This window comes from Gayadomonas joobiniege G7 (genome assembly GCF_000300815.1).
GTDB lineage: Bacteria > Pseudomonadota > Gammaproteobacteria > Enterobacterales > Alteromonadaceae > Catenovulum > Catenovulum joobiniege.
Genome location: NZ_AMRX01000006.1, coordinates 230,686 through 288,356, shown reverse-complemented (window position 1 = coordinate 288,356; position 57,671 = coordinate 230,686). Strand labels below are relative to the sequence as shown.

Below are 57,671 nucleotides of genomic sequence, written 5' to 3'. Positions count from 1 at the left end.
AGTTTCTAAATCAACCACTTTTGCGGTGATCTGTTCTTTATAAATACGTTGAATATCATTTGCACTTGCATCAGCAGGCAACATACGTGCTGCTAACAAGATATTTTTTTGTTTATCTAATTTTTTATTCGCTTCTTGCTGTGGGCGTAAAGCGACAGCAGAACCTGCTACGATAATTGCGCAAACCAGACATAATGAAATAACGACGGTTAGCGTTTTACCGATTGAATCATTTCCTTTAGACATTACGTGCTAACCTCCGCTTGATGTTTGCTTGCACAACAAAGTGGTCGAATAACGGCGCAAATACGTTGGCAAATAAAATTGCCAGCATCATGCCTTCTGGGTATGCTGGGTTAACCACACGGATCATGACCACCATAAAACCAATTAAAATACCATAGGCAAATTTGCCTTGGTTGGTAAATGAAGCTGATACCGGGTCAGTTGCCATAAACATCATTGCAAATGCAAAACCACCAACAACTAAGTGCCAATACCAAGGCATGGCAAATAATGGATTAGTCTCACTACCAATCAGGTTAAACATAGTGGCAAATATAACCATGCCAACGAATGTACCTAATACAATGCGCCATGAGGCAATACGAAAATACATTAACGCAAAACCGCCGATTAAGATCATCAGGGTTGATACTTCACCCATAGAACCCGCGATGTTACCGTAAAATGCATCCCACCACTGCGCTGTGATGCCATAATCTAAGGCACCTTGAGCGGCTTGGCTTAACATGGTTGCGCCAGAATAACCGTCGGCTGCAATCCAAACCGTATCGCCTGAGATTTGTGCTGGATAAGCAAAGAATAAAAACGCACGACCCGCCAATGCCGGGTTTAAGAAGTTACGTCCAGTACCACCAAACACTTCTTTACCAATCACAACGCCAAAGGTAATACCTAAAGCGACTTGCCATAACGGAATTGTTGCAGGCAGGATTAACGCAAACAGAACTGAAGTAACAAAAAAACCTTCATTTACTTCGTGTTTACGGACTGATGCAAATAAAACTTCCCAGAAACCACCAACAACGAAGGTGACCGCATAAATAGGTAAAAAGAACATAGCGCCATAGAGCATTTTGCTGCCCCAACCGCTTGCGTCTGTTGCAATTTCGCCACCTAACGCCGTAAAGATCGCTGTTCTCCAACCTTCTGGCATAGATGCGCCCGCTAAAATAGCGTTTTCGGCTTGTACACCAATGTTGTACATACCGTAGAACATGGCCGGGAACGTCATCATCCAAACCAAGATCATGATACGTTTTAAGTCGATACTGTCACGAACGTGTGTTGTACCTTTAGTGACCATACCCGGTGTATAAAAAATAGTGGCTGCTGCTTCGTACAGCGCATACCATTTTTCGTATTTACCACCTTTTTCAAATTGTGGTTCTATATCTTCTAAAAAAGCTTTTAAGCCCATCTTAGCCCTCCTTCTCGATTTGCGTTAAACGATCACGCAAAATCGAACCATAGTCGTATTTGCCCGGACATACGAAAGTACACAGAGCCAAATCTTCTTCATCAAGCTCAAGGCATCCCAACGATTGTGCCGACTCAACGTCACCTGCAATCAAATCACGTAATAACAAAGTTGGCAAAATATCTAATGGCATGACACGCTCATAGTTTCCGATTGGAACCATAGCTCGGCTTGAACCACGAGTGGTGGTGGTAAAGTTAAATAACTTTTTCGGAGATAAATGCGACAAATAAGCTCGCGTAATAGAGAACATATTGGCACCTGGTGCTATCCAGCCAAATAATTCTTTTTCACGCCCCTCTGGCAATACAGAAACCTGGGTTGAATAACGCCCTAAATAGGCATGTACACCCATAGCTTTACGACCGCTTAATACAGAACCAGAAATTACCCGCTGCTCACCTTCGGTTAATTCGCCTTTAGTCAATTGATCTAAAGAAGCACCTAACACAGTACGCACTAAACGAGGGTTTTTAACAGATGGACCTGCCAATGAAATCACACGCTCAGTTGGCAAATCACCCGTGGTGAATAATTGGCCAAATGCAATCACATCTTGGTAGTTAATATGCCAAACCGTTTTAGACATGCTCACAGGATCTAAATGATGAATGTGAGTGCCAACTAAACCAGCAGGGTGGCCGCCTTTAAATTCATGTACTTCAGCTTGTGAAATCGATGGGATTTCGGCCCCTGCTGCTTTACATAAAAATAATTTAGGCGCTAAACGAGATAACAAGGTTAAACCGTTTTTAAATGCTTCTTCCTGACCTTTAATGATTAAAGCAGGATCAGCAGCCAATGGATTAGTATCAATCGCTGTGACAAAAATTGACGACGGTGTACTGTCAATTGCTGGCGTTTTACTAAATGGACGGGTACGCAAAGCAGACCACATGCCAGACTCAACTAAATTATCAACAACTTGTTGACGTTCTAGTGAAGCCAGCTGCGACGCTTCGTATTTTGCAAACTCTATGCTCTCGTCACCTTGCAGTTCGATCACAACAGATTGTAAAACACGTTTAGCACCCCTGTTAATTTCTTTTACTATCCCAGCGGCTGGTGCGGTAAATTTGACACCCGGGTTCTTTTTATCTTGAAAAAGAACCTGACCTTTTTTGACCACGTCGTCGACACGAACGTGCATCGTAGGGCGCATGCCATTGTACTCTTCACCAAGGATAGCAACTTTTGTAACGGCTTGGCCGTCTGATATTGCTTGTTGTGGAGCTCCCGCGACAGGAACATCCAGACCTTTCTTGATAGTTATCATACTCATTGCACTTGTGTTTAAGGATTAAAACGAATTACAGAATTTGGTTCGCTTTATAGCGCTTTTTGTGGTTAAAAAAACCGCAAAAAGGTGTTGTCCGCTACAGAAATTTATATTTATGAATTAAACCCGCGGATTTTAACATTGTTTTGGTAAATCTATCCACGAAAAATAGGGAAATGATTAATTTTAACTGAACTTTTTTAATAAAGCGCCCCAATTGAGGCGCGTATGACATATTATGCCTCAAAATCCACAACTGGATTTACATCCTCTTCATAGTCAACTTCGTCAAAACCAAAACCGAACAACTTTAAAAACTCTTCGTTGTATGACTTATAGTCAGTCAATTCAAAAATATTATCTGAAGTCACTTGCGGCCATAAAGCTTCAACTTTTGCCTGAGTTTCTTTGTTTAACTCTGGCAGATCCATACGATAGCGACCTGATTCGTCGATAATCGGCTGCTCTGAATATAAACCCTGGCTAAATAAACGATACGCTTGTTCAATACAGCCTTCGTGCGTGCCTTCTTCTTTCATCACTTTGTATAATAATGAAATATATAAAGGCATAATAGGGATCGCTGAACTTGCTTGAGTCACCAACGCTTTTAACACGCCAATCGATGCTTCGCCATTTATATCGCTTAACTGTTCAGTTAATTGGCGGCTGGTTTGATATAAATGTTCTTTTGCTTGTCCTATAGTCGCATCACCATATATTGGCCAGGTAAGTTTGTCACCTAGATAGGTGTAAGCCACTGTTTTAACACCGTCAGCTAACACATCAGCTGCTTTTAACGCCTCAATCCAGAATTGCCAATCTTCGCCACCCATTACGGCAACTGTATTGTCAATTTCTTCTTGCGAGGCTGGCTCTACTGTGACGTCTTCAATTTTTAATTTGTCGGTATTTAAGTTTTTAGCCGTATATGCTTTATCGATCGGTTTTAGGGTCGATGAGATCACTTCACCCGTTTTAGGATGTTTACGGCGAGGTGACGCTAAACTATAAACCACTAAGTCGATTTTACCCATTTCTGCTTTGATGATCTGAATCGCTTTTTCTTTCATCTCATCTGAAAAAGCATCACCATTTAGGTTTTTAGACCATAAACCCGCTTTTTCAGCTGCCGCTTGAAATGCGGCCGTGTTATACCAACCTGCTGAACCCGTGCGTTTTTCAGTGCCTGGTTTTTCAAAAAAGATACCCAGGGTTGCAGCGCCAGAACCAAAAGCTGCTGTAATACGTGAAGCTAAACCATAACCGGTTGATGAGCCAATGACTAATACATTTTTGGGCCCATTTTTAACAGCGCCCTGCTCAAGCACATGGTCAATTTGACGTTGAACGTTTGCAGCACAGCCATTCGGATGCGCGTTAGTACAAATAAAGCCTCTGACTTTGGGTTTAATAACCATATAAGTTGTATTCCTAGTTATTTGTTAAATTATTCGTTAGCGGGCTGGATTTCCCAGTCCATTGCACGGCGATTATTATAATAATCAAATTCGGTGAGATCATGGTAATCACGAACTTTTAATAAAAAGTCACGATATGATTTAAAGATCTTTTGTGTTTGTTCATCTTCAGCTAATAAACGGGCAATCACTTTTTTATTTGCGGTTTGCATCGCAGCGATCACGTCATCAGGAAACTTTTTAATGTTCACCCCTTTGTTTATTAAGCTATGCAAAGATTGCTTATTTTCTGCTGTATATAATGCCAACATGCGGGCGTTTGCGGCTTCAAATGCCACTTCAACCATTTTTTGTAAATGCTCAGGTAATTGTTTAAACGCTTTTTCATTAACGATAAATTCTACTGCAGCACCTGGTTCCTGCCAGCCCGTCATATAATAATAAGGTGCAGTTTTGTGTAAGCCAAACGCTTCATCATTGTAAGGCCCAACCCAGTCGGCAGCATCAATCGCTCCACTTTGCATTGAACTAAAAACTTCACCACCGGGCAATTGCACAGGTACAACACCAAGCTCAGACATAACCTCAGCGCCCATGCCTGGAATACGCATTTTTAAACCCTGTAAATCATTTAATGAATTAATTTCTTTTTTAAACCAGCCTGCCATTTGCACGCCAGTATTGCCGCCCGGATAGGCTAATAAACCAAAAGGTTTATATATTTCGTGCCACAACTCAATGCCGCCGCCATAATAAAACCAAGCATTTGTTTCTTGAGCGTTCATCCCAAACGGTAAACTAGTAAAAAATTGCGCAGCTGGTATTTTACCTTTCCAATAATACGAAGCGCTGTGTCCCATTTCGGCAGCACCGCCTTTTACCGCATCAAACACCTGCATTGCTGGTACGAGCTCTCCGGCCGCATACACTTTAATTTTTAACTGTCCGCCAGACATGGTTTCAATATTTTCAGCAAGTTCATTTGCAATCGTGCCTAATCCTGGAAAGTTTTTTGGCCAAGTCGTCACCATTTTCCAGGTATAGATCTTTTTCATCTGATTTGGGACATCTTCAACAGACTCTTCACCACAGCCGGTTAAAACCAACAGCGGCAGCCATATTGCTAAACCTGTTTTAAATAATAAATTTTTAAACACTCTGTTTTACCTATTAATTATTATATATCTGTTCTGGTAACCAAGTTGCTAATGCAGGGAACAGCGCCAAAATCACCAGCATTAAAAGTTGAATCCCTATAAAAGGCAGTACCCCTTGATACAACTGACTGCTTTGCAACTGCTTACCCGCCACACCCCGCAAATAAAAGAGTGCAAATCCAAATGGCGGGGTTAAAAAAGATGTTTGCAAGTTTATAGCAATCATAATACCAAGCCAAATCGGATCGAGTCCCATCATCAATAAAACGGGCGCTACAATTGGTACTACGACAAAAGTAATTTCGATGAAGTCTAAAATAAAGCCTAATAAAAACAAGACCAACATCACTAATAATGTGGCGCCAACGACCCCTCCAGGCATTTGTTCAAATAAACCATGAATCAGTTCCTCGCCGCCTAAACCGCGAAAAACCAATGAAAACACTGACGCACCAAGCAAAATCATAAAGATCATGCTGGTTATTTTAACGGTTTCTAAATTAACCTGTTTTAATTCATGCAAACTCAAACGACCTTTTGCAGCAGCCAATATTAACGCCCCAGTTGCGCCAATTCCTGCGGCTTCAGTGGGTGTTGCAAAACCGGCCAAAATACTTCCCAAAACCAATAATATTAACAACAATGGCGGCACTATTACTTTGATCAGGCTAAATTTATTGTTTGACTCAGCGATGTCTTTCGCGGCCGGCATCCAATCAGGCTTGAGCCTGGCCAATATTAAAACATATAACAAATAGCCCAAAATCAATAATCCACCCGGTATCAAAGCACCGACAAAAAGATCCCCCACAGACACTGTATCTGGTGCAAAAATGCCTTGGTTAAGCTGAGCCTGCGCATAAGCGTTTGACATCACATCACCCAACAAAACTAACGCGATAGAGGGTGGAATAATTTGCCCTAAAGTTCCAACTGCACAAATAGAGCCACTTGCAAGTGCTGGGTGATATTTTTGTTTTAACATTGCAGGCAGCGAAATCAATCCCATGGTAACAACAGTCGCCCCAACAATGCCCGTGCTCGCAGCTAATAAAGCCCCAACCAAAATAACTGCTACCGCTAACCCACCATTTACTCGTGCAAATAACTGTGAAATTGAGATCAGAAGTTCTTCTGCGAGCTTAGATTTTTGCAAAGTGACGCCCATAAATACAAACAAGGGCACCGCCAATAAACTTTGGTTTGTCATGACACCAAAGATGCGGCTAGGAATAGCATGCAAAAATGCCCATTCAAATATGCCCGCCCAATAACTAACAAAAGCAAATAATAAAGCGGTACCCGCCAATGAGAAGGCGACTGGAAAGCCTGTTAATAAAACTAAACAGACGACAGCAAACATGACTAACGATAACCACTCCATTAGTGTGCCTCCGCTAAAAATATCTGCCGATAGGCTTTTATTAGTTGGCTTATGCTTTGCAAACTGAGTAACACCGCAAACAGCGGAATTAAAGACTTAAGAATAAAGACTAAAGGCAAACCACCAGCTTCTGCCGATTTTTCCATAATCGCCCAACTATCCATAGCAAATGGCCAGGAAAAATAAATGACGCTAAATAACAATGGTAAAAGTAAAAATACTGTCCCCAACAAATTAATCCAAGCTTGTTTTTTGCGGCTTAATTTCGAGTAAATCACATCCACCCGTACATGTCCGTTTTCGCTCAAAGTATAAGCACTGCCTAATAAAAACAGAACAGCATGTGCATAAATGACTAATTCTTGCAGCGATATCAGTCCAGTATCAAATACATAACGCATGAACACTATCGCGGTGATCGCCAGCACCATAAAGGTCGCTAACCAAGCAACCAAATTCGCAATCTGGCGGTTTAGGGTATCTATGAAATGACTCAATCTTTATATCCGCTAATTATTTTTGCTCGTTTTTGCTACCACCGAGGCAAGCCGGTGATTTGGGTACAACCCCCTCAGCTTTGGCCCATTCGTCAGCGGTGTAAGCATTAATTGATAACGCATGCACAGGACCTGAAAGCTCGTCAGCAAGGCAATTATTGATGGCACGATGCCGTGCGATTAATTTTAACGACTCAAAAGCATCAGCCACTATCACGACTTTAAAGTGAGAATCTTCACGAGCCGTCCCATGCATACGGCTCTCGTTAATCACATCTAACACGTGTGGGCTGAAAGTGTTTTTTAACTTTTGATATATGGTTTGCTCTGTTGACATACTATTGCTCCTTTAAATCGATTGCATCAATCTATAAGTTAAATTAATACGACTTGTTGTGACGCGTTTGCGTACCGGTAAACAATGTTGCCAAAATGCTTGTGTGTCACCGGCCATCACCAAACAGCTTCCATTAGCCAGTTCTATGTCTTGCTGCTGTTTGCTTAATTTGTGCTGTAACCTAAAGGTTCTTTTAGCACCAAAACTAAAAGAAACGATCACCGGACGTTTGCCCAGTTCTCGCTCATCATCACTGTGCCAACCCATGCTATCTCGACCATCTCGATATAAATTTGCCAGCACAGAGTTAAACCTTGTTTGACAAATATCGCTCGCCAGTTCCGCCAATTGAGCTAATCCTTGTGGCCAGACTTGAGCGGTAAACAATTGTCCAGAATAACCGTATTGCAATGGTTCATCAGCATACAAAGCCTGCAATCTTGGGATCTTGTGTTTTTTTCCATAAACTGTCAATTCGGCTTGTTGCCAATTTAACGTATCTCGCAACCATACAAACCACTGTTGTGCGACCGGCTGAGAGAACAAATTATCAAAATAGGTTAACTCACTATTTGCAAGCTCAAACACCTTTTTATTAACTGAACCCATGGTTATAAATAGACGGAGGATCCTGCTGGTAAAATTTAAAAGCATGTTATCATATTTAATTGGTTTAAGTTAAACCCGATGCAAGATATACCTGTTGGGTTGGAGGAATTTTTGCAAAACAATCATCAATTGAATACTGACAAACAAAATTTGCAGCTTTGGCGCTATCCAAAACAAACGTCTGATTCGCCACTGCAAGCTTGGGATAATGGCGACATTTTATTAGCTGAAAGTGCATTGAAACACCAAATAGAGCAAAATCCCGTTATTTTAAACGACAACTTTGGTGCTATCAGTCTTTTGCTCAATGCAAAAAACCCGATCCTTTACAGCGACTCTTATATTAGCGGGCTTGCGACTTTGCAAAATGCCGAGGACAATCAACTGAAGAGCCCGCCGCTCTGCCATCAGTTAAATGATTTGCCAACATCTAATCATTATTTATTAAAAATCCCAAAAAACTTAGATTTTTTAGAAGCTCAATTGCACCAAATTAACCAGCTGCTGCCGCCAAATGGCAAAGTTTTAGCAACGGCTCGGGTTGATCAAATGACAAGTGGCGTTAAAAAATTGCTAAACAGATATTTTTACCAGGTTGATATCGGCCTAGCGGTTAAAAAATTCCGCCTAATTGAGCTAAGCGAACCTACTCAAGCGCCCTATTCCAGTTATCGTTATTTTGCAACCAGTTATAGCCCGTCTAACTGTGAATTAGCGAGCGCTCCGAATGTATTTTCGCGCAAGCAGTTAGATCAAGGCGCGGCGTTTTTGGTTCAACATTTACCAGATTGTACTGGGTTAAAGGTCATAGATCTGGCCTGCGGCAACGGGGTGTTGAGCTGTGAAACACTCGTTAAATTTAAACCTAAACAGTTGCTTCTGGTTGACGAGTCCTACATGGCAATCGAATCTGCAAAAAAAAATACTGAACTTTTTGCTCAGCATAGCCGTTTGTGTTATGAGATCGATGATTGTTTGAGTAAGCAAGCCGATGCCAGTGCAGATTTAATTTTATGTAATCCACCTTTTCATCAAATTCAAACGATTACGACACATATCGCAACCCAAATGTTTGTTGATGCCGCCCGTGTTTTACGCAAAGACGGTCGACTTTTGGTCGTTGCTAACCGGCATCTGCCTTATGTAAAAATTTTGCAAAAACATTTTGCTTCGGTAGACTGTCTCGCTCAAAATAGAAAATTTATGATTTATCTTGCGGTTAAAGGATCTGAATAATGCAAAAATTATTTTCTCGCTTGTTGTTAATCTGTTTATTTTTACATTTACCTGTCATTGCCAAAGTAGATATTCAAAAAAGTAATTTATTTCCAAGAGTTAAAATGGAAACCAGTATGGGCGATGTAATTATTGAATTAAACCGCCGTAAAGCCCCTATTACCGTCGATAATTTTTTGACTTATGCTGTCAATGGTGAATACAACAATACTATTTTTCATCGCGTAGTGCCTGCTTTTGTTGTGCAAGGCGGTGGTTATGACAAAAACTTCAATGAAAAAGAAAAAGGCGAAGGTATTTTTAACGAAAGTGGCAATGGCTTAACGAATGATTATATGACGATTGCTATGGCACGCATGAGTGATCCTCACTCAGCGGTGAGACAGTTCTTTTTTAACATGGCCGATAATAAAAATTTAAATCCTGGACGCGACTGGGGTTATACCGTTTTTGGTTACGTAGAATCCGGTCAAGATGTTTTAGAAAAAATCGCAGCAGTGAAAACAGACTTTAATGAAACCTTAAACGCCACCGATGTACCGGTTGAACCTGTGCTGTTAAAATCTGTCACTTTATTGCCGAGACCTTAAATTACTGTCTATACTGAAAAGAGTTAATATAAGCGAGCAAAATAGCGTGCGAATCGACGAATTTATCCAGCTAAAATCCAAACAGCTAGCTTTTTACGTAAACGCTTTTGTACAGCGTAAAATAGGCCATGCTGAGCTGGATTTATTTATCTGGGACTTATTAGAAGAATGGGCGCAAGTCACTGTTTATCGAAATGAACCCTATTCAGATAAAGAACGAGTGTTTTGGCATTTAGTTCACCAAATCTGCTTTTGGTCAAAAGAAGCGCTCGAAACTGATAATTTGCTTTCTAGCGAGTTGAAAATATGTGCAAACTTCATTAATGATACAGGCTGTTTTCCGATGGACTGCATAGGTATCCGCCCTTAATAACATCGTCTTAATTTTGTTGATTTTGAATGGAAAAAATACTCTCTACCTATACAGATGCCAGAGTCATACGGTTATTCTTTTTGGGTTTTTCATCTGGACTGCCCCTCTTACTGGTGTTTTCTACCTTATCATTTTGGTTACGCGAAGCTGGCATAGACCGCAGTAGCATTGGTATGCTGAGCTGGGTTGCGCTCGCATATGCCGTTAAATGGTTATGGTCTCCTTTAGTTGATAAATACAAAATACCATTTACTGCAAGTTTTGGCCGCCGTCGGAGTTGGATGTTATTTTCGCAACTGAGTATTTCTGCCGCTTTATTTATTATCTCGTTAGCTAATCCGGCTGAGTCTTTAACTTTATTCGTTATCGCAGCCCTTTACATTGCGGTAAGCTCCGCAACCCAAGATATAGTGATTGATGCATACCGTATTGACAGTGCCCCAACCCATTTACAAGCCGCCATGGCTGCCACTTATATGGCCGGTTATCGAATTGCAATGTTAACTTCAGGGGCTGGTAGTATTGTACTCGCTGCATGGTTGGCACCTGACGAAGGGTTCAGTAATTTAGCGTGGCAGCAAACCTACTTTATTATGTCGGTATGTATGTTGCCTGGTATTTTAACAACTTTGTTTAGCCCTGAGCCCAGTGGCTGCATGCCAACCGAGCAAAAAAATAAACCTCTGTTGGCTTTTATTAATGCATTTAAACAACCAGTATTAGACTTTTTTAACCGTTATGGTCGCACCGCTATCTTATTATTAGCAGTGATTAGTTTATACCGAATGGCTGATGTCGTCATGGGCGTTATGGCGAACCCTTTTTATATTGATATGGGTTATAACAAAGTAGAAATTGCATCAGTTTCTAAAGTGTATGGCGTATTAATGACAATTGTTGGTGCATTTTTGGGTGGATTTTTATTAGCTAAAACCAGTTTATATTTAGCATTATTTAGTGGAGCCTTGTTAGCTGCGCTAACCAATGTGCTATTTGCTTTGTTAGCTAACCTAGAAGCCGAAATTATTTATTTAACGTTAGTGATTTCATTGGATAACTTAAGCGCTGGCATAGCCACCGCCGCATTTATCGCATTTTTAAGTGCGCTGACCAATAAAGCGTTTTCAGCGACCCAATATGCGATATTTAGCTCATGCATGTTGTTACTGCCTAAGTTTGCAGCTGGCTTTTCGGGTTTTGTTGTTGATTCATACAACTATGTTGTATTTTTTAGTTTAACTGCAATCTTAGGTATTCCAGCACTGGTATTGATTGTAATACTTGGTAAAACAAACTTTTTCAAACGATTGGAAGTTCAACAATGATCAAACTTTTTGCTTTATTACCTTTGCTTACATTTGGTTTGTATTGGCTTTATTTACGACACAATGATTGGACGGTGAAACAGGGCAAAAAAGGATTCATAGTCATCTTTTTCACTAATCTAGTAGTCCTAGGCTTTTTCACCCTAATGTATTTTTTAACTCGGGTCGATTAATCCATTGATCTTAATTTGGTATGAGTACGTAACCTAGTTACGACTAAGAAGATTGTTCAATAACAACCTGAGGGCCTTTTTCTGCTGTTGCTGTGTTAATCACAGCGGAAACGGCCATAATAAGAACTGCGACAGCAACCGTAGTAAGGCTGATACCTGAAGACTTTTTCATTATTTCACCCAAATGTAATATTAATTTATTATTATTAGACTCTAATTTATTTAGTTAAGTGCACTAGATCACAAAACGTTTTGCATACTAAATTAAATAAAATTCAACAACAAGTCTAATTCACTAAAAAACAAGAATTTTTTTAGATTGCAAACCTAAGACCAACTAATCCCGAATTTGTTTCATAAAATAAACATAAAAAGCCATTTTTTTATAAAAATTTGAAAAGGCATACCTATAGTCGATAAAAGTATATAAACCTATTTGCTGCCCGCGGCAAACTTTCCTACACTGGGATCACAGACAAGGTTCTCGTCATAGTCAAACTGCGGAGAGGTCATATGCCACAAACGCTCCAAGCGATGATAGATACAGCCACTCAAATACGCCGCCAAATTCACCAGCAACCTGAGCTGGGCTGGCATGAAACTTCTACCGCCAATATTATCCGTACACAATTAAAATCGCTCGATATTGAATGGAAAACTTGTACTAAAACCGGAACAATTGCTGATATTCGCTGTGCAAATAATAATGCCAAAACCATTGCGCTAAGAGCCGATATAGACGCCTTACCGCTTCAAGAGCAAAACGAATTTGCCTGGCGCTCAAAAACCGACGGTTGTATGCATGCCTGTGGCCATGATGGCCACACGGCCACCCTGTTGGCTGCAGCTGCATGGATCAAAACCCATCAAAACAAGTTAAATTGTAACATACGGCTCATTTTCCAGCCCGCTGAAGAGGGGGGGCATGGCGCTAAACACATGATTGAAGCTGGCGCTTTAGAGGGCGTGGATGAGATTTATGGTTGGCACAATTGGCCGCCACTGCCATTTGGCCAGATGCTTTGCCCTGATGATATCGTCATGTGCGGCAATGGAACTTTTAAAATCACTTTATCTGGTCAGGGTGGTCATGCCAGTCAGCCAGAACTTTGCACCGATGCCCTACTCGCAGCCAGCGCGTTACACCTTAATTTGCAACAGATCCCAGGTCGAAAAACCGCTGCGCAAAATGCAGTTGTAGTCAGCGTAACCCAAATTACTTCTGACTCACAAGGTCCTACTATTATTGGCAATACAGCAACCATTGAAGGCAGTATAAGGATCCCTGATAAAAATACCCGTGCTCAAGTACAAAACCTGATTAAACAAATTAGCGAGCAAACTGCGCTTTTATATCAAGTGGATTGTAAAGTGGAACTATTCCCTCGTTACGAAGCTACCATTAACCATCCACAGCAAGCTGCCAATACACGCTCCGCGTGGCAACAAATTGGTGCGCAATGCACGTTAGCCGATAATCGCATTGCTCCTATTATGGCATCCGAAGATTTTAGTTATTATTTGCAACAAATCCCTGGGTCGTTTGCGCTCATTGGCGCCGCGCCAGACAAAAAAACATCACCTCCCTGTCATAGCACAGATTATGATTTTAACGACAACTTGATCCCTTTGGTATGTAAGTTGTTCGCCCGTATCAGCGGGGTCCCAGTACCCTGACTTGCAAAAAAGAAGTACCTGTCACACCTAAAATAATCCTCAAGGAGCAATGCATGACTATATTTGACCAGCGAGAATCAGACATCCGTGCGTACTGCCGACTGTACCCTGTTGTGTTTAAAAGTGCCGAAAATGCCCGCCAAACCGATGCAGATGGTCAAGAGTATATTGACTTTTTTGTTGGTGCCGGCGTATTAAATTACGGCCACAACAATCCACAGATGAAACAAGCTATTATTCAATACCTGCAGGATAATGGGGTGATACATAGTCTTGATTTGCATACCACGGCAAAACAATCTTTCCTTGAAGATTTTACAAAAATCATTTTAGAACCGCGGAACATGCCACATAAAATCCAGTTTATGGGACCCACAGGGACCAATGCGGTTGAAGCTGCACTTAAACTGGCCCGCAGAGTGACAGGCCGGCAACAAATTGTAGCCTTTGGCCATGGGTTTCATGGCATGACCTTAGGGGCTTTGGCTTGCACAGCCAACAGCTATTTTAGAGGCGCTGCTGGCGTTCCACTTGAACATGTAAAACACCTAAAGTTTGGTGATAGTGAAAATCTAGCGGATGATATAGCCGCACTTGAACAACTTAAAAAAATTTACCAGGATAGTTCAAGTGGCGTAACCCCACCCGCCGCTTTTTTAGTTGAAACCATTCAAGCCGAAGGCGGTGTAAATGTTGCCCATCCGCAATGGTTAGAAGCGCTTGATAAATTAGCGAAAGAATTTGGCTCATTGCTCATTGTTGATGACATCCAGGTCGGCTGTGGCCGTACCGGTAGCTTTTTTAGCTTTGACGAAATGGACATAGACCCTGATATCATTTGTTTAGCAAAAGGCATTGGGGGTTATGGCACCCCTATGGCGATGAATTTGGTCAAACCTGAACATGATAAACACTGGTCTCCGGGTGAACATACAGGTACCTTCCGCGGGCAAAACTTAAGTTTTGTTGCTGGCCGCGAAGCGCTTACATATTATCAAAACGATACCTTAATGCAGCAAGTTAAAACCTACGGCAGTCAAATAAAAACCGCAGCTGAAAAGCTCTGCGCTGCCCATCCTACGTTTGCCCTGCGCGGGACTGGCATGATCTATGGTATCGATGTGGGTGATGGTGAAACCGCAAAACAAATCGTTGTTGAATCATTTAACAATGGTTTGTTGGTCTCGGCGTGCGGGACTGGCGGCCGCGTCGTAAAACTCATCCCACCATTAACCATTGAGCAAGCAGATTTGGATGAAGGTTTACAAATATTAAGTGAGGCAGTAAGCACAGTGATGGGAGTTGGCGCATGAAACAAAGAGATGATATGACATTTCCTTTTGAGGAATATCAAAACCGGATTAATGCGCTTCGCACTCGTATAGCTGAGCGTCATCTGGATGCTGTAGTGATCACAGATCCAGAAAACATTATGTACTTAACCGACTACCAGACCACTGGCTATTCGTTTTTTCAAGCGCTGGTGGTGCCGCTAGAATTTGAGCCTTTTATGATCACAAGAGCGATGGAAGAGTCTAATGTGATCGCCCGAACCTGGGTTGAATTAACCCGCCCCTATCCAGATACAGGGGATGCAGTACAAATGTTGGTCGATGCTTTGCGAGAATTTAAATTAAGCGATAAACGCATCGGTTACGAGCGCAACAGCTACTTTTTTCCAGCCTATCAGCAAGATGTGATTCACACCAGTTTACGCGAAGGCAAGCTGCTAGACTGTTTTGGCATAGTTGAAGAAGGCCGCATCTGCAAATCACCGGCCGAAATTGAAATCATGAAAAAAGCCGCAGTGGCGACTGAATCTGGCATGATAGCTGGTATAGATGCCTGTCACGCCGGCGCAACCGAAAACGAAATTGCGGCTGCCATCAGCTCAGCCATGTTTAAAGCAGGCGGTGAGCCGCCCGCTGTAATGCCATACGTGACCTCTGGCCCACGAACCATGATAGGACATGCCACTTGGGAAGGCCGCACAGTGAAACCGGGTGAACATGTTTTTTTGGAAGTGGGTGGCTGTTATCGCCGCTATCATACCGCCATGATGCGCACCGTGATGCTTAGTGAAATGAGCGACTCAATGTATAAAGCACAAGAGCTGATGAAACAAGCGCTCACCTGCATGCACGAGTACATACAGCCGGGCATGACAGTATCGGATGTGGACAATTTAATCCGTAATATCATCTCCAGTAATGATGTTGGTGCCCGATTGATCACCCGCTCAGGTTATTCAATCGGCATTGCGTTTCCGCCAAGTTGGGACGAAGGTTATATTTGTAGCTTAAAACAAGGTGAATCAACTGTTTTACGCGAAGGCATGACCTTTCATGTGATCCCTTGGATGTGGGGAGTTGATGGAGATAAAACCTGCGGTATCTCAGATACCATTCATATAACTGAAGATGGCGCTGATTCATTTTTCACATTGGATAAAGATTTTGTTTGTAAACCAGAAAAACGCCAACGACTAGAATCAGTTGATGATGTACCGAAAAAACCGGCAAAAACCGGTAAATCTAAAAAGGAGGCGAGTTAATGATTGCTACCATTAATCCACTCAATGGCCAACTACTGAAAGAATACCAAATTCTGGATGATGTTCAATTAAACCAAACATTGCACGAGTCTAAAAATGCTTATCTGGATTGGCGTGAACAAAGCTTTGACACTCGCGCAGATTTATTAAATAAAGTCGCCGATGAACTGATCAAACTAAAACCTGAGTTGACTGAATGCATGGCAAAAGAAATGGGCAAACCGGTTCGAGAAGGCGGCCCTGAAGTTGAAAAAGGGGCGCTCTGTGCACGCCACTATGCAGCCAACGCTGAGCAATATCTCGCAAGCACATCAATAGAATCAGATGCTAGCGAAAGCTATGTCTGTTATCAGCCACTTGGCCCTGTACTTGGCATTTTGCCGTGGAATGCACCAACCTGGTTAGCGTTTAGATTTTTAGCACCCGCGTTAATGGCTGGCAATAGCTGCCTATTGAAAGGAGACCCTTTAGTCTGTGGCACGACAGAGCTCATTATGCAAGCCTTCAAAAATGCCGGTGCGCCTGAACACCTAGTCAGCAATTTGCGCTTGCCAAATAAATCGGTTGCCGGTGTGATCCAAGATCCGCGGGTGGTGGCTGTTTCTTTTACCGGATCTAGTGCGACTGGAGCTAAGGTCGCTGCAACGGCCAGTTCAGTTATAAAACCTTGTGTGCTTGAACTTGGGGGGTCGGATCCTTGTGTGGTGTTAGCAGATGCCGATCTTGAACAAGCCGCCAACATTGCCTGTTTATCTCGGATCATTAATGCGGGACAATCTTGTATTGCAGCAAAACGAGTAATTGTTGAAGACAGTGTGTATGATAATTTTTGCACCATGTTAGCCGCCAAATTAAAAGCGCTAAAAGTCGGCGATCCGTTAGATGAAAATACAAATGTCGGACCACTGGCTCGCAAAGACATTCAACAAAACCTGCACCGACAAGTGCAAGAAAGTATCCGACAGGGTGCCCATTGTATGTTAGGTGGTGAATTGCCGGATGGTCCAGGCTGGTTTTATCCTGTAACCCTGTTAACTGATGTTAGTGAGAATATGACAGTCTATCAGGAAGAAACATTTGGCCCTGTTATGTCGGTTAGCCGGGCTGAAAATGCCGCCCAAGCACTTGACATGGCGAACAATACTCATTACGGGCTAGGTGCTGCGATTTGGACAGGCAGTCAGGAGATGGCCGCGCATTTTGTCACTTATTTGGAAGCCGGACAAGTGGCCGTGAATGGCATTGTAAAAACCGATCCCAGATTACCGAGTGGTGGTATAAAATGCTCTGGTTTTGGCCGGGAATTAGGCCCCCACGGCATTAAAGAGTTTGTAAACTGCAAACAAGTTTGGATCGCATAACATTATTTAAATCACTGAGGATAGCCAATTGTTAGATCAAGATATTGCGCAAATTCAAAAATATTACGATATGGTAGTGGAATATTTGATCACCTATAGTTTTCAACTATTGGCTGCTTTGGTGATTTTTTTAATTTTTTTATGGTTAGCCAGCCGTTTTGGTTTATTCATAAAAGGTTTATTAACCCGCCGCCGAGTTGATATTACGCTCAGTCAGTTTTTAGGCAATATTGCTAAACTGGTGATTTTGGCTGTTGGTATTATTATCGCCTTAGGCAAAGTGGGTATAAGTATCACTCCTTTTGTTGCGGCTATTGGGGCTGCTTCATTGGGAGTCGGTTTAGCGCTGCAAGGGATGCTATCTAACTATAGTGCAGGTTTAGTGATTATTTTAACCCGCCCTTTTACCGTAGGGAATACAATCACAGTCCAAGATATTACTGGCGTAGTGCAAGAAGTTCGATTAGCTAATACGATTTTGATAAACGAAGAAGAAGAAGTGATCACAGTACCGAATAAGTACCTGATCGGCGATATCATGTTTAACTCGTATGAAAATAAACTTGCAGAATTAGAAGTTGGCATTGCATACAGCGCCGATGCGAATAAAACCATTGAATTAATCAAACACATTTTAGAAAAAGATAAAGAGGTAGACAGTGATCGACCCGCGCAAGTCGGCATTGCCGGATTTGCCGATAGCAGTGTGCTCATTGGTGTAAGATATTGGGCACCGACCCGATCTTATTATCAAATTCAATATCGCATCAATGGATTAATTTATGCAGCGCTACAACAAAATGACATTCAGATCCCCTTTCCGCAGCGTGAAGTTAAAATTTTATCAAAAGACGAAATTTAATAGCGTTTTTAAGGGTCTATAGACATAAGACATAATCACGGGTATCTAAATGAAAATACGGCACTCAAATCGCAGTCAATTTAAAGACAGTCAAATCACCGACGAATCTGTTTATCACAACCGACGAAGTTTTATTAAACAATTGGCGGTCGCAGGTGGTGTTACCTTGGCTAGCCAACCCGCTCAAGCCAGTTTTTTAGATTGGTTTACTGATGGCAAAAATGAGACGTCCAACAATACAAAGTCTCGCCAATTGGCTGAGCTAAACTATCAAAAAGACAGCAGCGAGCTCAAACGAACCCCTTACGATAAAGTCACCCAATTTAATAACTTTTACGAGTTTGGTACCAGTAAAACAGAGCCCGCAGAACATGCCTCTGCGTTACAAGTTAACCCTTGGGACCTTAAAATATCTGGTTTAGTGGATAAACCGTATCAGCTAGGTTATGAAGACCTTTTTAGCCAATTTGATTTATATGAACGAGTCTATCGTTTACGCTGTGTCGAAGCTTGGTCTATGGTTGTTCCATGGATAGGCATACCACTTGCAAAAGTATTAGAACGTGCACAGGTGCAAAATCGCGCCAAATACGTCAGCTTTAAAACCCTTTACCGCCCCAGTGAAATGCGTGGTCAAAGCAGTCGTTTTATCGGCGGCAACATAGACTACCCCTATCGTGAAGGTCTAACAATAGCCGAAGCCATGCATCCACTCACCATTTTAGCCGTAGGTTTATATGGCAAAGAGTTGCCAAATCAAAATGGTGCACCCGTACGTTTAATTGTGCCTTGGAAGTACGGCTTTAAGAGTATTAAATCGATTGTTTCAATCGAACTAACCAACCATCAACCTATTACTACTTGGAACCAATTAGCGCCAGATGAATATGGTTTTTACGCTAATGTAAATCCGAATGTTGACCATCCTAGATGGAGTCAAGCCAGCGAGCGCGTGATCACCACCGGCGGCCTATTTGAGCAAACCCGGGTGCCCACTCAAATGTTTAACGGGTATGGCGAGCAAGTGGCCAATTTATATAAAAATATCAATCTAAAAACAAACTATTAATTAATGAATATTGTTGTCGTTAAAACACTGATTCACAGTGTTTGCCTTGCTTGGTTAGGCATAGAGTATTATCAGGCCATTACCGATTCAGGCATTGCAGATCCGGTTGAACAAGTTATCCACTTTACTGGTAAAGGGGCGCTAAATTTAGTTATTTTTACACTAATGTTAACCCCTTTAGCACGCTTTTTTAAAACCAACAAGCCGATTTTAGTCAGACGGTTAATGGGTTTATATGCTTTTTTTTACGCAGCCCTACACCTTTTAAGTTTTTTTGCATTTGAGCTAGCATTTAATTTTAATTTGCTCATGCAAGAACTCGTTGAACGCCCGTACATTTGGGTCGGTGCAGGCGCTTTCATTATCTTGTTCGCTCTGGCGGTTACATCATTCCACAAAGCTAAAAAGCTGCTAAAAAAACGCTGGCAAAGTGTGCATAACTTAATCTATTTAGGTGTTTTACTCGCTTGGTTACACTTTTTTTGGTCGCGAAAAGCAGATTTATTAGAGCCAGGTATGTATCTGGCAGTGATTTTACTGCTGCTCGCGTTACGATGGAAAAAGATTGCCCGAATATTTACATTAAAAAACACTAAATAAGTTGCTATCTTGGCAACTTATTTAAATTTACTGCGATTTAGTTGTTTTTTACTTTGAATAAAATACATACCTATCAAGGCCAATGACAATAAAACAAACATGCTAGGCTCTGGAACTGGTACAGGATGAGTCGATGTTGATGGCCCAGCCACCGTAGCGGTAAAGTTTTCCCAATCAGGCACGTAAAAGTGACTTTGACTGGTTTTATTCCAACTTAACGAATCTGCCACTAACTGCCCGTCTATGTCGTTGGCCAACCAGTTAACCTTTGCGTCGGTCGCATATATCGAGCCTTCCCAGGTTGACACATTGGGGTTAAAAGTCAGATCGTATCCACCAACAAAGTTCCAGATCACATTTTCAAATTGTGACGACTGAAAGCTATTGTTTTTGGCGTTTATAGTTAAGTCGCTATTTAAGTTGTAGTTGATAACAACATAAGTGTCATCCGTCATGCCTTGAAATAAAAGATTTGCGTTATTATTTTGCAAAAAGCTGCCGTTAATATCATTTAAGTTAATAACATTTAGCGCCCCGCTGGTTAATTTAAACGTAGGTTCATTATTTTTTGTGGTGGTGTCAATGGTCACACCATAGTCAGTTAAGTTTGCCCACTGCTGAGACTGACTGACAAACAAATCATAAAAATTCGTATGATTTTGGGCTGCTGCAACTGCCTGACTGCTTCCTTTAGCTTTAAAACCAGTTGCATCACCAATATAATAATCTTGGTTAAAAAGTTCTGCGCCATTATTTTTACTGTTACGACCTAAAGTAAAAGAGCCGTCCACATATAAAACAGGCCCGGTAGAAGCTCTATCTTGACCATAAGATGCATTATCACCAGAGATCAAATCACCGCCAACATAAGCGCCACCATGCACATGCACTCCGTTTTTTAAACTCGCGTTGTTATTAACCACCAAACTGAAATTTTCTGGCGATAAAACAAGCGCCGCCTGGGCTGAAAAACTAAAACAGCAAGCCAGCAAAAAACCACTCAAATATTTCATATTTACACCTTAAAAAATATAAATGGTTTGAGTTAACTGTCCGCGACGTAAAATACCAAGCAACCACTTATAAACTTAGCATTGGACACAAAGGAGAGGAAAAAGCGACCGCCCTACCGAATGTGAAGAATAATTTTTAAACAAAATTTATGCAATAAAAATGATTAAAGTTTGTCTGTCTAAACCCGATATAAAGATAACTTTGAGTATTGAGTCGCTAATTTGGTAAGCGCTTAGGGAGCATTAATATGACAAAAAAACTTTTAATCACATTATTAACCATATTAACGAGCATCCAACTGAGCGGCTGTAACAATGCCTCTGCTTTTGTACAAAATGGCCCCACCACCGAAACGAAAACGGCACCTATATCAGAGCAAGTTAGACAAGTCGCCTATCAAAGTTTTCATAACAGATTTGTACATGGTACCTGGCGTTTTAATGGTATTAAAATAATTAAAAACGAAATTAACGTTTACATTCAGATACCTGAGCAATTAGATATGTCAAAGTCTCAGCAAGAGGCCTATATTAAAAGTCGTTTATGTCCAGACCAAAATGATCCTTTACATAAGTTGGCTGAACCACCACAAGTCTGGGTACACATTTACACATTTAACAAGATCCATGGTAGTTACGCCAAATGTGATATGGGTTAAAAACTCGGTTTTAGTTATCGCACAGGTAAGGTAAAATCCCTTTATTTGATAAACAATAAAGGACAGCGAAAACTATGGCGCAATATGTTTACACCATGAATCAGGTGAGCAAAATCGTCCCGCCTAAAAAAGAAATTCTGAAAAACATCAATTTATGTTTTTTTCCAGGTGCAAAAATTGGCGTATTAGGTCTAAACGGCGCAGGTAAATCAACCCTACTTCGCATTATGGCTGGTTTAGATACTGAAATTGAAGGTGAAGCAAGACCGCAACCTGGCATAAAGATTGGTTATTTACCCCAAGAGCCACAATTAGATCCGAGTAAAAACGTCCGTGAAAATATTGAAGAAGCCATTTCTGACGTAAAAAATGCAATGGCAGAATTGGATCAAGTATATGCCGCATACGCTGAACCAGATGCAGACTTTGACGAATTAGCAAAAAAACAGGCTCAGCTTGAAAATATTATTCAAAGCCAAGACGGTCATAATATTGAAAATGCATTAGAGCGTGCAGCGGATGCGCTAAGACTACCGCCTTGGGATGCAGATGTTACTAAACTCTCTGGTGGTGAACGTCGTCGGGTTGCTCTATGCCGTTTGTTGTTAGAAAAACCAGATATGTTGCTGCTTGATGAACCGACCAACCATTTAGATGCAGAATCTGTTGCATGGTTAGAAAGGTTTTTACATGATTATGAAGGCACTGTGGTAGCCATTACCCACGACAGATACTTTTTAGACAATGTTGCTGGCTGGATTTTGGAACTTGACCGTGGCCAAGGTATTCCATGGGAAGGTAATTATTCTTCTTGGTTAGAGCAAAAAGATGCACGTTTAGAGCAAGAAGAAAGAGCCGAAAATGCCCGCAAACGCAGTATTAAACAAGAACTTGAATGGGTTAAAAACTCACCTAAAGCACGTCAGGCAAAAAGCAAAGCGCGGATGGCTAGATTTGAAGAGCTGAACAAACAGGAGTTTCAAAAACGTAACGAAACAAACGAGCTCTATATTCCGCCCGGTGACCGGTTAGGTGATAAGGTTATTGAAGTAGAAAACTTAACTAAATCCTACGATGGCCGCGTTTTAATTGATAACTTAAGCTTTAGTATGCCCAAAGGTGCGATAGTTGGCATCATTGGTCCAAATGGTGCAGGTAAATCAACCTTATTTAGAATGTTATCAGGTCAGGAGCAGCCAGACGCTGGCCAAATTGTATTAGGCGAAACGGTGAAACTTTCGAGCGTTGATCAGTTCCGCGATGATATGAATGACAATAACACTGTATGGCAAGAGATTTCCGACGACCAAGATATTATCAGCATTGGCAGCTTTGAAATTAACAGCCGGGCGTATGTCAGCCGATTCAATTTTAAAGGCAGCGATCAACAAAAGCGCATAGGTGAATTATCTGGTGGCGAGCGCAACCGTGTTCACCTAGCTAAACTATTAAAAGCGGGTGGTAATGTATTATTACTCGATGAACCAACCAATGACTTAGACGTTGAAACTTTACGTGCATTAGAAAACGCCCTGCTCGACTTTCCGGGTTGCGCCATGGTGATCTCGCACGACCGTTGGTTCCTTGACCGCATAGCGACTCATATTCTTGACTATCGAGATGAGGGTCAGGTTAATTTTTATGAGGGAAATTACACTGAATACGAAGCTTGGTTAAAAGAAACTTTAGGCGAAGAAGCTGTATTGAACCCACATAGAATTAAATATAAAAAATTGTCCTAATTCAAACAAAAGTCGCCAACTTATGTTGGCGACTTGTCACATCAACGTAAAATTTCATAACTCTTAACGCATATATAAAACTGTTCAGACGCAACGTTTCGGTTTAAAGTAGCTGATAAAATTAATGACAAATCAGGACTTTCAGATATGCACATTCGTAAACTTTCGTTTTTTGTTGTCAGTGCTTTGTTAACTGGCTGTGCAACCGCTGAATCAGATCAGCACTCAGAACAAAAACTACGTGCCCTAATCATCGACGGGCAAAATAACCATGTTGTTTGGCCTAAATCTACTATGATGATGAAACAATATTTAGAAGAGACGGATAAATTTGACGTGGATGTTTACCGTGCCAAATACGTCTGGAAGTTTGCTCGTTGGGGTAAGTCCTATCCATTAAATGATGGTAAAAGTTATACTCCTGTTGAATCACCAAAAGCAGATCCGGACTTTGCACCCGAGTTCGCAAAATATGATGTAGTTATCTCAAATTTTGGTTGGAAAGCCGCAGGATGGCCAGAAACAACAAAACGCGCATTTGAACACTATATGGAAAACGGCGGTGGTTTTGTAACCGTACATGCGGCTAACAACTCATATCCTGAATGGCCAGCCTACAATAAAATGATAGGTTTAGGTGGCTGGGGCGGCCGCAACCATAATAGTGGCCCTTGGGTTTATTACAAAAATGATGAACTCGTCCGTGATACCAGTAAAGGCGCGGGGGGTGGCCATGGTAAACAACACGAGTTTGTGATCAGGCACCGAGTAACAGACCACCCAATCACAAAAGGATTACCAACAGAATGGATGCATAGTAAAGATGAGCTTTATAATCGACTCCGTGGTCCAGCCGAAAATATGACAGTCTTAGCAACTGCTTATGATGACAAAAAGCACAACGGATATGGTCGCCATGAACCAGTACTAATGACAATAAACTATGGCGAAGGGCGGATCTTTCACACAACATTAGGCCACGATCAGGCCGCTTTTTCAGGGGTTGGTTTTATTACAACTTTTACCCGCGGGGCAGAATGGGCTGCTTCAGGCAAAGTTACAATAGAAAAACCTGAAGATTTTCCCACTGCGACAGAAAGCCGCAGTCGAGCATTTAACTAATCGCTTATTTTGACCTCAGGGATGAGGTTTAAGCGCAAATGAGGTTAATTAAAAAATTGTCTACCCGACTATAGATTTTTAGTCAAGGTTTTGTAAAATAGCGGTAAACAAAACTGTTAACAATGGACAATTTATGAAAAATCAAATCAGCCGACGTGATGCACTTAAGTTTGTTGCGGCCGGTGTTGCGGCCAGTACGATTGTCGGCTGTGCCAACTCTAGCAGTGCCCAAAATGGTCGGCAAAACCGAGCGAATTTATCTCCGCGCCAATCGCTACAAGATAACTGGCACAAAACCCATAACCGTGTTTTTTTAGGTGGGCAGTACTGGGCGAACCCGATGGAAGACTGGCGAATAAAAGATGGTGCCGCTGAATGTATTTATGGCGGCGGCAACCGCACAGTTCACTGTCTCACCCATCAACTCAGTGAGCCTGAAAAAGGCTTTGAAATGTCTGTGCTTATCGAACAGAAAAAAACGGGATTAAATGACGGGGGGGCTGGTTTTAGATTAGGTGCTCGCAGCGAATTAAATGAATACCGCAGCAATGCGTTTGTCCAAACCGGCCTGGATATGGGTATTTATAAAAAGCAGCTCGTACTGGCAGATAAAGCCATTCAACTTAAAACAACTCACTCTGCCTATTTATTAAAACTAACCGCACAACCACAAGCCGGCGCTGTGACGCTAGTCTTAGAGGCGTTTGATGAATCTGGAATACACTTACTTGCTAGCCTATCAACCCTAGTAGCCGCCGCTGAAGTAATAGGCAATGTTGCCATAACCAGCAACTTCAAAGTGCCGGCAAAAGAACATAGAAACCTTAAAAACAGCGAATTAGGTGCCATTTATCGATTTAAACATTGGCAGCTTTCTGGTGATGGTTTTGACGTAAAACCCGAACAAACATTCGGGCCAATTTTGTGGACCATGTATACGCTCAACAATAGCCGCAACGAAGCCGGTTATATTTTAAAATTATCGGCTATTTTAGCGCCTATGGGCGATAAAGATAATCAGTTGGTAAAGTTACAGGTTAAAAAATCAGGTCAATGGCAGACCCTATCGGAGCAAACCATAGATAGAGATCCTTCACTTGTCACCTTTAAAAGCGAAAATTGGGATGAAAAACAAAATACAGAATTTAGGGTGTTATACCAAGAGTCCCATAGTGACCAGACCCAGAGCAACCATTATTATCATGGCATCATTAAAGCAAATCCGGTTGACAGAACCTTGCGCATGGCCGCATTAACCTGTCAAAATGATTATGGTTTCCCATATGCCCCTGTGGCAGAAAACGTGGTAAAAATGGATCCGGATTTAGTCTTTTTTTCAGGCGATCAAATATACGAAAATCACGGTGGTTATGGTCTGATCAGAGAACCCGTTGACTTAGGTTTATTAAATTATTTACGTAAATACTATCAATTTGGCTGGGCGTTTAAAGAGGCCATGCGCAACGCCCCTACGGTTTGTTTACCAGACGACCATGACGTTTTACAAGGTAATTTATGGGGTATGGGCGGGGCCCCCATGCAAAATATTGAAAAAGATCCTACCGCGAGTATTTTAGGTGGTTACATTGAGTCTGTTCGGATAGTGAATGCGGTACATAAAACCTGTGTTGGTCACCATCCTGATCCCTTTGATCCGACCCCAACACCAAGTGGGATTAGCAGCTATTACACTGATATGGTATATGGCGATGTCGGTTTTGCGATCCTAGCCGACAGACAATGGAAAAGTGGTCCCGAAGCGCTGGATATTCATGTCGGTGTCACCGGACAAGGCGAAGATCCACTCTACATTAATCCAGATTTTGATCGCGCTGATCTTGAACTACTGGGAAAACGGCAAGAAGAATTTTTAGCTCAATGGGGGCGTGATTGGCGTGGGCATAATTTAAAAGCCGTTTTAAGTCAAACCGTCTTTGCTGGCATTGCAACCCACCAACCAAGACCAGACAGATATCTTAAATATGATTTTGATGGCAGCGGTTGGCCTGCCACTGCTCGAAACAGGGCCATTGATATTATGCGTGAATCCAGTGCTTTGCATATTTGTGGTGATACCCATTTGGGCACCCTCTCGCAATACGGTGTTAAACAGCAAAGAGACAGTAATTGGGCATTCTGCACGCCGGCCATTTCAGCTGGTTGGCCTCGCTGGTGGTTACCTGATGTTGCAGGTTTACCACACACGAACCGGCCAGCGCATGGTTTAGCACAAACAGGTGAGTATTTAGATAGTTTTGGCAACAAAATCTACGTATACGCTGCAGCCAATCCAGAAGTCGGTAAAAGTAATAACCGTTATGTAAAAGCGCATGAAAAAGGCAGCGGTTTTGGCTTTATTGAGTTTGATACCAAAAACTTAACCTATACGTTAAGTGCTTACCGCTTTTTAGTAGATGTGAAGGATGGCCGATCCGATAATCAGTTTCCTGGCTGGCCTGTCACCATACATAAAGACGAAAACCGTGGCAAAAACCGCTTGAGTTAGCATCACAGGCTGATCATGGCTTTTTTACTATGATCAGCGCTTTTCCGCTTGCTGCAAAATCCTATCAAGGTGGTTTGCAAATTTTTGTTTGTCGGCTTGATTAAGCGGTGGCGGCCCTGAGGTCTGAATGCCAGACGCACGCATCGTATCCATAAAATCACGAATATTTAAACGAGACTTGATATTTTCTTTAGTAAATAGTTCACCGCGGCTGCTCAGAGCCTGGGCCCCTTTTGTAATCACTTCATCAGCCAGTGGAATATCACTGGTAATGACTAAATCTCCTTGCTGGCACCTTTTTACTATTTCATTATCGGCGACATCAAAGCCCGCACTTACTTGCAAGGATTTAATAAAAGGAGACGCGGGTACCCTGATATATTGATTAGCCACAAAGGTTGTTAACACTTGAGTGCGACGTGCTGCTCTGAATAAAGTTTCTTTTATTGTTACCGGACAAGCGTCCGCATCAACCCATATATTCAAATAATGCCTCTGATATAAATATTTAATCCCAGTGCCAAAAACTAGGTTAGTTTGGATAGACAGATTAAAACGGCTCCGTCCCAATTAATAGTTAAAATTATACAAGCAGATGAGCAAATCTTCTGCTATGATTAAAAAAATAATTTAATGCCTAGAATTTTAGGCGTTAATGCCCTTAGCCAACTTAGATAAGGGTTTAATTGCCTGATAAAAATATGGATATAAAAATATGGAACGTTTTTTATTTATAATTGAACTTTATTTAACTCGTATACGTACCTGTGAATTGATTTTATAAACGATATTCGGTTTAAGGAAAAACGATGACCGCAAACCCTTTGATGCATGACAAGATAGACTTGTTATATAAACGCTCGTTTTCGGGTTTGTTAACCAGCGGAATTGCTGCTTTTGTTCTTGCTTTATATTTATCCCCCCCGTCTGATAAACAAATTAAAATAACCTGGCTCGTTTTATTCAGCAGCGTTTTGATGTATCGTTTTATTAGTGCCACCGCATGGGTTCGAAAAACAAAAACTGGTCACGTTGGTGGCCTGAAAGATTTATATCAATTTAGACTCGGGGTAATACTTTCTGGTGTTTTTTGGGCGCTCTATTGTGTTTATTTTTATCCCATTTCGACCGAGTTTCAGGTCACAGCCTCTGTAATGATAGTTTCGGCATTTGCCGGCGGTTCAACCGTGTTACTATCTGGAGATCGCTTTTCAGCATTTATATATCCATTTTCGGTCTTAGTGCCCTACTCTTGCATCTTATTGTTTATGCCACTTGTGCCTGAGCATCAAACGTTGGGCATTCTTGGTTTATGTTTTGCCGCAACATTAAAGTTAGTCGGCTATCAAACGGTTAAACATACCACTAAATCGATTAAACTGTTCCATGAACATGACCACTTACTTGCCCATATGAATACAGAGGTCGCTAAACGGATCGAGCAAGTTAAACACCTTAGTCAAATTGACCCTTTAACTGGCATGTTAAACAGGCAAGCGTTTTTAAGCAAATGTCGTCAACGTGTAGACACCCACAACCCACAAAGTTTTTATCTTTTTTTTATTGATTTAGATAAATTTAAACCAATAAACGACAGCCATGGCCACCATGTTGGTGATCAGTTATTGAATATGATTGCACAGCGCCTCATGAATCTGAATGTTGATAACGCTGTTTTTTGCCGTTGGGGGGGAGATGAGTTTTTAATCATGGTGCCAAAACAAAAAAACGAAGACATCACCACAATAGTGGCAAAAATAAACCACGTCATTGAAGAAGATTTTGTTATTGATAATCACCGATTAACGGCTGCTTGTTCCATTGGTGTTACTTGTTATCCAGAGCATAGCCAAAATATTGATGAACTTATCACTTTGGCAGATTTTTCGATGTACCACAATAAAGTCCAAGATCAAACATCACATATTGTTTTTAACCAAAGTTTAGGCTTAAAATTTAAACGCAATTCAACTTTATGTAATGGCTTAAAACAAGCTTTATATAATAAACAACTTTATATTGATTATCAGCCAATTGCAGATAGCCAAACCGGCCAATTTAAAGTGTGTGAGGTTTTATTACGTTGGCAGTATCAGGACGAATTAATCTCCCCGAATGAATTTATCCCGATTGCAGAAAAAAATGGTTTAATCAATAAACTGGGCGACTGGGTATTAGAAGAAAGCTTAAAATTAGAAAAAGTGTTATTAAATATCGACCCAGATATGGTTACCTCTGTGAACATATCATTAAACCAACTGATGGTGCCAAACTTTTGTCAAAAAGTACTCAACCTTTGTCAACAATATGATGTTCCGCCATCGAATATGCAGCTTGAATTTTCTGAAACTGCCGTCACTAATAAGCGTTTTGACGCGTTGCTCGTACTTAAAAACTTACAAGAAGCCGGAATCAAAATAGCCATAGATGATTTTGGAAAGTCCTCCTCATCACTCGCTTTTTTGCATGAGTTCACCCCAGATATGGTGAAAATAGACCGTCACTTTATAAAAGACTTAGATACCAAGTCTATGCATATTTTAGAAGCCATTATTTTATTGTCGTCAAGAATGAACTTTAAAGTGATCGCCGAAGGTGTCGAACGCGACTCACAAAAAAATAGGCTGACGGACCTAGGTGTCCATTATCTGCAAGGCTATTTAGTTTCTGAGGCCTTGCCAGCTAAAAAGCTTCATGAAGCAAGTCAATTTCCACCCACAGAGCAAGCAAAAAATTTAAGCATGACCGGCTCTTAGTAAATAAAACACTAGCTTCATTTGCCAACACTTATTCCCCAACGTTTTGCCAAAAGCAATCACCTCGCCATGCAGTCCTACGCATAGAGGCATTTTCCCTTTTATTTTCAGGTTATTGTGAGCGGATATCTGGTTAATTTGTGCAGTATCTTACTTTTTTGCCCTAGATGCACTTGCAACACAAACAACTTAAATTATTTTGAAGGATCATTTAATTTCTTAACAGACAAAATACAAGGGGTTTCGGTTAATATTCTTCCATCGTCGAGCTCTACTGGATGTACTTTTTGATACTTTTCCAAGGGCCTGGTGAAGTATGAATTTCCCATGGGCCAGGGAAGCCAAATGAATTTGTAACTGGGCTAATATTATTTGATGAATTTAAATAATCCAATGACCAAGGACCGGCAACCCCAGCTCCATTTCTAACAGGATCTAACGTCATGGAAGGAAAATCGCCTCCATCTGCTAAATTAACCTCTATGTAGCTAGAATCACCACCACCTAGTTCACGGAATTTTCGCTGAGTTTCTTCATACGCTACATTTTTTTGATGTTCATATGTTGAGGCTTGCTTACTATACAAATCATCGGCTAACGCTGCATTTCTGGATACTGCATTTTCTCGATAAGTCGCAGCTTTCTGCTCTCTAGCTACTTGCTTAGCTTCTTCTTTTGCATTGAATTCATCAGTTCGCTGTTGAGATTTTTCAGTCGTCTTTTGACTATTATCTTTTTCAAAGCCAGCAATCTGCTTTTCCAACATTTCTTCAGATAACTTCGACAGATTATCTTCGATTGCTGATAAATCAGGCGAGAACCCTTTACTTAATTTTTCTTGTTGAGCTAACAATTCAGCCTTGGATGGCCCTTTCATCCCCTCAACAATGCTATTACCCAACGCATTGCCAAAAGCATAACCGATTGATTTATAGAACTTCAATCAGTGGGCAGCCTAGAAATCTAACATCAATGGGCTTTACCATGTAACTGCTTAAACACCTCTATGAAGTATGAACGGCAAAAATATACCTGCAAAAAGAACTAGCATCCCAATTACAGCGGGTATGACCAAATATTTTTGGTCATATTTATCTAGATTTTTTCCGTTTATTTCAGGGTACATCTGCGGATATTTCAAATAACGCTTGTTTCTTACACTATAAAAGTAATACGCAATCATGGTCGCGATTGCGCTTAAAAAGACATTCGGAACACCGAATATGTTTCCCCCCATAAATATGTCAGCCAAAGGAATATCCATAACGACCCCTATTAAACTAAATGACCCATTAAAAAAAAGAAGACCATGCACCCCCATGCCTATCAAAGTAATGTGTGCAAGCAGAGTTGAAGATGTATACTTATTCTCATTTTTTTTTATGCGCAAATATCCAACATAAAACATTAAGTCTAATAATCGAATCATTATTTACCTATCTATTGTCCCTAAACGGGGCTCGTACGGTTTTAACGTTTCGCTATCCCATGGGTTTATCCAACTATCGCCACCAAAATTGCTCGCAGCAAAATAACCGATAGATACTACAGCCCCGATAGGGCCGCCAAATACACCGATATAAGTCATGGCGATATCGGTGGCCAATTTGGCACCGTTATACCCTAAAGTGGTCCCACTAACACTACCCGTTGAACGTACTTCATTGGTGATCTTTGCATGTGTGTCATAAATTGAAAATCCAACACCGACTCCACCCAAAGCTCGCCCACCCCATACTCCGGCGGTATGCAATGCACTACGCCCTTGGTTCTAACTTACCAACATTCGACTATTTGTCGCTTCACTGTAAGGAACCAAATCAGGGCTTGCGATTGAAAATGGCCTATTCCAAGCATTACTAGCGTTGTTTGCCCAATATGTTTTAATTTGCCAAGAATTAGATGCACTGCTCAAACTAAAAGTATTCGGATTAAGACCAAACTTATTTGAGAAACTAAAACTAGGAATGTGTTCAGCAAATGCCAGATACGGAGAAGCCTTAGTCATCAATTCATTATATGGAGTCATCCACCCTGTTCCAATTAGATTTAATTGAGCAGGGGCTTGATATGAAGAAACATAGCCACTTTTCCACGGACCAAGTGAAGTATGAATTTCCCATGGGCCAGGGAAGCCAGGTGAATTTGTAACCGGGCTCGCATTATTTGATGAGTTTAAATAACCCAAGGCCCAGCAACCCCAGATCCATTTCTAACAGGATCTAACGTCATGGAAGTAAAATCGCCTCCATCCGCTAAATTAACCTCTATGTAGCTAGAATCACCACCACCTAGTTCACGGAATTTTCGCTGAGTTTCTTCATACGCTATCAGCTAAAGCTGCATTTGCTAGTTACAGCACTTTCTCGATAAGTCGCTGCTTTCTCTTGTCTCGCGACCAGCTTAGCTTCTTCTTTTGCATCAAATGCCTCTCGTTGCTGTTGAGACTTTTCTTCTAATTTTTGATTGGCTGTTGCCTCAAAGTCAGCTGAAGTTTTAGTCGATATTTCGTTAACAGTTTGATTCAATTTATCGTTCACTGATTTCTCAAGTTTCGATAAATCAAATTTTGGTTCAGGTGCTTTCGGCGTTCCCTTCATCCCCTCAACAATGCTATTCCCCAACGCATTGCCAAAGGCATGCCAGCTACCTAGACGCTGGTTTCTTTCTCTTTCGGCGTACACTCTCATTACTTTTCAGATTTGTTTGAACTTCAATGTCTTTATCGGGATAATAAATGGCAACAGGTTTCGGCTTTAATCTTCCAGGGGCTGTTCCATTTGATAAATCTACAAAATAAATTGGTAAAGCTTTATCAGCGCCTTCGATACCTCGCTTATACAATTTCAGATAAAGATCGGTATACCCCCTTAAACGCTGATCAATGGTAAATTTATAACCATCTTTAAAATGAACCTTATATTTAGGTACAGGCATACCATATTGAGAAACAGGCAAGGGAGGGATGTCAACTTTTACTATGTCACCCCACCGATAATTCTTGCCATTTGACAGTCGAACACTGTCATCATCAGTCTCAAGCAAAATTTTGCCACCTTCATACCAAAACTTAGTTCTTTCTAATACAAAAGCAAGAATACCAATAAACCCTATAAAAACCTCTGGGTAACCGATTTTTACATAGACAACAATCATAAACAAAAACAAGGCAATGATCATGACCGTAAACGGTAGGTCAGTAAAAAAACATTGCCACCAAGTTAATCGGTGTAGTCTATATTGGTCTACACTTTTTGCTGTGTATTCAATCTTTGGTTTAACGGACATGGCGCCTACCAATAACCTGAAAATGTGTTGTTCGAATAGTTACCACATAGGTTACTTGCCCAGTCATCGGCTGATGCACCTAGATTTTTCGGTACCCAATTCGAATTAGAAAACAGCTTACTCGCGCCATGGCCAGCTATACCACCAAAAAAACCAGCTAAACATATATCGCCAACGTTATAACGGTTTTCTTCATGTTTTATCGAGTCCCAACTTTGGTCATAAAATTCAGTAAAGCCGCTCCCCATTAGCCCATCAAGGGCTGGATTTGTAGCTCTACCACCGATCATCCCTCCCAAAAATCCAGTTGTGAAAGATTTGAACGGATTTGCGCCATCTAAACCTCGGTTATAGAGCACATCTGCAGCTAGATTAGTCGCTCCATTTATGCTGCCTGATTGCATCACTGTACCACTACAAACGTCATTAAAGTCGATACCATGCTTTTGGATGTGTATTGCGTTCTTATTCTCATCCCATTCAAACTGCATTGTTACAACCTGTACATACATTTGTATTTACAATTCTAGTGGCTTTTTCAGTTTGTCACGCGCGATAATTTAGCTTTTGTCAAGTAGTGACAGTTCACAATTAATCGCATATGAAGGTGAATTGTACGTACGGCCAGGAATTATTGATTTACCGCTGATAATTGTAAAACGATATGCTTCACCTTCAGCCGCAGTTACCCTGAGATAAACGTCAGGGGTAATTATAAGCTTGTAACGCTCAGTGTTTTTCCCCTTAGGTTTTAAATGTGCAATATTCTTTTTTTCTTTTAAACAATCATAAAAATGGCCTAACTGACCACTCGAAGATTTTCCATCACCTTCTAACGTATAATGAGTATTTCGATTTAAACTGACAAATACCTCATTTGTAAGGTCATCACGAGAAGAAGGCATTAACATACTTAGTATGAGTACTAGTGTGATTATACAGGCTACTACCAGTGTTGATTTTAACGTAGGCAAAGTGGTTGTATCTACCATAATGTTCTAACATCCTGGATAGCTTCTTGTATATTAAACACCTCTGTATGCCGTCCCGTACCACCAACCACGAAGCCAGCATAATTTGGTAAAGTATTTGCCAAGCTTGGAGTTGACTTCGTAAGCGATACCTGCAATCCCTTCAAATTGCCACGATCAGTGTTAATCAAGCCAACACTGACATCTCCAAGTGCAAAACTTCCACCATAAATATTATAACCGCCATTGAGCGCCCTTGAGGGATCTGAGGTAGGGTAAATCGATAACTCTAAACCAGCGTTCGCTTCTGGCATCGGTATTCCTAATTTAGTTTGAGCCTCTGCGGCATAATATTCGCCGTAAATTAAATTAGCTTCACCAAAGTCTATAGATATATATTTACCTGTTGCAACGTTAGCGCCTGCACCTGCCGACTCCCCCAGTGTTGCCCCAAATGCAATGGTAACCTCTCCTTTGTTATAAACTTCAACAAACACATCTTTAACTTGCTGGACTACCTGCGCTCTAGCTTTCCCATCTTGCCACATCGCGCTTTGCACTTTGCTATATTCGGCCCAATCATATTCAGCCGCAAAATCGCCACTGATAGCGGAGGTTTGACGACCTTTCACATAAGCAGCTTCACCACGGTTTATTCCATTTTGATAAGACTGCTCTAGTTGGTTTTCCATTTCAGTTCGGTATTGAGCGTATTGTTTATCGTACGCTTTGAAATCAGCATCAATACGCTGCCTTTCAGTAACAGTTTTGTCTCGTTGCACCGCGGCTTTCTCTTGTCTCGCTACCTGCTTAGCTTCCTCTTTTGCATTGAATTCATCAGTTCGCTGTTGAGATTTTTCAGTTGTCTTTTGACTATTATCTTTTTCAAAGCCAGCAATCTGCTTTTCCCACATTTCTTCAGGCAACTTCGACAGATTATCTTCGATTGCTGATAAATCAGGCGAGAACCCTTTACTTAATTTTTCTTGTTGAGCTAACAATTCAGCCTTGGATGGCCCTTTCATCCCCTCAACAATGCTATTACCCAACGCATTGCCAAAGGCATCCGATGCATAACGTCAGTTAATTTATTCAGCTATGCATCGTACTGGTGGCCGCTACTCTAGGTCGTTCAAAAAAGCTTCAAAATCGTCTTCTTCTTTTTCGCTAATCTTGGGCTGTGGCACATTGCCGTCATATATTTCGTATCTAACTCGTTGGAAGTAACTTTCTCTGACAAAAATATAAGGATCTGAGCTGTCCTCTAATAGTTGTTCTTGGTCTAATAAGCGGATCCTGCCTTCAACACTTTTAACTGACCAACGAAGCAAATTTGCTGGCCATGACAAAGCAGCAAGCGGAAAATAAGCCGAGTCGACCAGGTCGCCCGTAGTGTCTCGAGTATCCGACGGCCCAACCAACATTAAATATGGCCCTGTCGAAACGCCCCAAGTGCCTAATACTTCGCCAAATTCTTCATGTTTTTCTTCTAAACCAAGGTGAGATGCAACATCGATCAGCCCTAATAACCCCAAAGTTGAGTTAATCAAAAAGCGGCCTCCACTTACGGCTGCGTCTGTACCTTTGGCTTGCAACAGGTTATTGATCAGTGCCGACGGTTCATCCAGGTTATTGGCCATATTTAATAAACCCGAACGAAGGAAATTAGGCATATAATCTCGGTATCCAATAGCAACCGGTTTTATAAAATAAGGATCGAGAAAGTCATATTGAATATCCCAGCTAATTCGGTTGATGGGTTCAAGCGGGTCGTAAACTTCATTGCCATCATTGAGCTGGTTGCTTTCTACTTGCGCCTGCGCATCATTTTTACTCGCACAGGCTGATAACAATAAACTTAAGGTTAGCGTAAACGCAGCAACTAAGGTGTTTTGTTTCATAAATTGTCCTATGGGTACCAGGCTAACCTATCGACTTGAATACCCTGTTTTTTAACTTGTTTAGTAAAATAATCAACATCTTCAAAGCCATTTTTTCCGCGAAAATGGTAAGGGATAACTATATCAGGGTGCATTTCAATGACCGCATCGGCAGCCTGTTTTGCAGTCATTGTATATGGCAAGTTCATGCAGATAAGTGCTATATCTATATCTTTTAATGCACGCATTTCTGGCGTATCTTCGGTATCACCAGAAATATAAATTCGTTGGCCAGCCCAGTCAATTAAATAACCGTTGCCACGCCCTTTTGGATGATATTTAAGACGTGACTCTGTGATATTGTACATTGGGATAGCTGTGATCTTGAGCCGCCGCATGCGTTTGCTTTCGCCGTTATTAATCACCTGCCCTTCGCCTAGTTTATCAACCACGGCTTGCGGCGCTAAAATTTGTGTTTTAGGCGCTGCCAAACTTTTTATCAGTTCAGGTTTAAAATGATCACCATGAATGTCGGTAATCAAAATCAGATCTGGATCTGAATATACTTGATACAAACTTTTATCACCCGTCGGGTCGACAAAAATGACTTGTTTTTTGTTTTCCATCACAAAGCTGGCATGCTCTATAGGCACTATTTTTATCGCACCATGTTTTACCCCGTTCGCTTGCACCACTAAGCTGATACAAAAAAATACCAGTGCACTGCAATAAAAAGCTAATTTTTTCATTTTAAATCCCTTCAGTTTGCGTATAAAAATAACTATAACTCTAGCTTAATATCTTTACTTTGCGCTAAGTCAATGAGGTCACTTTTTATTTCTTTTTGCATTTGCTCGGCCTGCATGACATCCTCTGTTTGTGTTAAGCGCGCCGTTACCACAACTTGTTCAAGTAAAGACAATTTTAATGATGGCATCATAGCATCCGCATCGGACAAACTAACGGTCATTGGAAACTCAATTTGCGCTAAACTAATGCGTTTAACTGCCGCAGGTGGTCCAGCATTTCCAGAGCGAGCAAACAACCATAAATAGTTAAAATCAGCAAGTTGCTGCTGTGTTTCTCGACTTAAACTTAAGTTTATTTGTAACTGACCTTGCTGAGCCTGTGTTGTTGGTTCTTCCTGCTCGTTCACCGCTGCTGTTTTTTGTTGCATTTCATTTAAGGTTTGTACTATCGCACTACGTCGATCATCATCATTAGGCAAATATTTCAGCGCACGCTGCCAAAAGTTTTGCGCCATTTGTACTTCATCAAGCTGCATTGCGATAAAACCAGACATAGTTAAGGCCTCTGCATCTTGATTATTTGTTTGCAAAATGCTTGCATACACCTGTGCCGCGCGCCTTAAATGACTTTCTTCACCTCTAGTAATTAACGCCTGCGCATAACTCATGTTGGTCGCATAATTATCAGGTTTTAACTGCCGCGATTTTTCAAACGCTGCAATAGCTTCATCTAAATAACCCAATGAATAGGCGATACGGCCTAATAAAAACCAACCTGTGCTATCTTCTGGTGACTGACTTAGCTGTCCGCGTAAACCCAGATAAAATGCTTCTAATTCTTCTCTGTTGGCCGGGCTTTGCCCGCTGACAATCTTTTTACCAACTTCACTGACGGTTTGTTGGGCATTAAACCATTGCTGCATTTGCTCGGGTTTTTGCTGCCAGTGATATATTATAAAACTCACCACTAAAGTCACTGGTGGCAATAACCAGATCCATTTGCGCGAAACAATTTTTTGATTTAATTGACTGTCATAACTAAGCTCGTACGCTAACTGCTCAGTAAGCTCTTGTTTTAACGAAGCATATTCACTGGGCGAAAGTTTTTCTTGCTCTAAATCATTATCTAGCTCAGTTAACTTATCGCTATACAGTATTTTTATTCGGTTTTTATCTGCATATAAAGATTGCTGTTTTTTAAGCCATGGATAAATAACGGCCAAACAGGCTAATAAAGTAATAACAGTGAGCGCCAGGTATAAATGAATCACTTGTTTTTTCTCTCAGCTTCTATTTCGGCGAGCAAAGCCGCCGCTTTTTGTTTATCTTGTTCACTTATTGAATGTGCCGCTATATTGGGTTTGCGACTGTTCAAGATGATCCAGCCTGCGAGCAGGACTATAAATAAAATGGGCACTAACCATAACCAAATAGTGAGTGAATTTATCGGTGGATCATAGTGCACAAAGTTGCCATATCTTTGCACCATAAAGTCGACCACCTCTTTTTTGCTTTTGCCCTCTTGCACTAGCTGATAAGTTTTGTTTTTTAAATCTATTGCAACCAAAGCATTAGAGTCGGCAATATTCTGGTTCTGGCACTTAGGGCAACGTAGCTCTTGCAACAATTGATTAAAGTCTTGCTCTTTTTGCACATCATCAAACGGGTAATTTTGCTCGGCAGCAGTTAACGTTAAGCTAACTAAACTAAGCATAATTAAGATCAAGTATTTCATAATTATTTACCCTGATATTGAGCCACTAATGGAGCAAAATCCCGCTGCCAAACTCGCTCATCAATGGCTCCACGCCGATGAGCAATGATCTGCCCCTCTGGGTCTATTAAAAAGCTCTCTGGCGCCCCTGTAACCCCCAAATCTAATGATAAATCTCTGTCTTTATCATAAATATTAAACACAAAAGGGTTACCTAAATTTGCCAGCATTTGTTTAACGTCTGCTTGCGTTTGCTGCAAATTAATGCCAGAAAACTCAGCTTCAGCGGCATTGTCATAATAGACCCCTACAATTTTAATACCCTGTTGGCGTAATTTTGTCATATAGGGTAATTCTACCCGACAGGTCACACACCAAGTGCCCCAAACATTAATTAACGTGACCTCGCCTAACAGATCCTCGCGGTGATATGTTTTTTCGGGTTGCATTAAATCCGGCAGACTAAATTCGGGCATAGGTCGCTGTAAGTTGGCATTTTTCACATCGGTCGGATCGCTAAACAATCCCATATAAAAAAATACACTGGCCGCTAAAAATGCGGCAACTGGAATAAAAAGTTTAAGATGTTTCATTGTTGAGTTACCTAGTTTAGTGACCTATATTTGGCCTTTGCTGGCACTTAATACTCGACGATATCTTTTATCTGCTATGCATAGTGCAGACCCCATCACCATTAAAATACCGCCTAACCATAACCAACGGACAAAAGGTTTAACATGCACTTTAACCGCCCAAGCGCCATTTTCTAAATTTTCACCCAGTGAAACATATAAATCACGCCATAGGCCAGCATCAATACCGGCTTCAGTCATAACATTTGATTGCACCTTGTAATAGCGTTTTTCGGCATGCAGTTGATATTCTGAATTACCTCGTGTGACCAGAAAGCTGCCTTTATAAGCCGTATAATTAGGTCCGGTAACTTGTTTAACATCGATAAATTTAAAGTTATATTCGTTTAAACTCACACTCTCGCCCGGCATTAATCTAACGTCTTCTTCTTTGCTGGCAAATTGTGTGACAGCCACACCAATCACTAAAGCTGCAAATCCCCAGTGCGCCATTGTCATGCCCCAATGAGACAAGGGTAACTTGGTTTTTTGCCGGCTGATGACCAGCTCATAGGCGGTCATGGCAAAAATCCACGCAGCTAAACACACGCCCAGCAAGTGAATAAAACTATTGATGTTAAAAGTTAAATAAACAGTCAATGATATGAGCGCAGTAATCAGAATAGCGGGCGCTAAACTGCCTTTTAAGCGAGATAATTTGTCTTGTTTCCAGCGTACCAAAGGTGCTATGGAGAGGACAATAGCAAAGGGGATCACCCAATAAGATGCAATGCGATCAAAAAACGGTGCGCCAATTGAAATTGAACCTAAACCAATTTCTTTGTGGACCAACGGCAGCAAAGTACCAAGCAATACCACCAATAAGGCGGCCACTAAAAAAATATTATTTACAAATAATAATACTTCACGTGAAAATAGTTTGTACCTGTGCGAGCTCACAACATTTGAGGCTCTCACGGCATATAGGGTTAAGGCACCGCCAATCACAATTAACAGGTAAATTAAAATAAATAAACCCCGTGTTGGGTCGCTGGCAAAGGCGTGCACCGAGACCAAAATACCGGAGCGTACTAAAAAGGTGCCTAACAAACTTAACGAAAACGCACTAATGGCCAATAAAACCGTCCAGCTTTTAAATGCGTTTCGTTTTTCGGTCACCGCTAACGAGTGAATTAATGCAGTGCCCGCTAACCAAGGCATAAACGAGGCATTTTCAACCGGGTCCCAAAACCACCAGCCGCCCCAGCCAAGTTCGTAATAAGCCCACCAGCTACCTAAGGTAATACCAGCCGTTAAAAAGCCCCAAGCCGCGAGCGTCCACGGACGTGACCAACGCGCCCAAGTTGAATCTAATTTACCCGCTAACAAAGCAGCAATGGCAAAGGCAAACGCCACCGAGAAACCCACATAGCCCATATATAACATCGGTGGATGAATAATAAGACCAATGTCTTGCAGTAACGGATTTAAATCTCGGCCATCTACTGGAAATGAAGGAAAGGTGCGTTCAAACGGGTTTGAGGTAAAAATAACAAATGCTAAAAACCCAATTGCAATAATTCCCATCACGCTGAGCACTCGGGCAACATCGACTTCATCCATACGACGGCTAAAAATAGCCACCGCCAAGGTCCACAAGGCCAATATCCAAACCCATAACAATAAAGAACCTTCGTGCGCTCCCCAAACTGCAGATAAACGATAATACCAAGGCAAAGCGCTATTAGAGTTCATCGCAACATAATAAACGCTAAAGTCGTTAAAATAAAAAGCCCAGGCTAAGCAAAACAGCGAGATAGAAAGCAGTGCAAATATGCCCCAAACCAACGGTTTAGCAAGGTGAATAAAAGCGGCAATATTTTTTTGCGCACCGATTAGCGGAACTGTGCCTAATAAAGTGGCAAACACTAAGCTAATTAATAAAGTAAAGTGTCCAATTTCTGGGATCATGGCTGACCACCCTGCAATGCCGGATTTTCAGAAGGTTTAACATGTTTTATACCTTTCATCGCTTCGGCTAATTCTGGCGGCATATATTCTTCATCATGTTTTGCTAATACTTCAAACGCTTCGACCGTATTCGAATCAATTAAATGGCCGTTTGCGACAATGCCCTGACCTTCTCTAAATAAATCGGGCAAAATGCCTTCATAACTAATGGTCACTTCTGGCCCTGTATCCGTCACTTTAAATTCGACCAATAAGGTATCTGGATCACGCTTAACGCTGCCCTCTACCACCATGCCGCCAATTCTAAGCCGCTGACCAATACTAGGTTTGATGCCAGTTTCGTTTTTGCCGTTAATAATTTCAGACGGTGTATAAAATAAATCAATGTTTTCGCTCAGAGCATATAAAACTAATGAGACGGTTAACGCTAATCCCGCAAACAAAGCCATAATAGTGTAAAAGCGTTTTTGTCGACGTGTGATCACAGGTGCATCTCCGATTGTGGTTTATTTTGGCGATAGCGCGCCACCGTCTGTTGGCGTTTAATATTAGCCACCACCTTTTTGCGCGCCCAGCGGCTATAAATCACCAGTGCTACAACCGACAATATGGCTAACCCGTACGACATCCAAACGTAAAATGCATAACCATCCATTGCTAAAAATTCAGCAAAATTATTAAATTGACCCATGACTTAATCTTTATCTTATTGAATAATCTTTGTAACCCACTTTCGGTGGCTTTCCGATGCCAGCAACTCAGTTGCAAAGCGATAACATGTCAGTGCGATAAACAGCAACAGACAAGAAAATATGTTAATCAGCAGTGGCCATAACATTTCTTTAGCAATTGACGGCTTATCAAATTTAGTAATGCTGGCCCCTTGATGCAAAGAGTTCCACCACTCTACCGAATAATGAATAATCGGCACGTTAATCATACCGATAATGGCTAAAATACAAGCGGCTTTAGCGCCAGCTCTTTTATCGTCAAAACTATAAAAAAGCGCAAATACGCCTAAGTACAAAAATAATAAAATCAACTCTGAGGTCAGTCTGGCATCCCATACCCACCAAGTCCCCCACATAGGTTTGCCCCAAAACGAGCCGGTGAATAGTGCAATGGCGGTAAACACAGCACCTATCGGAGCCATTGCCAGCACACTTAACTCAAAACTACGCATTTGCCAGACTAAAGCACAAATACCGGCAATACCCATCGACATATAAATGCCCATCGACCAAATAGCGGCAGGCACATGAATATACATAATTCTAAACGAATCACTTTGTTGGTAGTCTGAGGGGGCAAACATTAACCCCCATAAAGAGCCGGTAAACAATCCAATTAAAGCCAGCGGCCATAACCACAGATAAAGGCGGTTAGCTAGCGCATAGGCGCGTTCAGGTTTTGCGTAAGGATGTAGCCATTTAAACATCTGTTACCCTAAATTTATTTTTATAGCCTGTGCCGCGGCAACAGGCGCTATAGTCAAACAAAACACCGCCAGAGCGGCTAATAATAACATCGGCGATAAATACGGCAGCGATTGCTGGGCCGCTTCTATCACAGCAGAGCCGAATATTAACGCAGGAATTAACATGGGCAATAATAGCAGTGCAAGTACGCCACTGCCTTTGCGACTTGCGACCAACAAAGCGCTTGCCACTGAGCCTAACGCTGCGACCAATAAACTACCTAAAAACAAGGTTTGTGCGAGTACCCACCAAATATCAAACGGCAACGACATAAAAGGCACCAGCAACACGCTACAAATCACTAAAGGCAAACAATATAACAACCAAAAACTCAAGATCCTGGTTAGTATAAAAAAGCTTGGTGATACCGCCGCTAAAAATACTTGCTCAAGCCAGCCATTTTCATAATCTTCTGAAAACATCCGTGGCAGTGCTATCAGCAGCGATAAAATCAAATTAATCCAACCGACCGCCGGGGCAAGGCGTGCCAATAAACCGCTTTCAGGTCCAACCGTAACGGGAAATAAAATCAAAATTAAAACAAAAAATAGTAGCGGTAAAACAAACTCGTGTTTTTGCCGGACAGCGAGCTGTAAATCTCGTTTTATAAACTGAATATAATAGTTGACCAGATTCGCCATTAAAAACGGTACTCCAACTCTAACCGCCGATCGACCAGATCGTCTGGCAATATTTGGTGGCTGGTTACAATAATGCTACCACCTGAATCTGTATGGCGTTTAAACAACTGCTGTAATACGGCTATACCAGAGACATCTATCGAGGTAAAAGGTTCATCTAACAGCCATAATTTTGCTTGGCTCACCCACATACGTAATAGCGCTACCCGTCTTTTTTGTCCCGCAGACAGGTAGCGGGTGGGAATATCAGCTAACGGCAATAAACCCACTTTGTTTAACAAAGTTTCTTCATCACCCGCCAATTGACTTAGGCTGAGCCAATAGCGAAGGTTTAAACGCGCACTTAGCCATTCATTGATGGCAGTTTTGTGGCCAATAAATAAAATTTTGTCACCACTGTCTTTTATATCTTGCCCGAATAAGCGGATTTGCCCTTCCTGGGGCTGATGCAATCCGGCCAAACACCGCATTAAACTTGATTTTCCGGCACCATTTGCGCCAGTTAAATACATCAACTGACCTGACTCTAACTCAAAGGTCAGGCCGTCAAATAAAATTCGTTCATTTCTAATGCAAACAAGGCCTTTGGCCGATAACACAATAGGATACCAATTTTAATATAATATTTGGCGGTGGATGTTATCATAATCTGGCGCTTGACCACAGTAAAAGGGCATAAAATTCACGTTATTAAAACATGATGGATAAAGCTGATAAAACCACAGGTCGAGGTCAAACTGATGTTAACCTCACCCCAAAAACCACTCACCAATCGTTTGTCAATGAAACCGTAAATGGACAATTGCAAATCATTGATAAGCAGTCGGCTGTGCTGCATTTACCGCAAAACAAACATCTAACCGTTAACTTACCCGCGAATCAGTTACAAGGCTTGCTGCAAACTGGACAGTCGGTAAATCCAGTGCAAGTTAAACTCGCCGCAGGTTATTTAACCTTAAGCACAGCGGCCAAACAAATTATAGAACAATGGGTACCCAGAACCATACTCCAACAAGTGCTCCCACTGGCCATTAGCCTTGGTGAAAAAACAACACCCTATGGCCTTATTGTTCGTAGTCAAGCTAATGCTCAAGGCGCTCATGTGAATATCGCCGACATCGAGTACCCTTTGCCCAAACCCCTTGCACAACAGAACCTCAATCAAAGTCAAAACTGGCTGTTAATTACTAAAGTTTCAAATCATCCGAGCCGCTGGCAGGTGCAAGATCTACAAGGGGTTCATAAAACCGATTTCAGTCAATTGGCAACCGTTAAAGTCACTAACCAATTAATGCAACTATCAGGTACCCAGTTAGACAGCAAAAAAGATCTGCAATTGGCTAACTTGCCCGACGACATTTACCAAGTAAAAATATCTGATAAAAAAATCAATTTAATATCACTCAGCCGGACAGATACCGCACCGATAGAAATTGCTCAATATAAATTATCAAGCAAGGGACAGGCACTATTTGAAAAACTTCTTAACCCGTTCGCTAAAGGTATTTATTTACTCAAACCCGTGCAGTTACAACAAACGCCACAAGGCTCGCAACTATCTTTTAGCTTAGCCGAAACACAACATCAGCTCACCTTATCCAATACTCAAGCCGCCAAAATAACGGCTGCGCCTATGGTGGTTAGTTTGCACTTAAATGGTGATCAAAATCAGATTATTACGGCCAACCAAGATAAAATTCCGTTTTTATTACCCGAAAAAAAAATCATTCAGCAGTTTTTGCAGACGCTCAGCAAAAGTGCGCTAATTGAGCAAATAAAAATATTAACCGCATTGGCCAATGCTTCTACTGAGCGGAATAAAAAAACACTCGATCAAATAACTAACCAGCTTAAAATACTGTCCCGCGTTGACCATGACGGCGTTCAGGTAAAATATCAACTGGAGCCCGATAGCTCTTTATCAATACGCGTCAAATACCAACCGCTGCTTAAACTCCCCTTGAATGCAGACTTAATAAGTCAATTAAAAACAATGGGTTGGACAATTTCGGGAGCAACAGCTCAAGCGGCTAGTCAAACTAAGGTGTCTGAGTCTGCGCGCATGCAGCAAAGTTTACATAATAATGAGTTAACAGAGCCGCAAGCCATCCGCATACAGTTACAAGCGTTATTAAAATCTGCGCCCACTAATGCAAACTTGCCAGAACTAATGAAGCAGTTATTTAATAGCGCAGTCTCTCCTCTGACAAGCCGAGAAACAGCCCCGCTGAAACTAAAATTTGCACTGCCATCAATCACCCAGGCGGATCATTTGGCGGAGCAAATTTTAAACCAAATCACGTATCAGCAATTAACAGTAAAAGCCGGTGATAGCGGTGCAAAGGATAACTTAGCTGCCCAGTTGGTGACTGTATTTCAACGCTTGTTCAAACAACAAAATTCAAACGAGCAGCACAAGCTCCTGCAAAATTCGATAAAAGCGTTAAAGCACCAACAACAAAATTTTGTTAAATCAGCACTCAACCAAACAAACGGCCACTCACAGGTCTCTGTCAGTCTGCCACTGCTGCATCCAGAACTACCAGCGCAGCTAGATTTAACGATAGAAACCGATGAACAAGCCCAGGCTGAGCCAAACAAGTCGCTTAAAACACTTCGCCTTAGTTTACGCTTTAGTTTTTCAGATGGCGAAAAACTACTAATTAAATGTGTCCTCGTCGATGCTGCTTTACGTATCCATATATATAGTGAAACTGAACATTTGCAGCAATTATGCAAGCAATACGAAACGGATCTCAGGCGCCGCTTAGCTGGCCACTTCACCCTTGACGGGATAGATTTCAGTATGTCAAAAATAAGCGACGAACCCAGTACCCAAGCATTTCAAATTAGGTATTACAAATAATGAAACCGCCAATCAAAAAAGCTGTCTCTATTTATTACCCAGCACCGGATGCGCCCAAAATAGCTGCTAAGGGTTATCAACAGAATGCCGATGATATTATAAACACAGCCCGTGAACAGGGTTTATTAGTTCATGAAGACAGTCAATTAGCCGATTATCTTTGCACGCTTGATATCGGTAGCCAGATTGACCCCGACGCTTACTTGATTATTGCTGAGTTAATCGCTTGGTCATATATTATGCGTGGGTTAAAACCAGATAGCTGGACTAACCATCATAATAAGGTAGATGATAAGGTTTAACTGATTAGATCAAGCGCTGGGACCGTTAACGGATGATGCAAACAATAACCGGCTTCAATATAATCAGTTTCAGTGGCCACTCTAATTTGCTCATGCTCAACAAATATACTCCATTGCAAATGATGGGTCAGTTGATGACTCAAACGCTCAATCAAAGTTGGGTCTATCTCAACGAGTTGCAACATAGGGTGTTTATTAATTTGTTTAAGTAATTTTGCCCCCTTATCTGGCTGGCAATAAAACAACCAAACATGCTCTGATTTAGCTTCTGCTTTTTCTAACCTATCCAATTGAAGGCTATCGACTTGGATCCAGTGTTTATACTGAAATGCGTTGCGACGAACATATAAATCTGGCTCTTGGCCGATACAAACCGAACGGCTCAAGGTTATTTGATGGTCTTGAAAAATTGCCCAAGCTAATAATCTCTGCACTAGATGACCGTCACTTTCAGTCTGGTGTGAGGCAATCTGACCGCTGCGCTGGACAAAAGTATCTGAGTCTAAGTGAGTTACATGAAAATCGACTTTAAACAGCCGTGATGCGTCGGCCATAATATTTACCTCGCACTAGGGATTTAATTAATAGTACGAGGTAAATTGGCTTTTGGCCGCATTTAAAATAAAATTTATTTATTTTCTACTTTCGCCCAACTGTCTCTAAGTGTCACAGTTCGATTAAAAACCAGCTTATCACTGGGTTTGATGTCACGGACAAAATAGCCAGTGCGCTCAAACTGGACAGGTTTATCAGTCTCTGCGTGCGCTAATGACGCTTCAACAAAACAATTGTTGAGTATCTGCAAGCTATTTTCGTTTAAGGCTGCCGAAAAATCCTCTTCCGCCGCTGGATTTGGCACCTTAAATAGGCGGTCATATAGTCGGACTTCAGCCGGTTTTGCTGTCTTAGCATCGACCCAATGAATAACCCCTTTAACTGAACGTCCGTCAGCCGGATTTTTACCTAAAGTATCAGCATCGTATTGACAATAGACTGTGGTCACATTGCCATCTGCGTCTTTTTCACAGCGTAAAGCTTTAACCACATAAGCACCGCGTAAACGGACTTCTTTATCTAATACTAAACGTTTAAACTTTTTATTGGCTGATTCGCGAAAGTCTTCTCGTTCAATATACAACTCTTTAGAAAAAGTGACTTCTCGAGTGCCAAAAGCTTCATTTTGGGGATGATTTACCACTTTTAGCGTTTCACTTTGATCGCTTGGGTAGTTTTCGATAACCAACTTTATTGGATCCAGCACTGCCATTGCTCGCGGTGCGTTTTCATTTAAATCATCTCGGATGCAAGCTTCTAACATGGCCATTTCGACCATATTGTCCATTTTAGTCACCCCTATCCGCTGACAAAATTCTCGGATGGATGCAGGCGTGTATCCACGACGGCGTAAACCAGCAATGGTCGGCATGCGAGGATCGTCCCAACCATCAACATGATTGTTTTCTACCAGAGCAATCAATTTACGCTTGCTGAGTACTGTGTACTCTAAATTTAAACGTGAAAACTCATATTGATGAGGTCGGCTGGTAATTGAAATGTTATCTAGTACCCAGTCGTACAATCGGCGGTTATCCTGGAACTCAAGAGTACATAATGAGTGGGTAACGTTTTCGATCGCATCCGAGATGCAATGAGTAAAATCATACATAGGATAGATGCACCATTTGTCACCCGTTTGATGGTGATCGGCAAACTTGATACGGTATAACACCGGATCTCGCATACACATGAATGGTGAGCTCATATCAATTTTAGCTCGCAGAGAACATTCACCCTCTTTAAACTCGCCGAGGCGCATCTTTTCAAACAAAGCCAAGTTTTCAGCAATCGGGGTATCGCGATAAGGGCTATTTTTGCCAGGCTCGGTTAATGTTCCACGATAAGCCCGCATTTCTTCATTATTTAAAAAACACACATAAGCCTTACCCGCTTCAATCAGCTCTACTGCATAGGCATGCAATTGATCAAAATAATTAGACGAATAACAGGGTTCACCTTGCCATTCAAAACCCAACCATTTCACGTCATTCTCGATCGCACGAACATAATCCAAATTTTCTTTTTCTGGATTGGTATCATCAAACCTCAGATTACAATGCCCCTGATAGTCATCAGCTAAACCAAAATTTAAACAAATAGATTTGGCATGGCCGATATGTAAATATCCATTAGGCTCAGGTGGAAAACGGGTTTGCACCTGTTGGTGTTTACCGGCGGCCAAGTCTTGATCGATAATGGTGCGAATAAAATTGCTCGGTCGAGCAGTTGAGTCGGCCATATTTTAAGAATTCCTCTCAAGGTAATGTTTTTGCGTCATTGTACCGTAATTTTTTTACAAAGTAATAAAATTGCGTTTTATGGTTGATTAACCCTGCTGTTTTGCGCATAGTTAACTTATCTCTCTAACCCTTATGAGTTAGGCATTCAATAAATACCATGTTTTTCATAAGTATCAGAGCAAAGCTCATCATTATAACCTGTCTTGTCTGCTTTGCCAGCATAGCAACAACAGCGGTTTTGTTTTCTGATCACTATCAGTCTTTAAATGAGCTGTGGGAGCAAAAAGCAGAACCTCTGTTCTGGTTATTTATTCTTTTTGCTGCTTGTGGCTACTGTGCTCAATATTTTATATTTAAACGCCTGCGAGTGCTCGCTGACACCGCGCATGATTTAAACCAAGCCGAACCAAGCAACAAAAACCAAGTCGTTATCGTTAAAGACGAAATCAGTCAGCTTGCAGCCAATATGCAAAATTTGCGTAATACGATAAAAAAACAAGAAGAAAACAACCAACGCTATACGCAGCAATTAATAGACAATCAGAACTCGCTAGAGAGGATCGCCAACTTTGACCGCTTAACAGGCCTGCCCAACCGGTTAAAATTTAGCGAGATTGTCAACAGCCAACGTCAAGCCGTGGGTCTTAAATACGCCAATATTGCCGTTTTAATGTTAGACATGGATAACTTTAAAATTGTCAACGATGCTGTTGGTCACGAGCTCGGCAATGACCTTATTATTGAAGTGAGCCGCCGATTAGCGTCCCTGTTAACCAAAGACCAAATTATTGCTCGTATCGGTGGTGATGAGTTCGCCATCGTGATACCCGAAACTTACCATAAAATAAAAGCACCGGCGCTATGTCGGCAAATATTTAAAGCGTTATCATTTCCGATAAAAATCAAAAATTGGCCGGTTCAACTCAGCGCCAGTATTGGTGTTGCCTATCACTCTGAGATCACCACCAACGAAGAAGATTTGATCACACAAGCCGATATCGCTTTATATCGCGCCAAAATTAAAGGGCGCAATCAGTACATTGAATACGTGCAAGAAATGGATGTTATGCAAAAACGCCGTTTAACCATCGCCAGCTCATTTGAACAGGCCATTCAAGCCAATGAACTCAATTTGCTTTACCAACCTAAATTGGATAAAGGTGGCACTGTAATTGGTTTTGAAGCTTTATTACGTTGGTATTCACCCCAACTTGGTGATGTTTCCCCGGCTGAATTTATTCCAATTGCCGAGCAATTAGGCAAAATTAATCAATTAACCAAGTGGGTTATCAAACGCGGGATTTCTGATATTGAGTACATTCAAAAATCCTATTGGCGTAAACTGCAGTTTGCATTTAATTTATCCACATTAGATATCTTCAGCGAGTCCACTTTAAGAGCAATTAGACACCTATTTAAATCATCAGATCTTGACCTGAATCTGATTGAATTTGAAATTACCGAATCGGCATATATGCACAATTTTAGAGAAGCTCGAAGAGCCGTTGATGAAATCCGAAAAATGGGTTGCAAGATTGCACTTGATGACTTTGGCACTGGGTATTCTTCCATGAGTTATTTAACTCAGATTCGTGCCGATACTTTAAAAATTGATAAGTTTTTCATTAACAATCTATTTAATAATGAAAACGATCAAAAAATCACGCAAGCCATTATTCAACTCGCTCATAGTTTAAACATGCAAGTCGTTGCAGAAGGCGTTGAAAACGCCAGTCAAAGTGAGTTTTTATTTAACTCAGGCTGTGATTATTTACAAGGTTATTATTACTCACCAGCGGTGTCAGCCGACCAGATTATTAAAACTATTAACCGTCTTGAGCGGCGAGATACAGTAGTACCATTATCGAGTGCATAAGTTGAATACATACCGTTTGCCACAGCTAAAGTGCATCAAACGGCATGCAAATTCTAAGGTTATTTTGACCACCAATGTTTTACCTGATAGGCCATCATATAATTGACAGGCACTAACAACAGGGTGACAAAAGTTGCAAAAATAATCCCAAATCCAAGTGATACGGCCATAGGTATTAAAAATTGCGCTTGAGTAGACTTTTCAAACAAGAGCGGCATTAACCCAATAAAAGTCGTCAACGAGGTCAATATAACCGGTCTAAAACGTGCTGCGCCAGCAGTCACCACGGCTTGATAAACCGCCATACCTTGTTGGCGTTTTTTACCAATGTAGTCGGTTAAAACCAACGAGTCGTTCACGACGACCCCCAATAGTGCCAATCCCCCCATGATGCTCATTTGGGTCAGCGGCATTGCCATAATCCAATGGCCAACCACAGCACCAATCGCGCCAAAAGGGATCACAGACATCACCACTAACGGAATCGAATACGAAGCTAATGGAATGGCAAGCAAAGCGTAAATAGCAAAAAACACCCCAAGCACACCCCATGCCATAGAGCCGAATGACTCCTCTTGTTCACGAGCTTCCCCTTCGAGTTCATAGTTAACGCCAGGATACTGAGCCGTTAATTCGCTTAAATAGTCGCGTAAGTCGGCATTTATCACTGTCATATTGGCATTATTTTTATCAACATCAGCTAAGACGCTTATCACTCTGTTTCCATCAATGCGGTAAATGGAAGTCGGACTTTTACCTGATCTAAACTCAACAATTTGACTCAATGGAACTGACTTTCCACTGCTCGTGGTGATCAACATATTGCTGAGGTGGTCAATAGAGTCACGTTCATCTCGCGGAAAGCGCACCATGACTCGAACGTCGTCGCGGCCACGCTGGATCCTCTGTGCTTGTACACCAAAAAAGGCTTGCCTAACTTGGCTAATCACCTGCTGGCGGCTAATACCCAGCAAATGCGCTTGTGGTTTCAACTCAATTTGAATCTCGTCTTTACCATCTGCCAAAGAGTCACGAATATCAAATATTTCAGGATAAGTCGCCAGCCTTTGTTTTACCTTTTCGGCCACTTGATTTAGCTGCTGAAAATCATTGCCCGAGAGTTGCACATCAACCGGATCACCGGCACGGCCTATTTCGGCTCTAAACGTAAGCTCTTCAGCACCTGGGATCTCACCGATCATTTGCCGCCACTCTTTTGATAAATCTAAACCATTAACGTCGGTCGCGCGGCTTTCCGGTGGTGTGATCTCAAACCTTACCCGCCCCCACGCTGAGTTGCCACCACGGCCACCAGATTGAGACAAAATGTGCAAAATAATGCTTTCACCTGTTTCTGGATCCTGGTGTTTTTGCTGCAACTCGATGGCTTTGTCAGTAATGGTTTTTATATGGCTATCTGTGACTTCAAACGGCGTACCATTGGGCATGGTTAATTCAACTGTTACGGTTTCGCTGGGTACGCGCGGAAAAAAGATAAATTTGCTGTAGCCCGTCATCAAAGAAGCGACTATGATAGAAACTCCACCAATAAACAACAACAAGGTATTGAGTTTATTGCGCAAACATTTTTCCAAAAATGGTTGATAATATTTTAATATCGCGCCTTCAAACCCGTCAGCAAACCTTTGCTGGAAACGAGCGAAACCACCGGCATTTTGGTGCTGCCCCTTTGCTTTTAAGTATTTTAAATGAGCCGGCAATACGAACTTAGATTCAATCAATGAAAATAATAAAACAGGGATCACAACCGCAGGAATTTGCGCAAAAAGCTGACCTCGTTGACCGCCAATAAACAATAGTGGTACAAAAGCCGCAACTGTCGTCAGCACGCCAAATGTCACGGGCGTTGCCACCTCTTTGGTCCCATTGATGGCAGCTTGTAAGCCGGTTTCAGAGGTTTGCAGATGCCGATACACATTTTCCCCTGTCACTATCGCATCATCTACCACGATACCAAGCACCACAATAAAACCAAACAAACTGATGATATTAATCGTCACCCCTAAAAAAGGCATTAAAGCAAAAGCACCTAAAAAACTAACCGGAACGCCAATAAATACCCAAAATGCAACGGATGGACGTAAAAATAGACCTAACAAGATAAGGACCAGAATACTGCCTTGGATTGCATTGCTAACTAATGTAGAAATACGTTTACGAACAATTTCTGAGTCATCATCCCAATAACTTAGCTGTATACCTGACGGTAATTTTTGTTGCTCTTGTTCAATATAGTTTTTAACCAAATTTGCAACTTCAATCGCGCTCTGTGTACCCACTCGGTAGACTCGGATAAAAGCGGCTAATTCACCGTCAAATCTTGATCTAAGCGCTGTTTCTTCAAATCCGTCGTTAACATTAGCAATATCCCCCAGAGTTAGAATACTTCCGGATTCGCTGGTTTTAAGCACGATCTGTTCAAACTCGTCTTGTCGATAAGCTTGGCCTTTTGAGCGTATCAATACGTCTCCACCTTCGGTGCGAACATTACCAGCTGATAAATCTAAAGAACTATTTTGAATTGCGCTGGCGACTTGTTCTAAACTCAGATCGAATTCACGTAACTTATCCTGCGACACTTCAATTGCAATTTCATAGTCCCTCACACCTGACACTTCAACCTGAGTCACACCGTCGATGCGTAATAAATCGTCTCGAACTTTTTCAGCTTGTTGACGAATTTCAGTTTCACTCACATCACCCGAAATGGTGACATCTATGACATTACGTTTACGAATTTGTAGTGCAATAATCGGCCGTTCTGCTTCCCCTGGAAAGGTATTAATAGAATCCACCCGACTTTTAACATCATTTAATAACTCGCGAGGCTCATACCCCGGCTCTACTTCGACTTGGATAGTTGAGCCCCCTTCACTTGAGCGGCTATAAATATGACGCACTCCTTCCAGGTCAAATAGTGCCTCTTCTACCCGACTGGCAACCGATAATTCAGCATCTTCTGGGGTTGAGCCACGCAGTGTCACACTCACATCTATCATGTCGGTTTCAAAGCTTGGGAATATCTCAAGCGGGATGCGACTTGAGATGCTAAAAATACCCGCTGCGACTATGGTAATTAATAATAAGTTGGCAGCTACGTGATTGCGCGTAAACCAAGCTATCATGCCGCACCACCCTGTTTGTCAGCGTTCGCCAGAGGCTTTTTTTGACCCCGCGGGTGTTTTTCTTCAGCTGACTCTCCTTTAATTTTAACTGGCGTGCCGCTGATCACCTGACCTAAAGGCGTGGTAACAATTTGGTCGCCCGCTTTTAAACCCTCAGCTACGATAGTTGTGTCTTGGTTTTGCCATAAAATCGAGATATTTTGTCGCTGGAGAACACCGTCTTTATACAAATACACATATTTGCCCTGATAGATGGTTTTGTTACTAATGGTGATCGCATCTTTAATGGTTTTCCCATTAATTTCAGCCGTTACATATTGGCCTATTTTTAATGGTAAACGACCATGTGCTTTTTCCCCAAACGGGTCATTAATACGGGCGATTAAATGCAATTGACGGGTTTGTTCATCAATCGCACTAGCAGTGCGTACAATATGTCCTTGCCAGCGCTCGGCTCTGCCGGAGAGACTAGAGATGATGGTTGCCGTCAGCTTATTTTGCTGCTGAGTTTGCATATAAGATTCAGGTAAATCTAATAACGGAATTTCGCTATTCTTAACTGGTAACTCTATCTCAAGTGCGTCTGTTGCATAGACCTCACCAACTATAGTATTACTACTAACTAATTGCCCTATATCTACATTTTTACTCAATACTCGACCTTGATACGGTGCTTTAATTTCGGTACGTTGCAAATTCACTTTTGCCAATTCATAACTCGCTTTGGCTGATTCATATTGTGCTTTGGCCGCTGCTAGCTGAGGCTCCCGCAATACCAATGCATTGGGTTTATCTTTGTTTCCAAGTCGTTGCCAGTCACCTTTTGCTTGTTCTGCTAATGCTTTTTCTTCAATCAGTCCCTGCTCAGCTTCAATCATCTGCGCATAAGCAACCTGCAATTGTGCTTTATAATCAGTATCTTCTAATTTAACCAAAACTTCGTTTGCGGCAAAAAATCCACCGCTGCGCATTGATTCGGCAACATAAACAACACGACCAGAAACTTGCGCGCTTAACTCACTTTGACGGAGTGCATTTATTCGGCCATACGAGGCTATCTTGACGACATAATCAGCTGGCTTAATCGTTTCTACTTCTACCGAAATACGAGCGACTTGAGGCGGTTTTCCTCTAAATGCTTGTGGTTTGTTAAAAAACATAAACCAAATAATAAAACAAACAATGGCAATTAATAGGATGCTAACTATGTGTTTTTTATTGACGTTCAAGCTGGACTCCTTAACTCTGGCGATGTGATACCTTGCTGACCACCGAGCGACTGAATAAGATAAATATACGCACTAATGTATTGTCGGTTGAGCTCAATATAGGATGCTTGAGCCGAATATAAGCGCCGCTGAGCTTCTAAATACGCAGTGTAATTTGAAATACCCGACAAATATTGATTAAAAGAGAGTTTTTCGGCATTTTCTGCATTTTGCAAAGAAAGCTTTGCAAAGGCTAATCGGGCCGCTAATGTGTCAATATCAGCTAAGAGGTTTTCAACTTCTAAACAGGCCTGGTAAACAGTTTTTACATAAGCATATTCGGCTTGTTTAAGGCTACTTTTAGCAATTGATTCAGCTGCTTTTAAACTGCCAGCATCAAAAATAGGCTGGCTAATCGACGCGGCAATTGACCAAGCAAAACCACCGGTTAATAAATCTGCTAACCTTGTTTCTGAATCTGTCACTGACGCTGATAAAAAAAAGCTTGGAAACCGATTTTTATGCGCAATCGCTAACTCAGCACTCTTTGATAAAATATTTAACCATGCCTGCTGAACATCGGGTCTTTCGGTAACCCACTCGACCGGAATTTTTTTGGGCACCTGCACCTCTGGCATTTTAAGAACTGCATCACCGACCACTTCATGGTTAGGATATTCACCCGTTAATAAATTCAACTGGCGATGCAGGTCTTGCAATTGATTCTGCTGTGCCAGCAGGCTGGATTGTTCACTGGCAAGCGTATTTCGAGTTAAATACACGTCAACCGCTGCACTGACCCCTGTCTGATAACCGTTTTCGATCGTAGATAAGTTGTTTTGCACATTGCTTACGCGTTTTTGATACAAATCAACTAATGCCTGTGCCGCGGCTTTCTGATACCAGAGATCGGCAATCTGCGCATCCAAGTGTAAGCTGACATCAGCCAATGCTAGTTCACTTTGTTTTAAGCTCAGCTGGGCAATTTTTTCCGCGTCACTGATTTTACCCCAAATGTCGATATCGTAACTTGCCGTCAAACCAAGCGAAAAACTGTTTTCAGGCGCTGCCTGGCTAGCCGTATTTCCGCTTCGGCCTGCCCCAGCAGAAAGATCTAATTCGGGCCATAGGGCTGCACCTGCACGTTTAAGCTGGGCGTTGGCTTTTTCAAGATCTAATTGAGCTTGGTTTATATCTTGGTTATTTTGCTGGGCGTGCTCGAGTAAATTCAACAATGGTATAGGCAAATCCATTTTTAGCTTTAATCTCTCGCCAGTTAAAGCTTGTTCGTTTTGTTTAAACTCAGCGTACCAGTGTTCAGGTAAATTCTCTGGTTGCTCGAATTTAGCAAGGTTCGGTGTTTGACAGCCACCCAACAGAAACGAAATCAGTATCCATTTTGTTGTAATTTGAACGTTTTGCATATTGGAAATTGTTATCAAGTTTAGCGGTTATTAAACATTAAATACTGTTTTAAATTAAGGCCCTTTACTAAAAATTTACGATTAATTTTAATTTAATCACCTTGCGCCAATAATCCCCATTATGGTGCAAACTTATTCTAAATCTCTTGCAATTGCACGTTTGCCGAGCATGACAATTATGTTAAAGTACCGCTCTTGGTAAGACCAATTTACAACACAAAAAGCTCGGAGTATTAATTAAGATGCCATTAACCCTACCCGCCTCCAGCCGGTCTAAAACATTGTTTTTCTGGCTATGCGCTTTTTTAACCTTCTTATCTCCTTCTGTTTTTGCGGCGACCGCAGAGCATCAATTGGATTTAACGCAACATTATGTTGGCTATTTATCAGTTGCCTTATTTGTTGTGGCTTATAGTCTAGTGATCGCAGAAGACTATTTACATATGCGAAAATCTAAACCTGTTTTGGTTGCAGCCGGTTTAATTTGGTTTTTGCTTGGGTATATTTATACTCAACATGGTATGTCAGAGCTTGCGAAAGAGGTATTTGAGCATAACTTATTAGAATATGCTGAGCTACTTCTCTTCTTGCTTGTTGCCATGACTTATATTAACGCGATGGAAGAGCGCAAAGTATTTGATGCCATCCGTGTTTGGATGATATCTAAAGGCCTGAGTTTACGATCTCTATTTTGGTTAACTGGGATCATGGCCTTTTTAATCTCTTCTTTTGCCAACAACCTCACGACTGCTATGCTGATGTGTGCCATCGTTTTAAAAGTGGCCAAAGGCAATAAAGTTTTTATCAATATTGCGTGTATTAACATAGTCGTTGCATCAAATGCTGGCGGTGCTTTCAGTCCGTTTGGTGACATTACCACCTTAATGGTGTGGCAAGCAGGCTTAGTAAAATTTAGTGAATTTTTTGTTCTGTTTTTACCTTCAGTAGTTAACTTTGCCGTTCCAGCCGTTTTAATGAGTTTATTTATCAGCACTGAACCCAGTCAGGTCGTACGTGAAGAATTCACGATGAAACGAGGTGCAAAACGCATTGTCGCTTTATTTATTTTAACCATAATTACTTCTGTTATCGCGCATAGCTGGTTTGGTATGCCGCCAGTATTAGGCATGATGACAGGTTTGGGCTATTTAAAATTCTTTGGTTATTATTTGCGTCGCTCATTACCCAGATCGCTTGAGAAAAAACGCTCGGAGGCCGAAAAACGGAAAGATGAAAAAGAACTTCGTCGTTTAGGTCAGGTGGTCCCTTTTGATGTATTTACCAAAATTGCTCAAGCGGAGTGGGATACCTTGCTGTTTTTCTTCGGTGTGGTTATGTGCGTTGGTGGGTTAGGTTTTATCGGTTATCTCACCTTGATTTCTGAGGCCATGTATTCAAATTGGGATCCAACCTATGCCAATATCGCAGCAGGTGTGATGTCAGCGATAGTAGATAACATCCCTGTCATGTTTGCGGTTATCA

At 41.5% G+C, this 57,671-nt stretch carries 57 protein-coding genes (2 of these 57 only partly in view); 20 read left to right on the top strand and 37 right to left on the bottom strand.

Going from position 1 to position 57,671, the window contains the following annotated elements; genetic code table 11:
• The 9 genes from C727_RS0108505 to C727_RS0108460 form a co-directional block, all read right to left on the bottom strand.
• Positions 1–246 carry the start of a Na(+)-translocating NADH-quinone reductase subunit C gene (locus tag C727_RS0108505; RefSeq protein WP_017445205.1) on the bottom strand. The gene continues 534 nt to the left of window position 1, outside the view, so the window shows 246 of its 780 coding nt (coding positions 1–246); it begins with the start codon at positions 244–246; its stop codon lies beyond the left edge, outside the window.
• Positions 239–1,444 carry an NADH:ubiquinone reductase (Na(+)-transporting) subunit B gene (locus C727_RS0108500; RefSeq protein WP_017445204.1) on the bottom strand — a complete coding sequence of 402 codons (1,206 nt, stop codon included), beginning with the start codon at positions 1,442–1,444 and terminating at the stop codon, positions 239–241. Before C727_RS0108500 ends, C727_RS0108505 begins: the two co-directional genes overlap by 8 nt.
• A gap of 1 nt (position 1,445) precedes the next feature.
• Positions 1,446–2,780, bottom strand: a complete 1,335-nt coding sequence (locus tag C727_RS0108495) for a Na(+)-translocating NADH-quinone reductase subunit A (protein WP_017445203.1) — start codon at positions 2,778–2,780, stop codon at positions 1,446–1,448.
• Between the two features lie 239 nt (positions 2,781–3,019).
• Positions 3,020–4,204 carry an enoyl-ACP reductase FabV gene (gene fabV, locus C727_RS0108485; protein ID WP_017445202.1) on the bottom strand — a complete coding sequence of 395 codons (1,185 nt, stop codon included), beginning with the start codon at positions 4,202–4,204 and terminating at the stop codon, positions 3,020–3,022.
• Between the two features lie 29 nt (positions 4,205–4,233).
• A complete protein-coding gene (locus C727_RS0108480; RefSeq protein WP_017445201.1) occupies positions 4,234–5,361 on the bottom strand; it encodes a TRAP transporter substrate-binding protein in 1,128 nt (375 codons plus the stop codon).
• Positions 5,362–5,374: 13 nt separating this feature from the next.
• On the bottom strand, positions 5,375–6,745 hold the full coding sequence (locus C727_RS0108475) for a TRAP transporter large permease (RefSeq protein ID WP_017445200.1): 1,371 nt from the start codon (positions 6,743–6,745) through the stop codon (positions 5,375–5,377).
• A complete protein-coding gene (locus C727_RS0108470; RefSeq protein ID WP_017445199.1) occupies positions 6,745–7,242 on the bottom strand; it encodes a TRAP transporter small permease subunit in 498 nt (165 codons plus the stop codon). The genes C727_RS0108475 and C727_RS0108470 overlap by 1 nt, the downstream gene beginning before the upstream one ends.
• A gap of 16 nt (positions 7,243–7,258) precedes the next feature.
• Positions 7,259–7,579 carry a BolA family protein gene (locus C727_RS0108465; RefSeq protein ID WP_017445198.1) on the bottom strand — a complete coding sequence of 107 codons (321 nt, stop codon included), beginning with the start codon at positions 7,577–7,579 and terminating at the stop codon, positions 7,259–7,261.
• A 12-nt stretch (positions 7,580–7,591) separates the two neighbouring features.
• The gene (locus C727_RS0108460; RefSeq protein WP_017445197.1) at positions 7,592–8,188 is read right to left on the bottom strand and encodes an alpha-ketoglutarate-dependent dioxygenase AlkB family protein; all 597 of its coding nucleotides are present in this window, start codon (positions 8,186–8,188) and stop codon (positions 7,592–7,594) included.
• Positions 8,189–8,299: 111 nt separating this feature from the next.
• Between C727_RS0108460 and C727_RS0108455 the strand changes: the two genes are divergently transcribed.
• From C727_RS0108455 to C727_RS0108440, 4 genes are read left to right on the top strand one after another with little or no spacing between them, the layout of a single operon-like run.
• Positions 8,300–9,424: a methyltransferase gene (locus tag C727_RS0108455; protein ID WP_040459257.1), complete on the top strand. Its 1,125-nt coding sequence runs from the start codon at positions 8,300–8,302 to the stop codon at positions 9,422–9,424.
• A complete protein-coding gene (locus C727_RS0108450) occupies positions 9,424–10,014 on the top strand; it encodes a peptidylprolyl isomerase (protein WP_017445195.1) in 591 nt (196 codons plus the stop codon). The genes C727_RS0108455 and C727_RS0108450 overlap by 1 nt, the downstream gene beginning before the upstream one ends.
• Positions 10,015–10,060: 46 nt before the next feature.
• Positions 10,061–10,384 (top strand): hypothetical protein, encoded by a 324-nt coding sequence (locus C727_RS0108445; protein ID WP_017445194.1) that lies wholly within the window; start codon positions 10,061–10,063, stop codon positions 10,382–10,384.
• A gap of 29 nt (positions 10,385–10,413) precedes the next feature.
• Positions 10,414–11,712, top strand: coding sequence for an AmpG family muropeptide MFS transporter (locus tag C727_RS0108440; RefSeq protein WP_040459232.1), 1,299 nt, complete (start codon positions 10,414–10,416; stop codon positions 11,710–11,712).
• A 216-nt stretch (positions 11,713–11,928) separates the two neighbouring features.
• On the opposite strand, the gene C727_RS19895 is transcribed toward C727_RS0108440, so the two are convergent.
• Complete coding sequence (locus C727_RS19895) at positions 11,929–12,057, bottom strand: hypothetical protein (RefSeq protein ID WP_017445191.1); 129 nt, start codon at positions 12,055–12,057, stop codon at positions 11,929–11,931.
• A gap of 341 nt (positions 12,058–12,398) precedes the next feature.
• Between C727_RS19895 and doeB2 the strand changes: the two genes are divergently transcribed.
• Genes doeB2 through C727_RS0108395 form a run of 7 tightly spaced genes read left to right on the top strand, consistent with a single transcriptional unit; the run spans position 12,399 to position 20,008 of the window.
• A complete protein-coding gene (gene doeB2, locus C727_RS0108425) occupies positions 12,399–13,562 on the top strand; it encodes a N(2)-acetyl-L-2,4-diaminobutanoate deacetylase DoeB2 (protein ID WP_017445190.1) in 1,164 nt (387 codons plus the stop codon).
• 53 nt (positions 13,563–13,615) lie between these two features.
• Positions 13,616–14,875 carry an aspartate aminotransferase family protein gene (locus C727_RS0108420; RefSeq protein ID WP_017445189.1) on the top strand — a complete coding sequence of 420 codons (1,260 nt, stop codon included), beginning with the start codon at positions 13,616–13,618 and terminating at the stop codon, positions 14,873–14,875.
• The gene (gene doeA, locus C727_RS0108415; protein WP_017445188.1) at positions 14,872–16,116 is read left to right on the top strand and encodes an ectoine hydrolase; all 1,245 of its coding nucleotides are present in this window, start codon (positions 14,872–14,874) and stop codon (positions 16,114–16,116) included. The genes C727_RS0108420 and doeA overlap by 4 nt, the downstream gene beginning before the upstream one ends.
• The gene (locus tag C727_RS0108410; RefSeq protein ID WP_017445187.1) at positions 16,116–17,477 is read left to right on the top strand and encodes an NAD-dependent succinate-semialdehyde dehydrogenase; all 1,362 of its coding nucleotides are present in this window, start codon (positions 16,116–16,118) and stop codon (positions 17,475–17,477) included. The genes doeA and C727_RS0108410 overlap by 1 nt, the downstream gene beginning before the upstream one ends.
• A 28-nt stretch (positions 17,478–17,505) precedes the next feature.
• Positions 17,506–18,339: a mechanosensitive ion channel family protein gene (locus C727_RS0108405; RefSeq protein WP_017445186.1), complete on the top strand. Its 834-nt coding sequence runs from the start codon at positions 17,506–17,508 to the stop codon at positions 18,337–18,339.
• Positions 18,340–18,388: 49 nt separating this feature from the next.
• Positions 18,389–19,408 (top strand): protein-methionine-sulfoxide reductase catalytic subunit MsrP, encoded by a 1,020-nt coding sequence (gene msrP, locus C727_RS0108400; RefSeq protein ID WP_017445185.1) that lies wholly within the window; start codon positions 18,389–18,391, stop codon positions 19,406–19,408.
• A 3-nt stretch (positions 19,409–19,411) separates the two neighbouring features.
• On the top strand, positions 19,412–20,008 hold the full coding sequence (locus tag C727_RS0108395; protein WP_017445184.1) for a protein-methionine-sulfoxide reductase heme-binding subunit MsrQ: 597 nt from the start codon (positions 19,412–19,414) through the stop codon (positions 20,006–20,008).
• 17 nt (positions 20,009–20,025) lie between these two features.
• On the opposite strand, the gene C727_RS0108390 is transcribed toward C727_RS0108395, so the two are convergent.
• Positions 20,026–21,021: a collagen-binding domain-containing protein gene (locus C727_RS0108390; protein ID WP_017445183.1), complete on the bottom strand. Its 996-nt coding sequence runs from the start codon at positions 21,019–21,021 to the stop codon at positions 20,026–20,028.
• 248 nt (positions 21,022–21,269) lie between these two features.
• Here C727_RS0108390 and C727_RS0108385 point away from each other — a divergent pair, with 248 nt between their 5' ends.
• From C727_RS0108385 to C727_RS0108370, 4 genes are all read left to right on the top strand, one after another.
• On the top strand, positions 21,270–21,680 hold the full coding sequence (locus C727_RS0108385) for a hypothetical protein (RefSeq protein ID WP_017445182.1): 411 nt from the start codon (positions 21,270–21,272) through the stop codon (positions 21,678–21,680).
• Between the two features lie 74 nt (positions 21,681–21,754).
• Positions 21,755–23,422: an energy-dependent translational throttle protein EttA gene (ettA, locus tag C727_RS0108380; RefSeq protein WP_017445181.1), complete on the top strand. Its 1,668-nt coding sequence runs from the start codon at positions 21,755–21,757 to the stop codon at positions 23,420–23,422.
• A 147-nt stretch (positions 23,423–23,569) separates the two neighbouring features.
• On the top strand, positions 23,570–24,544 hold the full coding sequence (locus tag C727_RS0108375) for a ThuA domain-containing protein (RefSeq protein ID WP_017445180.1): 975 nt from the start codon (positions 23,570–23,572) through the stop codon (positions 24,542–24,544).
• A gap of 133 nt (positions 24,545–24,677) precedes the next feature.
• A complete protein-coding gene (locus C727_RS0108370) occupies positions 24,678–27,050 on the top strand; it encodes an alkaline phosphatase D family protein (RefSeq protein WP_017445179.1) in 2,373 nt (790 codons plus the stop codon).
• 33 nt (positions 27,051–27,083) lie between these two features.
• On the opposite strand, the gene C727_RS0108365 is transcribed toward C727_RS0108370, so the two are convergent.
• The gene (locus C727_RS0108365) at positions 27,084–27,536 is read right to left on the bottom strand and encodes a YaiI/YqxD family protein (protein WP_017445178.1); all 453 of its coding nucleotides are present in this window, start codon (positions 27,534–27,536) and stop codon (positions 27,084–27,086) included.
• 323 nt (positions 27,537–27,859) lie between these two features.
• Here C727_RS0108365 and C727_RS0108360 point away from each other — a divergent pair, with 323 nt between their 5' ends.
• Positions 27,860–29,806 (top strand): EAL domain-containing protein, encoded by a 1,947-nt coding sequence (locus C727_RS0108360; protein WP_017445177.1) that lies wholly within the window; start codon positions 27,860–27,862, stop codon positions 29,804–29,806.
• 271 nt (positions 29,807–30,077) lie between these two features.
• On the opposite strand, the gene C727_RS0108355 is transcribed toward C727_RS0108360, so the two are convergent.
• From C727_RS0108355 to ccmA, 20 genes are all read right to left on the bottom strand, one after another.
• The gene (locus tag C727_RS0108355; protein ID WP_017445176.1) at positions 30,078–30,749 is read right to left on the bottom strand and encodes a hypothetical protein; all 672 of its coding nucleotides are present in this window, start codon (positions 30,747–30,749) and stop codon (positions 30,078–30,080) included.
• A 51-nt stretch (positions 30,750–30,800) separates the two neighbouring features.
• Complete coding sequence (locus C727_RS0108350) at positions 30,801–31,235, bottom strand: hypothetical protein (protein WP_017445175.1); 435 nt, start codon at positions 31,233–31,235, stop codon at positions 30,801–30,803.
• Between the two features lie 3 nt (positions 31,236–31,238).
• Positions 31,239–31,559 carry a hypothetical protein gene (locus tag C727_RS0108345; RefSeq protein ID WP_017445174.1) on the bottom strand — a complete coding sequence of 107 codons (321 nt, stop codon included), beginning with the start codon at positions 31,557–31,559 and terminating at the stop codon, positions 31,239–31,241.
• A gap of 18 nt (positions 31,560–31,577) precedes the next feature.
• The gene (locus C727_RS0108340) at positions 31,578–31,994 is read right to left on the bottom strand and encodes a hypothetical protein (protein WP_017445173.1); all 417 of its coding nucleotides are present in this window, start codon (positions 31,992–31,994) and stop codon (positions 31,578–31,580) included.
• Positions 31,995–32,136: 142 nt separating this feature from the next.
• A complete protein-coding gene (locus C727_RS0108335) occupies positions 32,137–32,490 on the bottom strand; it encodes a hypothetical protein (protein ID WP_155949199.1) in 354 nt (117 codons plus the stop codon).
• Positions 32,453–33,094, bottom strand: coding sequence for a hypothetical protein (locus tag C727_RS0108330; protein ID WP_017445171.1), 642 nt, complete (start codon positions 33,092–33,094; stop codon positions 32,453–32,455). Before C727_RS0108330 ends, C727_RS0108335 begins: the two co-directional genes overlap by 38 nt.
• Positions 33,095–33,099: 5 nt before the next feature.
• A complete protein-coding gene (locus tag C727_RS0108325; protein ID WP_017445170.1) occupies positions 33,100–33,585 on the bottom strand; it encodes a BrnT family toxin in 486 nt (161 codons plus the stop codon).
• A gap of 69 nt (positions 33,586–33,654) precedes the next feature.
• Positions 33,655–34,086 carry a hypothetical protein gene (locus C727_RS0108320; protein WP_017445169.1) on the bottom strand — a complete coding sequence of 144 codons (432 nt, stop codon included), beginning with the start codon at positions 34,084–34,086 and terminating at the stop codon, positions 33,655–33,657.
• Entirely contained in the window at positions 34,080–35,114 is a 1,035-nt protein-coding gene (locus C727_RS0108315) for a hypothetical protein (protein WP_155949198.1), read from the bottom strand. The genes C727_RS0108320 and C727_RS0108315 overlap by 7 nt, the downstream gene beginning before the upstream one ends.
• Before the next feature lie 69 nt (positions 35,115–35,183).
• Entirely contained in the window at positions 35,184–35,966 is a 783-nt protein-coding gene (locus tag C727_RS0108310; protein WP_017445167.1) for an MlaA family lipoprotein, read from the bottom strand.
• A gap of 8 nt (positions 35,967–35,974) precedes the next feature.
• Positions 35,975–36,694 (bottom strand): MBL fold metallo-hydrolase, encoded by a 720-nt coding sequence (locus C727_RS0108305; RefSeq protein ID WP_017445166.1) that lies wholly within the window; start codon positions 36,692–36,694, stop codon positions 35,975–35,977.
• A gap of 32 nt (positions 36,695–36,726) precedes the next feature.
• Complete coding sequence (ccmI, locus tag C727_RS0108300) at positions 36,727–37,965, bottom strand: c-type cytochrome biogenesis protein CcmI (protein ID WP_017445165.1); 1,239 nt, start codon at positions 37,963–37,965, stop codon at positions 36,727–36,729.
• A complete protein-coding gene (locus C727_RS0108295; protein WP_017445164.1) occupies positions 37,962–38,429 on the bottom strand; it encodes a cytochrome c-type biogenesis protein in 468 nt (155 codons plus the stop codon). Before C727_RS0108295 ends, ccmI begins: the two co-directional genes overlap by 4 nt.
• Before the next feature lie 2 nt (positions 38,430–38,431).
• On the bottom strand, positions 38,432–39,001 hold the full coding sequence (locus C727_RS0108290; RefSeq protein WP_017445163.1) for a thiol:disulfide interchange protein: 570 nt from the start codon (positions 38,999–39,001) through the stop codon (positions 38,432–38,434).
• A 24-nt stretch (positions 39,002–39,025) separates the two neighbouring features.
• Positions 39,026–40,951, bottom strand: a complete 1,926-nt coding sequence (locus tag C727_RS0108285; RefSeq protein WP_017445162.1) for a heme lyase CcmF/NrfE family subunit — start codon at positions 40,949–40,951, stop codon at positions 39,026–39,028.
• Positions 40,948–41,436 (bottom strand): cytochrome c maturation protein CcmE, encoded by a 489-nt coding sequence (ccmE, locus tag C727_RS0108280; RefSeq protein ID WP_017445161.1) that lies wholly within the window; start codon positions 41,434–41,436, stop codon positions 40,948–40,950. Before ccmE ends, C727_RS0108285 begins: the two co-directional genes overlap by 4 nt.
• A complete protein-coding gene (ccmD, locus tag C727_RS0108275) occupies positions 41,433–41,642 on the bottom strand; it encodes a heme exporter protein CcmD (RefSeq protein WP_017445160.1) in 210 nt (69 codons plus the stop codon). The genes ccmE and ccmD overlap by 4 nt, the downstream gene beginning before the upstream one ends.
• A gap of 15 nt (positions 41,643–41,657) precedes the next feature.
• Entirely contained in the window at positions 41,658–42,389 is a 732-nt protein-coding gene (locus C727_RS0108270) for a heme ABC transporter permease (protein WP_017445159.1), read from the bottom strand.
• Positions 42,390–42,392: 3 nt separating this feature from the next.
• Positions 42,393–43,070 (bottom strand): heme exporter protein CcmB, encoded by a 678-nt coding sequence (gene ccmB, locus C727_RS0108265; protein WP_017445158.1) that lies wholly within the window; start codon positions 43,068–43,070, stop codon positions 42,393–42,395.
• Positions 43,070–43,669 (bottom strand): cytochrome c biogenesis heme-transporting ATPase CcmA, encoded by a 600-nt coding sequence (gene ccmA / locus C727_RS0108260; RefSeq protein ID WP_017445157.1) that lies wholly within the window; start codon positions 43,667–43,669, stop codon positions 43,070–43,072. Before ccmA ends, ccmB begins: the two co-directional genes overlap by 1 nt.
• Before the next feature lie 98 nt (positions 43,670–43,767).
• On the opposite strand from ccmA, the gene C727_RS0108255 reads away from it, so the two are divergent.
• Positions 43,768–45,936: a hypothetical protein gene (locus C727_RS0108255; RefSeq protein ID WP_155949197.1), complete on the top strand. Its 2,169-nt coding sequence runs from the start codon at positions 43,768–43,770 to the stop codon at positions 45,934–45,936.
• A complete protein-coding gene (locus C727_RS0108250) occupies positions 45,936–46,238 on the top strand; it encodes an EscU/YscU/HrcU family type III secretion system export apparatus switch protein (RefSeq protein ID WP_017445155.1) in 303 nt (100 codons plus the stop codon). The genes C727_RS0108255 and C727_RS0108250 overlap by 1 nt, the downstream gene beginning before the upstream one ends.
• Here C727_RS0108250 and C727_RS0108245 read toward each other — a convergent pair.
• On the bottom strand, positions 46,235–46,792 hold the full coding sequence (locus C727_RS0108245; protein WP_017445154.1) for a YaeQ family protein: 558 nt from the start codon (positions 46,790–46,792) through the stop codon (positions 46,235–46,237). The genes C727_RS0108250 and C727_RS0108245 overlap by 4 nt on opposite strands.
• Positions 46,793–46,866: 74 nt before the next feature.
• Complete coding sequence (glnS, locus tag C727_RS0108240) at positions 46,867–48,534, bottom strand: glutamine--tRNA ligase (RefSeq protein ID WP_017445153.1); 1,668 nt, start codon at positions 48,532–48,534, stop codon at positions 46,867–46,869.
• A gap of 239 nt (positions 48,535–48,773) precedes the next feature.
• Between glnS and C727_RS18225 the strand changes: the two genes are divergently transcribed.
• Positions 48,774–50,411: a putative bifunctional diguanylate cyclase/phosphodiesterase gene (locus C727_RS18225; protein ID WP_162131391.1), complete on the top strand. Its 1,638-nt coding sequence runs from the start codon at positions 48,774–48,776 to the stop codon at positions 50,409–50,411.
• A 59-nt stretch (positions 50,412–50,470) separates the two neighbouring features.
• On the opposite strand, the gene C727_RS0108230 is transcribed toward C727_RS18225, so the two are convergent.
• The 3 genes from C727_RS0108230 to C727_RS0108220 are packed head-to-tail and all read right to left on the bottom strand — an operon-like array spanning position 50,471 to position 56,189.
• Positions 50,471–53,557, bottom strand: coding sequence for an efflux RND transporter permease subunit (locus C727_RS0108230; protein WP_017445151.1), 3,087 nt, complete (start codon positions 53,555–53,557; stop codon positions 50,471–50,473).
• Positions 53,554–54,786, bottom strand: a complete 1,233-nt coding sequence (locus tag C727_RS0108225) for an efflux RND transporter periplasmic adaptor subunit (protein ID WP_017445150.1) — start codon at positions 54,784–54,786, stop codon at positions 53,554–53,556. The genes C727_RS0108230 and C727_RS0108225 overlap by 4 nt, the downstream gene beginning before the upstream one ends.
• Complete coding sequence (locus tag C727_RS0108220) at positions 54,783–56,189, bottom strand: efflux transporter outer membrane subunit (RefSeq protein WP_017445149.1); 1,407 nt, start codon at positions 56,187–56,189, stop codon at positions 54,783–54,785. Before C727_RS0108220 ends, C727_RS0108225 begins: the two co-directional genes overlap by 4 nt.
• 242 nt (positions 56,190–56,431) lie before the next feature.
• On the opposite strand from C727_RS0108220, the gene nhaD reads away from it, so the two are divergent.
• A protein-coding gene (nhaD, locus tag C727_RS0108215; protein WP_017445148.1) for a sodium:proton antiporter NhaD crosses the window boundary here: on the top strand, positions 56,432–57,671 show its 5' portion. The gene runs 218 nt beyond the window's last position; only the first 1,240 of its 1,458 coding nucleotides appear in the window; it begins with the start codon at positions 56,432–56,434; the stop codon falls past the right edge of the window.

Coding starts and splice junctions, on each gene's coding strand:
- C727_RS0108220 (WP_017445149.1), bottom strand. CDS start 56,189: ATGCAAAACGTTCAAATTACAACAAAATGGATACTGATTTCGTTTCTG.
- C727_RS0108395 (WP_017445184.1), top strand. CDS start 19,412: ATGAATATTGTTGTCGTTAAAACACTGATTCACAGTGTTTGCCTTGCT.
- C727_RS0108495 (WP_017445203.1), bottom strand. CDS start 2,780: ATGATAACTATCAAGAAAGGTCTGGATGTTCCTGTCGCGGGAGCTCCA.
- glnS (WP_017445153.1), bottom strand. CDS start 48,534: ATGGCCGACTCAACTGCTCGACCGAGCAATTTTATTCGCACCATTATC.
- C727_RS0108290 (WP_017445163.1), bottom strand. CDS start 39,001: ATGAAACATCTTAAACTTTTTATTCCAGTTGCCGCATTTTTAGCGGCC.
- C727_RS0108450 (WP_017445195.1), top strand. CDS start 9,424: ATGCAAAAATTATTTTCTCGCTTGTTGTTAATCTGTTTATTTTTACAT.
- C727_RS0108245 (WP_017445154.1), bottom strand. CDS start 46,792: ATGGCCGACGCATCACGGCTGTTTAAAGTCGATTTTCATGTAACTCAC.
- C727_RS0108320 (WP_017445169.1), bottom strand. CDS start 34,086: ATGGTAGATACAACCACTTTGCCTACGTTAAAATCAACACTGGTAGTA.
- doeA (WP_017445188.1), top strand. CDS start 14,872: ATGAAACAAAGAGATGATATGACATTTCCTTTTGAGGAATATCAAAAC.
- C727_RS0108330 (WP_017445171.1), bottom strand. CDS start 33,094: ATGTCCGTTAAACCAAAGATTGAATACACAGCAAAAAGTGTAGACCAA.
- C727_RS0108305 (WP_017445166.1), bottom strand. CDS start 36,694: ATGAAAAAATTAGCTTTTTATTGCAGTGCACTGGTATTTTTTTGTATC.
- C727_RS0108465 (WP_017445198.1), bottom strand. CDS start 7,579: ATGTCAACAGAGCAAACCATATATCAAAAGTTAAAAAACACTTTCAGC.
- msrP (WP_017445185.1), top strand. CDS start 18,389: ATGAAAATACGGCACTCAAATCGCAGTCAATTTAAAGACAGTCAAATC.
- C727_RS0108230 (WP_017445151.1), bottom strand. CDS start 53,557: ATGATAGCTTGGTTTACGCGCAATCACGTAGCTGCCAACTTATTATTA.
- C727_RS0108475 (WP_017445200.1), bottom strand. CDS start 6,745: ATGGAGTGGTTATCGTTAGTCATGTTTGCTGTCGTCTGTTTAGTTTTA.
- C727_RS0108385 (WP_017445182.1), top strand. CDS start 21,270: ATGACAAAAAAACTTTTAATCACATTATTAACCATATTAACGAGCATC.
- C727_RS0108250 (WP_017445155.1), top strand. CDS start 45,936: ATGAAACCGCCAATCAAAAAAGCTGTCTCTATTTATTACCCAGCACCG.
- C727_RS19895 (WP_017445191.1), bottom strand. CDS start 12,057: ATGAAAAAGTCTTCAGGTATCAGCCTTACTACGGTTGCTGTCGCAGTT.
- C727_RS0108390 (WP_017445183.1), bottom strand. CDS start 21,021: ATGAAATATTTGAGTGGTTTTTTGCTGGCTTGCTGTTTTAGTTTTTCA.
- C727_RS0108270 (WP_017445159.1), bottom strand. CDS start 42,389: ATGTTTAAATGGCTACATCCTTACGCAAAACCTGAACGCGCCTATGCG.
- C727_RS0108370 (WP_017445179.1), top strand. CDS start 24,678: ATGAAAAATCAAATCAGCCGACGTGATGCACTTAAGTTTGTTGCGGCC.
- C727_RS0108440 (WP_040459232.1), top strand. CDS start 10,414: ATGGAAAAAATACTCTCTACCTATACAGATGCCAGAGTCATACGGTTA.
- C727_RS0108295 (WP_017445164.1), bottom strand. CDS start 38,429: ATGAAATACTTGATCTTAATTATGCTTAGTTTAGTTAGCTTAACGTTA.
- C727_RS0108360 (WP_017445177.1), top strand. CDS start 27,860: ATGACCGCAAACCCTTTGATGCATGACAAGATAGACTTGTTATATAAA.
- C727_RS0108460 (WP_017445197.1), bottom strand. CDS start 8,188: ATGGGTTCAGTTAATAAAAAGGTGTTTGAGCTTGCAAATAGTGAGTTA.
- C727_RS0108285 (WP_017445162.1), bottom strand. CDS start 40,951: ATGATCCCAGAAATTGGACACTTTACTTTATTAATTAGCTTAGTGTTT.
- doeB2 (WP_017445190.1), top strand. CDS start 12,399: ATGCCACAAACGCTCCAAGCGATGATAGATACAGCCACTCAAATACGC.
- fabV (WP_017445202.1), bottom strand. CDS start 4,204: ATGGTTATTAAACCCAAAGTCAGAGGCTTTATTTGTACTAACGCGCAT.
- C727_RS0108500 (WP_017445204.1), bottom strand. CDS start 1,444: ATGGGCTTAAAAGCTTTTTTAGAAGATATAGAACCACAATTTGAAAAA.
- ccmD (WP_017445160.1), bottom strand. CDS start 41,642: ATGGGTCAATTTAATAATTTTGCTGAATTTTTAGCAATGGATGGTTAT.
- C727_RS0108420 (WP_017445189.1), top strand. CDS start 13,616: ATGACTATATTTGACCAGCGAGAATCAGACATCCGTGCGTACTGCCGA.
- ccmB (WP_017445158.1), bottom strand. CDS start 43,070: ATGGCGAATCTGGTCAACTATTATATTCAGTTTATAAAACGAGATTTA.
- C727_RS0108410 (WP_017445187.1), top strand. CDS start 16,116: ATGATTGCTACCATTAATCCACTCAATGGCCAACTACTGAAAGAATAC.
- C727_RS0108310 (WP_017445167.1), bottom strand. CDS start 35,966: ATGAAACAAAACACCTTAGTTGCTGCGTTTACGCTAACCTTAAGTTTA.
- C727_RS0108325 (WP_017445170.1), bottom strand. CDS start 33,585: ATGCAGTTTGAATGGGATGAGAATAAGAACGCAATACACATCCAAAAG.
- ettA (WP_017445181.1), top strand. CDS start 21,755: ATGGCGCAATATGTTTACACCATGAATCAGGTGAGCAAAATCGTCCCG.
- C727_RS0108375 (WP_017445180.1), top strand. CDS start 23,570: ATGCACATTCGTAAACTTTCGTTTTTTGTTGTCAGTGCTTTGTTAACT.
- C727_RS0108350 (WP_017445175.1), bottom strand. CDS start 31,235: ATGATTCGATTATTAGACTTAATGTTTTATGTTGGATATTTGCGCATA.
- C727_RS0108255 (WP_155949197.1), top strand. CDS start 43,768: ATGATGGATAAAGCTGATAAAACCACAGGTCGAGGTCAAACTGATGTT.